This is a genomic window from Streptomyces sp. NPDC007808, assembly GCF_042868655.1.
GTDB lineage: Bacteria > Actinomycetota > Actinomycetes > Streptomycetales > Streptomycetaceae > Streptomyces.
Genome location: NZ_JBIAEQ010000006.1, coordinates 569,162 through 625,557, shown reverse-complemented (window position 1 = coordinate 625,557; position 56,396 = coordinate 569,162). Strand labels below are relative to the sequence as shown.

At 71.5% G+C, this 56,396-nt stretch carries 51 protein-coding genes, 1 pseudogene and 1 riboswitch (2 of these 53 running past the window's edge); of the genes and pseudogenes, 15 read left to right on the top strand and 37 right to left on the bottom strand.

Going from position 1 to position 56,396, the window contains the following annotated elements; translation table 11 throughout:
* A protein-coding gene (locus tag ACFYNL_RS25220; protein WP_388807220.1) for an MFS transporter crosses the window boundary here: on the top strand, positions 1–1,192 show its 3' portion. It extends 194 nt beyond the left edge of the window; only the last 1,192 of its 1,386 coding nucleotides appear in the window; its start codon lies off the left edge, out of view; it ends in the stop codon at positions 1,190–1,192.
* Between the two features lie 278 nt (positions 1,193–1,470).
* The gene (locus ACFYNL_RS25215) at positions 1,471–1,845 is read left to right on the top strand and encodes an RNA polymerase-binding protein RbpA (protein ID WP_003977404.1); all 375 of its coding nucleotides are present in this window, start codon (positions 1,471–1,473) and stop codon (positions 1,843–1,845) included.
* 187 nt (positions 1,846–2,032) lie between these two features.
* Here the strand turns inward: ACFYNL_RS25215 and fxsA are convergent, their stop codons facing one another.
* The 4 genes from fxsA to ACFYNL_RS25195 all read right to left on the bottom strand — a co-directional run bounded on the left by fxsA (position 2,033) and on the right by ACFYNL_RS25195 (position 6,264).
* Positions 2,033–2,587, bottom strand: a complete 555-nt coding sequence (gene fxsA / locus ACFYNL_RS25210) for an FxsA family membrane protein (RefSeq protein WP_388807218.1) — start codon at positions 2,585–2,587, stop codon at positions 2,033–2,035.
* Positions 2,588–2,679: 92 nt separating this feature from the next.
* Positions 2,680–3,501: a polyprenol monophosphomannose synthase gene (locus ACFYNL_RS25205; protein WP_388807216.1), complete on the bottom strand. Its 822-nt coding sequence runs from the start codon at positions 3,499–3,501 to the stop codon at positions 2,680–2,682.
* Positions 3,502–4,058: 557 nt separating this feature from the next.
* The gene (locus ACFYNL_RS25200) at positions 4,059–5,663 is read right to left on the bottom strand and encodes an amidohydrolase (RefSeq protein ID WP_388807214.1); all 1,605 of its coding nucleotides are present in this window, start codon (positions 5,661–5,663) and stop codon (positions 4,059–4,061) included.
* 160 nt (positions 5,664–5,823) lie between these two features.
* On the bottom strand, positions 5,824–6,264 hold the full coding sequence (locus tag ACFYNL_RS25195) for an Lrp/AsnC family transcriptional regulator (protein ID WP_024887321.1): 441 nt from the start codon (positions 6,262–6,264) through the stop codon (positions 5,824–5,826).
* Between the two features lie 267 nt (positions 6,265–6,531).
* Between ACFYNL_RS25195 and ACFYNL_RS25190 the strand changes: the two genes are divergently transcribed.
* Entirely contained in the window at positions 6,532–6,966 is a 435-nt protein-coding gene (locus ACFYNL_RS25190; RefSeq protein WP_388807212.1) for a hypothetical protein, read from the top strand.
* A gap of 40 nt (positions 6,967–7,006) precedes the next feature.
* Here the strand turns inward: ACFYNL_RS25190 and ACFYNL_RS25185 are convergent, their stop codons facing one another.
* A complete protein-coding gene (locus tag ACFYNL_RS25185) occupies positions 7,007–7,129 on the bottom strand; it encodes a hypothetical protein (protein WP_388807210.1) in 123 nt (40 codons plus the stop codon).
* Positions 7,130–7,851: 722 nt separating this feature from the next.
* Positions 7,852–9,024, bottom strand: coding sequence for an acyl-CoA dehydrogenase family protein (locus ACFYNL_RS25180; protein ID WP_388807208.1), 1,173 nt, complete (start codon positions 9,022–9,024; stop codon positions 7,852–7,854).
* A gap of 335 nt (positions 9,025–9,359) precedes the next feature.
* Between ACFYNL_RS25180 and ACFYNL_RS25175 the strand changes: the two genes are divergently transcribed.
* The gene (locus tag ACFYNL_RS25175; protein WP_388807207.1) at positions 9,360–10,610 is read left to right on the top strand and encodes a glycoside hydrolase family 18 protein; all 1,251 of its coding nucleotides are present in this window, start codon (positions 9,360–9,362) and stop codon (positions 10,608–10,610) included.
* A gap of 64 nt (positions 10,611–10,674) precedes the next feature.
* Here ACFYNL_RS25175 and ACFYNL_RS25170 read toward each other — a convergent pair whose 3' ends face one another.
* The 5 genes from ACFYNL_RS25170 to ACFYNL_RS25150 all read right to left on the bottom strand — a co-directional run bounded on the left by ACFYNL_RS25170 (position 10,675) and on the right by ACFYNL_RS25150 (position 15,915).
* Complete coding sequence (locus tag ACFYNL_RS25170; protein WP_388807205.1) at positions 10,675–11,334, bottom strand: TetR/AcrR family transcriptional regulator; 660 nt, start codon at positions 11,332–11,334, stop codon at positions 10,675–10,677.
* Between the two features lie 146 nt (positions 11,335–11,480).
* On the bottom strand, positions 11,481–11,621 hold the full coding sequence (locus ACFYNL_RS25165; protein ID WP_388807203.1) for an SCO1431 family membrane protein: 141 nt from the start codon (positions 11,619–11,621) through the stop codon (positions 11,481–11,483).
* A gap of 101 nt (positions 11,622–11,722) precedes the next feature.
* Entirely contained in the window at positions 11,723–13,084 is a 1,362-nt protein-coding gene (locus tag ACFYNL_RS25160) for a peptidase C39 family protein (RefSeq protein ID WP_388807201.1), read from the bottom strand.
* Positions 13,085–13,382: 298 nt separating this feature from the next.
* Positions 13,383–14,924 carry an amino acid permease gene (locus tag ACFYNL_RS25155; protein WP_388807199.1) on the bottom strand — a complete coding sequence of 514 codons (1,542 nt, stop codon included), beginning with the start codon at positions 14,922–14,924 and terminating at the stop codon, positions 13,383–13,385.
* Positions 14,925–14,961: 37 nt separating this feature from the next.
* Entirely contained in the window at positions 14,962–15,915 is a 954-nt protein-coding gene (locus tag ACFYNL_RS25150; RefSeq protein WP_388807197.1) for a hypothetical protein, read from the bottom strand.
* A gap of 252 nt (positions 15,916–16,167) precedes the next feature.
* Here ACFYNL_RS25150 and ACFYNL_RS25145 point away from each other — a divergent pair, with 252 nt between their 5' ends.
* Positions 16,168–16,788: a uridine kinase gene (locus ACFYNL_RS25145; protein WP_388807298.1), complete on the top strand. Its 621-nt coding sequence runs from the start codon at positions 16,168–16,170 to the stop codon at positions 16,786–16,788.
* Positions 16,789–17,218: 430 nt separating this feature from the next.
* A complete protein-coding gene (locus ACFYNL_RS25140) occupies positions 17,219–19,084 on the top strand; it encodes an AAA family ATPase (protein ID WP_388807195.1) in 1,866 nt (621 codons plus the stop codon).
* A gap of 25 nt (positions 19,085–19,109) precedes the next feature.
* On the opposite strand, the gene ACFYNL_RS25135 is transcribed toward ACFYNL_RS25140, so the two are convergent.
* The 9 genes from ACFYNL_RS25135 to ACFYNL_RS25095 form a co-directional block, all read right to left on the bottom strand.
* The gene (locus tag ACFYNL_RS25135; protein WP_388807193.1) at positions 19,110–20,198 is read right to left on the bottom strand and encodes a hemolysin family protein; all 1,089 of its coding nucleotides are present in this window, start codon (positions 20,196–20,198) and stop codon (positions 19,110–19,112) included.
* A complete protein-coding gene (locus tag ACFYNL_RS25130; protein ID WP_388807191.1) occupies positions 20,195–21,526 on the bottom strand; it encodes a hemolysin family protein in 1,332 nt (443 codons plus the stop codon). Before ACFYNL_RS25130 ends, ACFYNL_RS25135 begins: the two co-directional genes overlap by 4 nt.
* 217 nt (positions 21,527–21,743) lie before the next feature.
* On the bottom strand, positions 21,744–22,199 hold the full coding sequence (locus ACFYNL_RS25125) for a PH domain-containing protein (protein WP_388807189.1): 456 nt from the start codon (positions 22,197–22,199) through the stop codon (positions 21,744–21,746).
* A 20-nt stretch (positions 22,200–22,219) separates the two neighbouring features.
* Positions 22,220–23,071, bottom strand: coding sequence for an ATP phosphoribosyltransferase (hisG, locus tag ACFYNL_RS25120; protein ID WP_388807187.1), 852 nt, complete (start codon positions 23,069–23,071; stop codon positions 22,220–22,222).
* A 51-nt stretch (positions 23,072–23,122) separates the two neighbouring features.
* Complete coding sequence (locus tag ACFYNL_RS25115; protein ID WP_031486114.1) at positions 23,123–23,395, bottom strand: phosphoribosyl-ATP diphosphatase; 273 nt, start codon at positions 23,393–23,395, stop codon at positions 23,123–23,125.
* A 34-nt stretch (positions 23,396–23,429) separates the two neighbouring features.
* A complete protein-coding gene (gene ribH, locus ACFYNL_RS25110) occupies positions 23,430–23,915 on the bottom strand; it encodes a 6,7-dimethyl-8-ribityllumazine synthase (RefSeq protein WP_003988915.1) in 486 nt (161 codons plus the stop codon).
* A 25-nt stretch (positions 23,916–23,940) separates the two neighbouring features.
* Entirely contained in the window at positions 23,941–25,338 is a 1,398-nt protein-coding gene (ribA, locus tag ACFYNL_RS25105; protein ID WP_388807185.1) for a GTP cyclohydrolase II, read from the bottom strand.
* Positions 25,335–25,976 carry a nicotinamide riboside transporter PnuC gene (locus ACFYNL_RS25100; protein WP_388807184.1) on the bottom strand — a complete coding sequence of 214 codons (642 nt, stop codon included), beginning with the start codon at positions 25,974–25,976 and terminating at the stop codon, positions 25,335–25,337. The genes ribA and ACFYNL_RS25100 overlap by 4 nt, the downstream gene beginning before the upstream one ends.
* Positions 25,973–26,590 (bottom strand): riboflavin synthase, encoded by a 618-nt coding sequence (locus ACFYNL_RS25095; protein WP_388807182.1) that lies wholly within the window; start codon positions 26,588–26,590, stop codon positions 25,973–25,975. Before ACFYNL_RS25095 ends, ACFYNL_RS25100 begins: the two co-directional genes overlap by 4 nt.
* A gap of 146 nt (positions 26,591–26,736) precedes the next feature.
* Positions 26,737–26,867, bottom strand: a riboswitch (FMN riboswitch).
* Positions 26,868–27,117: 250 nt separating this feature from the next.
* Between ACFYNL_RS25095 and ACFYNL_RS25090 the strand changes: the two genes are divergently transcribed.
* A complete protein-coding gene (locus tag ACFYNL_RS25090; RefSeq protein ID WP_388807180.1) occupies positions 27,118–28,005 on the top strand; it encodes an RNA polymerase sigma-70 factor in 888 nt (295 codons plus the stop codon).
* Positions 28,006–28,110: 105 nt separating this feature from the next.
* Positions 28,111–28,866 carry an SDR family oxidoreductase gene (locus tag ACFYNL_RS25085; protein ID WP_388807179.1) on the top strand — a complete coding sequence of 252 codons (756 nt, stop codon included), beginning with the start codon at positions 28,111–28,113 and terminating at the stop codon, positions 28,864–28,866.
* Positions 28,867–28,994: 128 nt separating this feature from the next.
* Here the strand turns inward: ACFYNL_RS25085 and ACFYNL_RS25080 are convergent, their stop codons facing one another.
* On the bottom strand, positions 28,995–30,401 hold the full coding sequence (locus ACFYNL_RS25080; protein WP_388807177.1) for an ROK family transcriptional regulator: 1,407 nt from the start codon (positions 30,399–30,401) through the stop codon (positions 28,995–28,997).
* 143 nt (positions 30,402–30,544) lie between these two features.
* Here ACFYNL_RS25080 and ACFYNL_RS25075 point away from each other — a divergent pair, with 143 nt between their 5' ends.
* Entirely contained in the window at positions 30,545–31,756 is a 1,212-nt protein-coding gene (locus tag ACFYNL_RS25075; RefSeq protein WP_388807175.1) for an MFS transporter, read from the top strand.
* On the opposite strand, the pseudogene ACFYNL_RS25070 reads toward ACFYNL_RS25075, so the two are convergent.
* Positions 31,716–31,850 (bottom strand): annotated as a pseudogene (locus tag ACFYNL_RS25070) (acyl-CoA thioesterase); the annotation flags it as partial. The gene ACFYNL_RS25075 and the pseudogene ACFYNL_RS25070 sit on opposite strands and share 41 nt — an antisense overlap.
* Before the next feature lie 70 nt (positions 31,851–31,920).
* Complete coding sequence (locus tag ACFYNL_RS25065) at positions 31,921–33,138, bottom strand: glycoside hydrolase family 6 protein (protein ID WP_388807173.1); 1,218 nt, start codon at positions 33,136–33,138, stop codon at positions 31,921–31,923.
* Between the two features lie 102 nt (positions 33,139–33,240).
* On the opposite strand from ACFYNL_RS25065, the gene ACFYNL_RS25060 reads away from it, so the two are divergent.
* Together ACFYNL_RS25060 and ACFYNL_RS25055 are read left to right on the top strand one after the other, a co-directional pair.
* Entirely contained in the window at positions 33,241–33,927 is a 687-nt protein-coding gene (locus ACFYNL_RS25060) for a DUF5995 family protein (protein WP_388807171.1), read from the top strand.
* A gap of 100 nt (positions 33,928–34,027) precedes the next feature.
* Positions 34,028–34,957, top strand: coding sequence for an LLM class F420-dependent oxidoreductase (locus ACFYNL_RS25055; RefSeq protein ID WP_388807169.1), 930 nt, complete (start codon positions 34,028–34,030; stop codon positions 34,955–34,957).
* Positions 34,958–34,970: 13 nt separating this feature from the next.
* Here ACFYNL_RS25055 and ACFYNL_RS25050 read toward each other — a convergent pair whose 3' ends face one another.
* Both ACFYNL_RS25050 and ACFYNL_RS25045 read right to left on the bottom strand, forming a co-directional pair.
* Positions 34,971–36,668, bottom strand: coding sequence for a flavin monoamine oxidase family protein (locus tag ACFYNL_RS25050; protein ID WP_388807168.1), 1,698 nt, complete (start codon positions 36,666–36,668; stop codon positions 34,971–34,973).
* 55 nt (positions 36,669–36,723) lie between these two features.
* A complete protein-coding gene (locus tag ACFYNL_RS25045) occupies positions 36,724–37,512 on the bottom strand; it encodes a carbon-nitrogen hydrolase family protein (RefSeq protein WP_388807166.1) in 789 nt (262 codons plus the stop codon).
* 308 nt (positions 37,513–37,820) lie between these two features.
* Here ACFYNL_RS25045 and ACFYNL_RS25040 point away from each other — a divergent pair, with 308 nt between their 5' ends.
* Positions 37,821–38,378, top strand: coding sequence for a Repetin (locus tag ACFYNL_RS25040; protein ID WP_388807164.1), 558 nt, complete (start codon positions 37,821–37,823; stop codon positions 38,376–38,378).
* On the opposite strand, the gene ACFYNL_RS25035 is transcribed toward ACFYNL_RS25040, so the two are convergent.
* Positions 38,347–39,555 carry an MFS transporter gene (locus ACFYNL_RS25035; protein ID WP_388807163.1) on the bottom strand — a complete coding sequence of 403 codons (1,209 nt, stop codon included), beginning with the start codon at positions 39,553–39,555 and terminating at the stop codon, positions 38,347–38,349. The two genes, ACFYNL_RS25040 and ACFYNL_RS25035, sit on opposite strands and share 32 nt — an antisense overlap.
* 258 nt (positions 39,556–39,813) lie before the next feature.
* On the opposite strand from ACFYNL_RS25035, the gene ACFYNL_RS25030 reads away from it, so the two are divergent.
* Positions 39,814–40,284, top strand: a complete 471-nt coding sequence (locus tag ACFYNL_RS25030) for a hypothetical protein (RefSeq protein ID WP_388807162.1) — start codon at positions 39,814–39,816, stop codon at positions 40,282–40,284.
* A 54-nt stretch (positions 40,285–40,338) separates the two neighbouring features.
* Here the strand turns inward: ACFYNL_RS25030 and ACFYNL_RS25025 are convergent, their stop codons facing one another.
* From ACFYNL_RS25025 to rpe, 7 genes are all read right to left on the bottom strand, one after another.
* Positions 40,339–40,791 (bottom strand): Lrp/AsnC family transcriptional regulator, encoded by a 453-nt coding sequence (locus ACFYNL_RS25025; protein WP_388807160.1) that lies wholly within the window; start codon positions 40,789–40,791, stop codon positions 40,339–40,341.
* 10 nt (positions 40,792–40,801) lie between these two features.
* Positions 40,802–42,292: an amino acid permease gene (locus ACFYNL_RS25020; RefSeq protein WP_388807158.1), complete on the bottom strand. Its 1,491-nt coding sequence runs from the start codon at positions 42,290–42,292 to the stop codon at positions 40,802–40,804.
* A 232-nt stretch (positions 42,293–42,524) separates the two neighbouring features.
* Positions 42,525–43,019 carry a GNAT family N-acetyltransferase gene (locus ACFYNL_RS25015; RefSeq protein WP_388807156.1) on the bottom strand — a complete coding sequence of 165 codons (495 nt, stop codon included), beginning with the start codon at positions 43,017–43,019 and terminating at the stop codon, positions 42,525–42,527.
* 92 nt (positions 43,020–43,111) lie between these two features.
* Positions 43,112–44,554, bottom strand: coding sequence for a GuaB1 family IMP dehydrogenase-related protein (locus ACFYNL_RS25010; protein ID WP_388807154.1), 1,443 nt, complete (start codon positions 44,552–44,554; stop codon positions 43,112–43,114).
* A gap of 130 nt (positions 44,555–44,684) precedes the next feature.
* Positions 44,685–44,996, bottom strand: a complete 312-nt coding sequence (locus ACFYNL_RS25005) for a barstar family protein (RefSeq protein ID WP_388807297.1) — start codon at positions 44,994–44,996, stop codon at positions 44,685–44,687.
* Positions 44,997–45,077: 81 nt separating this feature from the next.
* The gene (locus ACFYNL_RS25000) at positions 45,078–46,121 is read right to left on the bottom strand and encodes a sugar-binding transcriptional regulator (RefSeq protein WP_388807152.1); all 1,044 of its coding nucleotides are present in this window, start codon (positions 46,119–46,121) and stop codon (positions 45,078–45,080) included.
* A gap of 78 nt (positions 46,122–46,199) precedes the next feature.
* Entirely contained in the window at positions 46,200–46,886 is a 687-nt protein-coding gene (gene rpe, locus ACFYNL_RS24995) for a ribulose-phosphate 3-epimerase (protein ID WP_388807150.1), read from the bottom strand.
* Positions 46,887–47,020: 134 nt separating this feature from the next.
* Here rpe and ACFYNL_RS24990 point away from each other — a divergent pair, with 134 nt between their 5' ends.
* A complete protein-coding gene (locus ACFYNL_RS24990; RefSeq protein ID WP_388807148.1) occupies positions 47,021–49,204 on the top strand; it encodes an MMPL family transporter in 2,184 nt (727 codons plus the stop codon).
* A 313-nt stretch (positions 49,205–49,517) separates the two neighbouring features.
* On the opposite strand, the gene ACFYNL_RS24985 is transcribed toward ACFYNL_RS24990, so the two are convergent.
* Positions 49,518–50,936 (bottom strand): RsmB/NOP family class I SAM-dependent RNA methyltransferase, encoded by a 1,419-nt coding sequence (locus tag ACFYNL_RS24985; RefSeq protein ID WP_388807146.1) that lies wholly within the window; start codon positions 50,934–50,936, stop codon positions 49,518–49,520.
* A gap of 76 nt (positions 50,937–51,012) precedes the next feature.
* A complete protein-coding gene (gene fmt, locus ACFYNL_RS24980; protein ID WP_388807144.1) occupies positions 51,013–51,945 on the bottom strand; it encodes a methionyl-tRNA formyltransferase in 933 nt (310 codons plus the stop codon).
* Between the two features lie 324 nt (positions 51,946–52,269).
* On the opposite strand from fmt, the gene ACFYNL_RS24975 reads away from it, so the two are divergent.
* On the top strand, positions 52,270–52,812 hold the full coding sequence (locus tag ACFYNL_RS24975) for a hypothetical protein (RefSeq protein WP_388807142.1): 543 nt from the start codon (positions 52,270–52,272) through the stop codon (positions 52,810–52,812).
* Between the two features lie 132 nt (positions 52,813–52,944).
* On the opposite strand, the gene ACFYNL_RS24970 is transcribed toward ACFYNL_RS24975, so the two are convergent.
* Together ACFYNL_RS24970 and metK are read right to left on the bottom strand one after the other, a co-directional pair.
* Positions 52,945–55,104, bottom strand: a complete 2,160-nt coding sequence (locus ACFYNL_RS24970; RefSeq protein WP_388807140.1) for a primosomal protein N' — start codon at positions 55,102–55,104, stop codon at positions 52,945–52,947.
* 315 nt (positions 55,105–55,419) lie between these two features.
* On the bottom strand, positions 55,420–56,396 hold the 3' portion of the coding sequence (gene metK, locus ACFYNL_RS24965) for a methionine adenosyltransferase (protein WP_388807138.1). 232 nt of this gene lie beyond the right edge of the window; 977 of the gene's 1,209 nt are visible here — the last part of the coding sequence; its start codon lies beyond the right edge, outside the window — the gene reads right to left on this strand; the stop codon is at positions 55,420–55,422.

The window sequence follows — 56,396 nt, the reverse complement described above, 5'->3', positions numbered from 1 at the left end:
CGTCCCGGTCCGCGCGGGATCCTTCTTCGCGTACTCGGTGTCCCTGTCGGTGATCGTGGCCGTCCTGGTGATGCCGCTGGTCGGCGCCGCCGCCGACCGCACCGGCCGCAAGAAGCCCCTGCTCGCGACGGCCGCCTACGTGGGGGCCACGGCGACCACCGCCATGTTCTTCCTCGGCGGCGACCGCTATCTGCTCGGCGGCGTCCTGCTGATCGTCGCGAACGCCGCGCAGTCGGTCGCGATGATGCTGTACAACTCCTACCTCCCCCAGATCGCCCCGCCCGAGGATCGGGACGCGGTCTCCTCCCGGGGCTGGGCCTTCGGCTACGCGTCGGGCTCGCTGATGCTGATCGTGAACCTGACCCTGTACCTGGCGCACGACTCCTTCGGGGTCTCCGAGAGCACGGCCGTACGGATCTGCCTGGCATCGGCCGGCCTGTGGTGGGGCGCCTTCGCCGTCATCCCGCTGCGACGGCTGCGCGACCGCCGGTCGGCGTACGCCGCGACCGGGACGGACGGTACGAGCGGCGAGGGGGCCGGCGCGCCGACCTCATCCGGCTTCCGGCAGCTCGCGGCGACCCTCCGCGACATGCGCCGCCATCCGCTGACCCTCGCCTTCCTCCTCGCCTACCTGATCTACAACGACGGCATCCAGACCGTGATCTCCCAGGCGTCGATCTACGGCTCGAAGGAACTGGGCCTCGGGCAGTCCACGCTCATCGGGGCCGTACTGCTGGTCCAGGTGCTGGCCGTGGCGGGGGCGCTCGCGATGGGCCGGCTGGCCCGCGTGTACGGCGCGAAGCGGACGATCCTCGGCTCACTGGTGGCGTGGACGCTGACGCTGACGGCCGGGTACTTCCTGCCCGCCGGGGCACCGGTGTGGTTCTTCGTGCTGGCGGCCGGCATCGGCCTCGTCCTCGGCGGCAGCCAGGCCCTGTCCCGCTCGCTGTTCTCCCATCTCGTCCCGCCCGGGAAGGAGGCCGAGTACTTCTCGGCCTACGAGATGAGCGACCGCGGCATGAGCTGGCTGGGCCCGCTGCTGTTCGGGCTGACCTACCAGCTGACCGGAAGTTATCGGGACGCGATCATCTCCCTCGTGGCCTTCTTCGTCATCGGATTCGCCCTGCTCGCGAGGGTTCCGGTGCGGCGGGCCATCAGCGACGCGGGCAATCGGGTTCCGACCACGATTTAGCGTTCGGAGTGAAAGGGCGGTAGTGTACGCGTTTGGCCTGCCAGGCGTACCGTTACTGCGCGTCAAAGATGCCGAAACGCTGTGTCACATCTGCGAGCAGATGTGACAAACCGGGCGCCGGTGGGTACGACATTGGTCAGCAAGGCTGCGGCTACGACGGCGACGCACGACCCGGAACGTGACTCGGAACGGGAATCTTTACCGCCGACCGGACGTTGACCGGATGACGACGACAGCGACACCTGTCCTGTGGGCGACAAGCCCGGGAGGCACGATTCATGAGTGAGCGAGCTCTTCGCGGCACGCGCCTCGTGGTGACCAGCTACGAGACGGACCGCGGCATCGACCTGGCCCCGCGCCAGGCCGTGGAGTACGCATGCGAGAAGGGGCACCGGTTCGAGATGCCCTTCTCGGTAGAGGCGGAGATCCCGCCGGAGTGGGAGTGCAAGGTCTGCGGGGCCCAGGCACTCCTCGTGGATGGCGACGGCCCTGAGGAGAAGAAGGCCAAGCCCGCGCGTACGCATTGGGACATGCTGATGGAGCGGCGCACCCGCGAGGAACTCGAAGAGGTCCTTGAGGAGCGTCTTGCCGTTCTGCGTTCCGGGGCGATGAACATTGCTGTTCATCCCCGGGACAGCCGCAAGTCCGCGTAGCGGGTAACCCGGAACAGACATACGCCCGACACCGCAGGTGCCGTACATGAGAGTGACGTACGGCACCTGCGGTGTCGTGCGTTGCCCGGAACCGGACCGCGGCCGGGACCTTCGCGGAACGCGGAAGAAGGAACGGGAACGCGGAAGAAGGAACGGGGAAGAAGGATCGACCGGCGCGGCAGAAGGATCAGCCGGTGAGCGGAGGCCTCGGCTCCTGGGGGATGTCCCGCGGCTCGTCCTTGATGACCTCGCCCTGCACGACCTTGCCGTCGGGGTGGTGGATGCGGGCCTGCTGGAAGGCGTCACCGAACGAACCGGGGGTCGCCTCGCGCAGCTTCCGCTCGAACGTCCGCTCCGCACGGCGGCTGAGCGCCTTCTGCACCGGTGGGATCAGCAGGACCAGGCCCAGCGCGTCCGAGACCAGACCGGGCAGCATGATCAGCAGGCCGCCCAGCATCATCAGGCCGTTGCCACCGCCGCGCTTGGGAGTGCCGCCGCGCTGCAGCGCCTCGTTCAGGGCCTCGAAGGCGCGTCGGCCCGCTCGCTTGATCACCACCGAGCCGAGCACGATGCCCCCGACCAGCAGCAGGAACACCGCGAGCCCGCCGGCCGCGTCCGCGACCACGGTCAGCAGCCAGATCTCCAGCACCAGCCACGCGGCGATCCCCAGCGGCAGGAAGGTACGCAGGCGGGAGCGCCGGGGCCGGGCGGGGTAGGTCGGGGTCGGTGCGCCAGTCGTCATGCGTCCAGTGTGCCTGGGCGCTGCTCAGAGCGGTATAAGGGGCCGCCGGCGCAGGGGTGGTGAGGCGACGGCGGCGCCCGCGGATCGCTGCCCTACGACGGCGGCTGCTGCGACGGCCGCGTCGACGGCTTGGGGCGGCTCAGCAGCTTGCCCACCCTCTCCTGCGCCCCCCATGACGTGACCCGCCACAGCGCCTCGACCAGGATGTCCCGGCTCATCTTCGAGTCCCCGAGCTCCCGCTCGACGAAGGTGATCGGCACCTCGACGACATGGAAGCCGGCCTTGACCGCGCGGCGGGCGAGGTCGACCTGGAAGCAGTAGCCCTGCGAGGCGACGTCGTCGAGGCCGAGCCCTTCGAGGGTCTCGCGGCGGAAGGCACGGTAGCCGCCGGTGATGTCGCGCAGGGGGAGGTCGAGGGCGAGCCGGGAGTAGAGGCTGCCGCCGCGGGAGATGAATTCCCGGGACCTCGGCCAGTTCACGACCCGGCCGCCCGGTACCCAGCGCGAGCCGAGGACCAGGTCGGCGCCCTTGAGCGCGGTCAGCAGACGGGGCAGTTCCTCGGGCTGGTGCGAGCCGTCGGCGTCCATCTCGATCAGGACGCCGTAGCCGTGCTCCATCCCCCAGCGGAAGCCCGCGAGGTAGGCGGCGCCGAGGCCCTCCTTGCCCTTGCGGTGCAGAACCTGGACGTGGTCGTCCTCGACGGCGAGTTCGTCGGCGAGCTTGCCGGTGCCGTCGGGGCTGTTGTCGTCGGCCACGAGCACGTGCGCGTCAGGGACCGCCTTGCGGACCCGGCCGACGATGCTCTTGATGTTCTCCGCCTCGTTGTAGGTCGGGATGATCACCAACGCCGTGCCGAGCGGCCCGAACTGTCTCCCCCGGTCCTGTGCCGCGAGGGTCCCGTCGCCGTCGTTCACTGCTGCCCCTTCATGTCCGTACGCAGACGTCCACCATAGTGGGCGCGGCCTGCGCCGACGTGATCGCGCGCGCGTATGGCGGTGTCGATTCCACGGGAGCGGGGCGAGGCGGGGCGTTCCGGGGCGGTGCGCCGGGTTCGCGACCGCTGCGGATGGGGGCCCGGCGCCCTTCGGGCCGACCTGGGACCCGCTGGCTGCGGGTCGACCTGAAGCCGTTGTCTACTGAGCGCCCGGGCCCCACCCGGGTCACACCTCCCCGACCGGCCGGAACGTTCCGTCGTCGCCGCGCCGGCGCTGAGCCTGGCTCCCAGTGGCGGTGCCCCGGTGCGGCACACCGTCCCTGACCCAGCGGCGTTGCGGCGGGTTCCCGGAAGTTCCGCGGTTGCCCGGTCGGGCGTCCGGTGGTGGACCCGGCCGAACCTACCGGCCCCGGACCTCCGCCTGTCAACAGCCCTCTGAACTGCTCGTTTTCGGTCAATTCCCTGGTCAGAGCGGAGGATGCGCAGGTCGCGCGCCGGGGTGGCGCGCGGCGTTCGGGTCAGCGCCACCCCGGGAGATCACTCGCCCGGCCGTACGAAGACCGTTCGTCCGCCCACCACCGTGCGCAGACAGACCGGGAGGTCGCGTCCCGGGGTCAGGTCGGGCAGGCCGGGCGTGCCGGAACGGGGGTCGGTGGACCAGCGCGCGACCCGGTCGTCGGGAGCCTGGACGACCAGTTCCTCGGTGCGCCACACGGCGTAGTCGGCGGGCGCGCCGGGCACCAGGACGCCCGCGTCGTCCCGTCCGATCGCCCGCCAGCCGCCCCGCGTGTGCGCCGTGAACGCGGCACGCACCGAGACCCGGTGCCCGGGCGTGCGGTGGAAGGCCGCCGCGCGGACCGTGCCCCAGGGGTCGAGCGGCGTGACCGGGCTGTCGGAGCCGAAGGCGAGCGGGACACCGGCCCGCAGCAGGGCCGCGAAGGGGTTCAGGGTGCGGGCCCGTTCGATGCCGAGACGCTGGGCGTACATGCCGTCCTCGCCGCCCCACAGCGCGTCGAAGGCGGGCTGGACCGAGGCTGTCAGGCCGAGCTCGGCGAAGGCCGCGACGGTCTCGGAGGTGAGCATCTCCGCATGCTCGACCCGGTGTCGGGCGGCTCGGACGCGAGCGAGGCCCAGCTTGTCGGCGGCGGCCCGTACGCCCTCCACGACGGCCGTCACGGCGGCGTCGCCGATCGCGTGGAAGCCCGCCTGGAGGCCGGCCTCGGTGCAGGCGACGACATGGGCGGCTACGGCGGGTGCGTCCAGGTAGGCGGTGCCGGTGTGTTCGGCGTCGGCGTACGGCTGGTGCAGGCAGGCGGTGTGCGAGCCGAGGGCGCCGTCGACGAAGAGGTCGCCGGCCGCGCCGATCGCCCCCAGCTCGCGCGCCTTGCGTACGTCCTGCTCGGCCCAGTAGCCGACGACCCGCGGGCCGGGCTCCTCACCTGCCAGCCGCAGCAGCGCCGTGAAGTCGTCCTCGGAGGAGATGTCGGGTCCCGCGCACTCGTGGACGGTGCCGATACCGAGGGACGCGGCATGGGTGCGGGCGGCGCGCTGGGCCTCGGCACGCTGGGCGGCGGTGATCGCGGCCAGCGCGGTGGCGCGTACGGCGTGGTGCGCGTCGGCGACGAGCGGGGCGTCGGCCGCGCCCGGGTGGCCGGGGGTCAGGTCCAGCAGGGCTGTGGTGACGACCGCCGAGTGGACGTCGATGCGGGAGAGGTAGAGCGGGCGGCCACCGGCGGCTTCGTCGAGCTCGGTCCGTGTCGGCGGGCGCCCGCCGGGCCAGCGGGAGGCGTCCCAGCCGTGGCCGAGCAGGACACGGTCGTGGGGGCGGGAGGCGGCGAAGGCCCGTACCCGGGCGAGGGCGTCCTCCAGGGAGGCCGCGCCGGACAGGTCGAGGCCGGTCAGGGCGAGCCCGGTCGCGGTGGTGTGCACATGGGCGTCGGTGAACGCGGGGGTGACGAGGGCGCCCTCCAGGTCGACCACCTCGTCCACCCCGTCCGCGAAGGCGTCCGCGGCCCCTTCCGAGCCGACCCAGGCGACCTGCCCCCGCTCCACGACCATCGCGGTGGCGAAGGGATCGGCAGGGCTGTGCACCTCTCCGCGGCGGAGCAGGACGGTCTTCGGCGGGGCACTGGACTCACTCATGCGAAACAGTCTCGCCCCTCACCGGGGACCGCTCCGGACGGGGGTCGCCTCGGACGCCGCGGCAGGGGCGCGGGCCGTGCCGGTGTGCGGCCTCGCCGGGCGGACGGGCCCCGTGCCGCCCGACCGTCGGTGAACAGCGCGGGGGCGGGTCCGTGGTCGGTCAGATGCGCGGCGGCCGGGCCTCATAGGGCGTGGACAGCACCACTGTGGTCCGCGTGGACACCCCCGCCAGCGACCGGAGCCGGGCGAGTAGTTCCTCCAGCTCGTGCGGGGTGGACACCCGCACCTTGAGAATGTAGTTCTCGTCGCCCGCGACACTGTGGCAGGCCTCGATCTCGGGCACCCCGGCCAGCCGGTCCGCGATGTCGTCAGGGGCGCTGGGATCGAACGGCTTCACCGAGATGAACGCGGTCATGGGCAACCCCACGGCCTCGGGGTCCACCACCGCGGCATAGCCGCGAATGACGCCACGCTGCTCCAGCCGCCGCACCCGCTGGTGCACGGCCGAGGTGGACAGGCCCGTGGCCTTGCCCAGGTCGGTGTAGCTCATCCGCCCGTCCTTGACGAGCAGCTGCACGATCTGTCGATCCAGCTCCTCCATGGCGCAAGAACCTACAGTGCCGCTGATCTCCTGGGATACCTGAGCAGACCAGGTCATGGCCGGTTTGTGATGTGGATGTCAGGCGGCTGTGAGCCGGCCGGGGGACAAACCGGCCGCCTTGGGCACCTGCGAACGGCATGTGACGAACGCCACAGCCCTCGAACAGGCTCCGTGATGGTCTCGCGATTACCGCCGAGAGCGGACGGGAAGTGCTTGCTGTGGTCGAGGCCGCAGCGCCTTCACGGCCCAGCCCGAGGGGGAGAACCAATGCAGAGTCTTAAGCGTCCTGGTCGTACCGCACCCAAGCGCCTCCAGCCGGTCGCCGAGCCCGAGCCGGAGGGCGTCGAACCCGACGCCTACGAGGACGAGTTCGACACCTACGACACCTTCGAGATGTACCGGGTGATCTGCCCGGACTGCGCGCAGCCCATCGCGCTGCTGGCGGACGAGGAGGTCCTGCCGGAGCACGCGCTGTGCGCCTCGCCGTGGAACCCGTTCGGCCTCACGGTGTGCGCCGGTACGGGCCGTCGGGCCGCCGAGGCCCGCTCCGCGGACGAGTCCCTGGAGCCTCAGGAGCAGGACACCGCCCTTCTGTTGACGCTCCCTCAGGGGCTCGACTGGCGGACCCAGCCCTTCTCGCACGTCGGCGGCCCGGGTTCGCGCCCGATGAGGGTCCCGGTGCTGCGGCGCCAGGCCGCCTGAGCGCGTTGCCGGGCAGCACGGCACCTCGTTCGCGTTTCGCTCAGTCCCCGTAGCCGCCCTGCACCATGGCCCGCAGGCTGCCGTGGTGCAGGATCAACATGCCCGGGTCCGCCGGGACGTCGACTTCGCCGAAGTGGGCCTGGCGGTGGGCGATACGAAGCATGACGACGCCATGCTTCGAAGCGGCGTACACGCGTGGACGTCCCTGTCTCGCGGAGCTGCTCCAACCGCTCGAACGCCGCCTCGAAGCTCGGTGCGCGGGGGAGCCCGTCGACCACCCCTGCGTGGTACGCGCTGAGCTGCGTCGTGGCCCGACGCAGCGCGCCCCCTTCGCCCCGAAGCGTGCGGAACTTGGCCTTCCGCGCCGGGACTTGGCCGTACAGCCGGGCCGGCAGCCGATCATCACCGCTTCGAGGTGCTCGCGTTCGGCGTCGGTCGCCGCGTGCGGCCAGTCGGCCGCGCACCCCCGAGCGGGAGCGCGGCGCGCTGCGCCTGCCGGCGTCGCGGGACTCAGCAGGCGTTCGCCATCGGCCAGGGCAAACCTCCCTGGAGGCAAGCCGGCTGACGGCACGTCAGGCAGGGCGCATGGGCCAGAGTTGTAACCGGACGCGCCGCGAACTCACGCCCTATTACCACCGACGTGACTTGTCCCCCCGCCTCCGCGTTGCCCTGGTATGCCCCCCACTTTTTCAGCGACCGGACCGCAGCGCCGCATCTTCGTCCCACGGCCCGCGGGAACGCTTCCGCCGGCTCCGCCCCAGCACCCGGATCCGCCCATCTACCGCGAGCTGATGCGCACGTGGGCCGACCGCGGCCGCACCTTGCCCGGGCGCCACGACCCGGAGTGGATCCGGCTCGCGGCGCCGCAGGTCAAGCGGGGGCAGTTCAGCGTCCCTCGGGACCTGCTAGGTGACGGGCGATGACCATCCGCTGAATCTGGTTCGTGCCCTCGACGATCTGGAGCACCTTGGCCTCGCGCATGTACCGCTCGGCCGGGAAGTCCGCGGTGTAGCCGTATCCGCCGAGCACCTGGACGGCGTCGGTGGTGACGCGCATCGCCGTGTCGGTGCAGTGCAGCTTGGCCATGGCCGCCTGCTTGGCGAACGGGCGGCCCGCGTCGCGCAGCCGCGCCGCCGCCAGGTACAGGGCGCGGCCCGCCTCGATCTGGGTCGCCATGTCGGCGAGCATGAAACGCAGGCCCTGGAAGTCGGCGATCGGCTTGCCGAACTGCCGTCGCTCGGTCGCGTACGCCACGGCCTCGTCCAGCGCCGCCTGCGCCACGCCGATCGCGCAGGCCGCGATGCCGAGCCGTCCGGAGTCGAGCGCGGACAGCGCGATCGCGAAGCCCTGGCCCTCCTCACCGAGGCGCCGCTCGTCGCCGACCCGGACGCCGTCGAAGTGGACCTGGGCGGTGGGCGAGCCCTTCATCCCCATCTTCTTCTCGGGTGCCGCGGCGCTCAGGCCGTCCGCGTCACCGGGCACGAGGAACGCGCTGATCCCCCGCGGCCCTTCCGCGCCGGTGCGCGCCATGACCGTGTAGAAGTCGGCGATTCCGCCGTGCGTGATCCAGGCCTTGGTGCCCGTGAGCACCCAGCCGTCGCCGTCCCGCACCGCCTTGGTCCGCAGGGACGCCGCGTCGGAGCCGGACGCCGGCTCGGACAGGCAGTACGCGCCGAGCAGTCCGCCGCCGAGCATCGCGGGCAGATGCTCGACCTGCTGCTGCTTGGTGCCGTAGGCGGCGAGGGCGTAGGAGGCGAGGGTGTGCACGCTGACACCGAGGCCGACGGTCAGACGGACCGCGGCGAGTTCTTCCAGGACCTGGAGGTAGACCTCGTACGGCTGGTCGCCACCGCCGTACTCCGCGTCGTACGGCAGGCCGAGCAGCCCTGATTCGGAGAGCAGGGTGAAGACCTCGCGGGGGAAGCGCCCGGCGTCCTCCTCCTCGGCCGCCTTCGGGGCGATCTCGCGCTGCGCGATGTCGCGGACGAGCGAGATCAGATCCCGGGCCTCGTCCGTGGGCAGTTGACGGTCCACCGGCTGCGGGGCGCGGTCGGGCATGGCGACGATCCTCCCTGTCGGGCACATCGGCGGTCTGCCGCCTTGGGTGGGGCGACTCCGCCGGGTCTCACTGGTGCCGGGCCGATGCTCGCGTTCCCGGGTCTCGGAAGCTGCTGACCAGCGGCTGCGCTGTGAGTATGCCCGATCGGAGGCACCCAGTCACCAGTTAACGACCGCTTACTTCAAGAAGTATCGAGCGACACACGCAGCCATGGAAATTGGTCCGAACCATTGACGTACTGGTCTAGTCCTCCTAGCTTGGCGGGGCGATTCTCATCATCGCGTTCATGCCAATCGGCGCACGTCCCCCTCTCCCCCACGGAGGAGACTCCCCGATGCACACTTCGCACCGCCCACGCACCCGGTTCCGGGCGCTCGTGTCCGCCGTCTGCGCGGCCGTCCTCAGTGCCGGCCTGCTCGCCGGCGCGGGCACCGCCACCGCCGGACCCGCCGTCGGACCCGACGCCTCACCGAGGCTCGCCGCCGGCTCCAAGGTCGTCGGCTACTTCACCGAATGGGGCACCTACGACCGCAAGTACTACGTCAAGAACATCGAGACGTCGGGCTCGGCCGCCAGGCTCACCCACATCAACTACGCCTTCGGCAACGTCACGGGCGGCAGGTGCGCAATGGGCGACTCCTACGCCGCGACCGAGCGGACCTACACCGCGGCGGAGTCCGTGGACGGCGTGGCCGACACCTGGGACCAGCCACTGCGCGGCACCTTCAACCAGTTGCGGGAACTGAAGAAGAAGCACCCCGGCCTCAAGGTCCTGTGGTCCTTCGGCGGCTGGACCTGGTCGAGCGGCTTCGGTGAGGCCGCGCGCAACCCGGCCGCCTTCGCCCAGTCGTGCTACGCCCTGGTCGAGAACTCCAGGTGGGCCGATGTCTTCGACGGCATCGACATCGACTGGGAGTACCCCAACGCCTGCGGCGCCACCTGTGACACCAGCGGGCGGGAGGCCTTCAGGAACCTGATGGCGGCGGTGCGCGCCAAGTTCGGCTCCGGCAATCTGGTCACCGCGGCGATCACGGCCGACGCGACGAGCGGCGGAAAGATCGACGCGGCGAACTACGCGGGCGCGGCGCAGTACGTCGACTGGTACAACCCGATGACGTACGACTTCTTCGGCGCCTGGGACGCGGCCGGCCCGACGGCCCCGCACTCGGCACTGCACTCCTACCCCGGCATCCCGAAGGCCGGCTTCCACAGCTCGGCGACCATCGCCAAGCTCAAGGGCCTCGGCATCCCGGCGAGCAAGCTCCTCCTCGGCATCGGTTTCTACGGCCGCGGCTGGACCGGCGTCACCCAGTCGGCGCCGGGCGGCACGGCGACCGGGCCGGCGAAGGGGACCTACGAGAACGGCATCGAGGACTACAAGGTACTGAAGAGCCGCTGCCCGGCGACCGGCACGGTGGGCGGCACCGCGTACGCCAAGTGCGGAAGCGAGTGGTGGAGTTACGACACCCCCGCGACCATCGCGACCAAGATGACGTACAAGAACCAGCAGGGGCTGGGTGGCACATTCTTCTGGGAGCTGAGCGGGGACACGCCGGGCGGTGAGCTGATCAAGGCGATCAGGTAGCCGGCCCCACGGGGGCATGGGGCGGAGGACCACGAGACCTCCGCCCCTTGGCGCGCCCTGCGGGTCAGTCGCCCCGCCGGGCGGGCTCGGGAGCCTTGTACGCGGGGTCGAGCTCCTCGATGGCGCGCATCGCGCCGCCCAGCGTCCTCACCAGCAGATCGCGCATGGTGTCGCGGGGCAGTTCCGAATGGTCGATCCAGTCGAGGGTGGCGCCCTCCACGCTGCACACCCAGGACAGCAGTCCCATCCGGGCGAGGGGGGCGATGTCGGTGCGGCCGTACGCCCCCTCGGCGATGGTCGCGACGATCGCCTCGCGCACGCCGTCCCGGATGGCGTGCACCTCGGTGTCGAAGCCGACCCCGCCGCTGACGATGGTGCGGTAGGCGGCCTGGTTGTGCTCGGCGTAGCGGAGATAGCTGTCGATGGTGCGGTGGACCCGGTCCACCGGCTGGAGTTCGAGGCCGCTCGCCGCGTAGGTGACCAGGTCGGCGACGGAGTCCTGGATGATCGCCAGGTAGTAGCCGCGCTTGGACTGGAAGTAGTAGTAGATGAGCCCCTTGGCGACATGCGCCTGCCGGGCGATGTCGTCCATGGACAGCGCGTCGTACGACGTGTCGGCGAACAACTTCCGCCCGATGGTGATGAGTTCGGCACGGCGCGCCACCGAACGCTCGGTGCCGCGAGCCCGGGGACGGGACGCGTCACGTTGTTGACTAATATTCAATTTAGACCCTGGATCTCATCGGGCTGCGGGACATCGGCAGTATGGCAGACCTGGGCGACCCGACCGTTCGAGTCTGATCGATTTTGATGGGAGCGCCCCAGCCCGCGGCGGTATATGTCCGCCGATGAGGTCCTGTGTGGGTCAGGTCACAGCAACCCGAGCTGGGTGACGAGCATCGCGACGACCACGACGAGGGTCCAGCCCATGACGTGCTCGACGATCCTGGGGCCGTCGTCCTTGGGGCCGCCGGTGCCGATGCGGACGGTTGTGACTGAGTGCGCGGTCATATGCCCCACCTTGCCATCGGCCGGAGCCTTTGCGGCAGAGACGTTGCTCACAGCAAAGGCCCCGGTCGCCCGGGGCCCTTCCACGCTTCGCGCCCGGCGGCTCAGCGCACGCCCACCGCGGCGAGCGCGCGACGCTGACCGGGCGACGGACACGCCGGGAAGTAGAGGTAGCAGACCCCGCCCGTGCCGGAGACCACCTTGCCGGCGGCGTTGTACCGCTTGGTCCGCAGCCAGATGTTCTCCCATTCGCGACGCTTGTAGACGCGTCGCACCGCCTGGTTGGTCGGCGAGTTCGGGTCGTTGGCGATCACGTCACCCTCGGCGGTGAAGCCGATGACGGTCATCAGATGCCCCGCGGTGCCGTACCCCGCCCCGGTCAGCTCCTCCTTCAGGAAGGACTGGGACGTTATGGCCGGGATGCCGGCGGCGATCAGCGTCTCCAGGTCGGTGAGGGAGCCGAGCCGGGTGACCACACCCTGGAGATCCTCGAAGGTGGCCGCGTAGGCGGCGTTGAACGGCCAGTTGCCGCACCCCTCGTACTGGTAGTCGAAGGTGAAGCGGGCCGCGTGGCAGACCTGCGGGTCGGCGAACGACGGGTCGACCCAGGCGAGCTGCTCGGGGGTGAGCCGGCCACCCCAGTACTCGACGATCATCTGCGAGGAGGTGGGGCTGCACCAGGCCTCGCCGCCGTTGTCGTACTCCGGGTACTGGCCGATGTGGATCTCCTGCGAATAGCGCGGGACGATCAGTTCGTGGGCGAGGCCGGGGGTGGAGGCGGGGACGGTGAAGCGGTCGGGGACGTCGGAGCCCATCGCGCCGACCCGCCACACCTTGGGGGTGAGCCGGGTGCCGGGCTTGCGGTAGAGGGTGAGCCGCAGCCGGTACGAGGACAGGCGCAGTCCCGTGGCCGGGTCGTCGATGGCGAAGGTGTCCGTCCAGATGCTGCTCCTGCCGTCGCTCTGGTCGTCGACGGAGGTGCGCCTGATGTCCTGGTCGCCGGCGGCCCAGCGGCCCATCACGTACCAGGGGGTGGCGGTCCCGTCGGAGTACGTGCCCTGCAGCTCGATCTGCAGCCAGGTCCCGTCGGGAGTGTCGGCGTTCCAGGAGGCGATCACCTCGGTCGCGGGCACGCCGAGCCGGTGGACCGGGGAGGTCCAGGTCGCGTACTCCCAGCGGGCGGTCCGGCCGGTGTGCGGGTCCGTGTAGTCGGTGCTGCCGGCCGGAGCGGCGATCACGAGGCCGGGGCGTGGGCCCGGGACGGGTCGCGTGCCCCGGCCGGTGCCGCAACGCCAGTCGGGGTATGTGGTCCAGGCACGGTTGTCGACGGTAGGGGGCGCCACCCGGGCGGCGTCCACGCCTTCGGTGCCGGTGTCGGCTGCGGCACGGCCCGCGCCGCCGGCGACGGCTGCGGCGACCGCGGCCGCCAGGACGGTTCTGCGGGACGGCTGTTCGGCTCTGCTCATGGGCGAAGACCCCCAGGTGTCCGAGTCGGGCGGGTCCTGTGCACGGCTGTCCGCCAACTATGGCCGCAGGGGGCACGCTCTGCCAGCACTTGGACTCCGGGCGCGCCTACGAATATTGGTATGGACCACTGATGGCAGCCCGCCGCACTGAAGCCTCAACCACCCTGCCTGCGCGGCGAGATGAGCGAACGGGGTCTCGGCGTACGGCACCGCGGGAGGGTGCGGCGCCAGGAAGGCGCGCCGCACCGCGAAGGCGTACGCCACCGCGACGGCGTACGCCGAGACCGGTGCATGACCGTCAGACGACGTCCATGGCCGCGACCTCGTCGGGCCGGCCGTAGCTGACCGGACCGTGGAAGCGGCGGCGGGCGCTGGCGAACCACCACACGGTGGCCACGACCAGGACGACGGCCAGGGCGATCGGAGCGTAGTTGAAGGAGTCGGCGGTGACGGGTGAGGCGTGCGGCAGCATGAACAGGGTGCTGCTGAGCAGGATCCATGTCACCGCGACGACCCCGACCGGCCGGCCCCAGCGGCCCAGGTGCCAGGGCCCTGGCTGGAACTCGTCACCCAGGCGCAGCCTGAGCAGGATCGGGACCGCGTAGGCGAGGAACAGCCCCACGACGTTGACGCTGACGATCGCCGTGAACGCGGTGTGCGACCACCAGCCCGGCAGCACGAGGGTCAGCGAGCAGGCGACCGCCAGCCAGACCGCCTTGACCGGGGTGCGGGTGCGCGGTGAGACCGAGTGCCACCAATGGGAACCGGGCATCGCGCCGTCCCTGGAGAAGGCGAAGATCTGCCGGGTGTTGCTGGTGAGATTGGCGAGGCCGCAGAAGAGCATGGCGCCGATCACGATCAGCAGCAGCGCCTTCGCGGTGCCGAGTCCCAGTCCGTCGATCAGGATCTGCACCGGCGGTGCGTCGGCGCTCGCCACACGGTCGTAGTCACGAATGCTGTAGACCAGTGCGAGCATCAGGACCAGGCCCGTGATCGCCGACCAGCCGATGGCGCGTGTGATCCCTCTCGGCGCGTTCACCGTCGCCCGAACCGTTTCCTCGGACATGTGGAAGCTGCCGTCGAAGCCGGTGAAGGTCCAACTGGTGACGAGCAGGCCCAGCATGCCGCCGTAAAGGGCGCTCGTGAAACCGGTGTTGTTCACGAAATGCGTGGCAAAGGACGCCGACTGATGGTGATCCGGCACGACGATCAACGTGCTCACGATGACCACGAGACCGATCAGCAGCCACCAGACGGAGATCCGGTTGAGTATCGCGACCAGGTGCACCGTGTAGGTGTTGGCCAGCCCTTGGAGCACGATGATCAGGGCCGTGAGCAGCACGGTCCGATGCGGGCTCGGTTCGTACGAGGGCCACTGCAGGGCGAGGAAGGCCTGGAGGAAGGTGGCGGCCGCGTACCCGGTGGCGGCCGTGCCGCCGACCTGGCCCACGAAGTTCAGCCAGCCCGTGTACCAGGACCAGGCGCCCTTGTGCCGTTTGGCGAGCTTTCCGGCGGAGAAATACAGCGCGCCGCTCGTCGGATAGGCCGAGGCGACTTCCGCCATCGATGCCCCCACGAAGAGCACCATGACGGACACACCGATCCAGCCGAAGACGAGAATGCTCGGGCCACCCGCGTTCAGGCCGAACCCGAAGCCCGAGAAGATTCCCGAGATGATGTTGATGATGGTGAACGAGATGGCGAAATTGTCGAACGCCTGAAAGCGCCGCGTGAGTTTTCTCGGATAACCCATCGCATGCAGGGTCGCGTCGTCGTCGAGCAGGATCGGATCCGCTTCCCCACGCGCTCTGCCGCGCGGGGCCGTTATCCGTTCAGACACGGTCGGACCTTTCTCTTGGGTGGGGGGTCGCGGTACGTCAGACGGCCGGCACCGGCAGACCGCAGGCGCGACGCGCCCGGGACAGCTGCTCGGCCGGGTCGCCGAAGACGCACCAAGGCATGCGCGAGGCGTAGGGCCCCATCGCCGCGAAGGCGGCGCGTGCCTCCTCCTCACGCCGGGACATGACCAGGCCGTGAGCGAGATAGGCCAGGTCGAGGACCGGCGTGAAGCGGTATTCGGCCACCGTGGGCAGCCAGTTCCGGTGGATCGCCAGGGCGGTCGAGGTCCACTGCGGCTGCTCCCAGACCCGGTCGGCGAGCAACTGGGTCGGGTCGTAGCACTCCACCAGGGCGACCAGCGGCAGCAGGCGCAGCGGCGAGTCGGCCGGCGCCCGCTGGCCGAGGAAGGCGGCGACGTCCCAGGCGGCGGTCACCGAGCCGCCGTGCCGGGGGAAGAAGCAGGCCAGAAAGCGGTGGTGGGCCTCACGGTGCCAGGGGTCGAGGGAGAGGACGTGGGCGAACAGGCGCCAGGGCCCCGGGGGTGCCGTGAGCAGTCCGCGCGGTGCCCGGTCGCGCAGCCTGTGCAGCCGGGCCATGGCCAGCTTGGCCACCCAGGGTGTCGGATCGGCGGGGTCCGCGGCGGCGGCCCGTTCGCAGGCGGCCAGCGCTATCCGCTCCAGCGCCTCGGTGCGCGGGTCCCGCGCGTCGGCCGCGCGCAGCGCCCGAAGCACGGCCACCCGCGCCCACAGCAGCGCGGCCTCGGGGCCGGGCTCCTCGGCGAGCCAGCGCTCCACGAGGTCGGAGTCGGCGGCCTCCGAGGCGAGCACGAGGGAGCGGTGCGCGCGCAGGCCGAAGTCGCCGCGGGTTTCGGCCAAGGCGTCACGGGCGCTCAGAAAACGGCCGGCGCGGACATCGACGCATACGCTCGCGAGCACACGGTCGTCGGCCGCCGGATGCCACACATACTGCCCCTCGAATAACCCCGCGACCATCTGTCCCAGCCCATCCCCCGTAACGGCACCTCACAGTTGCGCACCAGGCACCTTACTCAGCGTGGGCCTCAACCGGAACGTAGATTTCACTGTGGCGGCCGGAGTTTTTCGGTGGCAATGCACAATCTGTCGGCTAGTTCAAAGCGACACCTTTTCCCTTCCCCTCCCCCACCCGTGCCGCCACCCGCTTTCACCCGCTACTAGAATGTTCCAACGAAATATGCCGACCTCCACCTCACCCCGGGAAAAACGATTCACGACCTCGCCACCCGGCTCCGTCACCTCCCCCCGTCCTGCGGCCCGGTCCGCCTGATCGGCGTGGACGGGCACGCCGGCTCCGGAAAGTCCACGTTCGCCGGGCGGTTGGCCCGTTCGCTGGGCGACGCGCCGGTGCTGCACCTGGACGACATCGCGAGCCACGGCGAACTGTTCGAGTGGACCGGACGCCTGCTGACCCAGGTGATCGAACCGCTCGCACGAGGCGAGAGCGCCCGCTACGCCCCCTACGACTGGCGGGCCCGCCGCTTCGGACCGCCGCTCACCGTGGCGCCCGCGCCGGTGATCGTCGTCGAGGGGGTCGGCGCCGGCCGCCGCGCGCTGCGGCCTCATCTCGCCCGGCTGCTGTGGATGGAGCTGCCGCGCGAGGAGTCCTGGTCCCGGGGTCGCGCCCGCGACGGGGAGGAGCAGCGGGAGTTCTGGACGGGATGGGTCGAGGCGGAGCGAAGGCACTTCGCCGACGATCCGTCCCGGCCGTTCGCCGATCTTCTGATTCGGCAGTGCGGCAAGGGGTACGAGGTGCTCAACGGGCCTGCCGGGACCGTTGAATCGAACCAGCCCATCACCCTGGGTGACGACCCAACGGCAATGTGCTGAACGTGTGAAGGGCCTTGTGGGACAAGTTCCCGGAGTGCTTCAACTCGGCTTGACCCGGGGGCCGTACAGGACTTACGTTCTCAATGTGCGGCCCATCGAGGCCGCCCCAGGACGCGAAGCCCCCGGTTGTTCCCCCGTGATCGGGGGCTTCGTTCTGTCCTCACCCCTCTTCTCCGGGGGCCGAGAGGCGCGATCCGATCACCCTCGGTCACCGAGCGCCCTGCGCCCCATCTGCTCCCACCTCGCCGAACGGCCCGTGCGGCACCCTGGGGCGGGCCATGCCCCCGCGGGTACGATGCCCTCGGTGCGACCTACGGACGGCCGCTCTGCGCACCGTTGCAACTCCGGTTCGCGGTACGGCCGTTCGAACAAGGCGGCCGGCGGACGAGCGGTCGGCCAACCGACGGGGGCACGGTTTGTGGGGGACGTGATGGACTTCGGCACGCAGGGCCCCGAGGCCCCGGCCGACCTCGCCTGGCTGCGAGGTGTGGACGCCTACACGATGGGGGCGTATCCGCAGGCGGAGGAGGAGTTCCGCACCGCGGTACGCATCGATCCCGGGATGGCCGACGGCTGGCTCGGACTGCACGCGCTGCGCGTCGACACGACGACCGCGCTGCTGCGGATGTTCCGGCACCGGGACCGCTTCGGGGAACAGCGCGCCCGGCACCGGCGGACGATCAACTCCTGGTACTGGCTGGGCTGGTGGGTGCAGCCGGTGCTGGAGAGCCCGCGCGACCTGCTGCTGGCCCACGCCTCGCACTGGCTGGACGGACGGCATGTGCCGGAGCTGGACCGGGCGCTGGCCGGGCTGCCTCCCGTGGACGCCGACCACCAGGTCCGCTTCCTGCACGCGTGCCGTGCCTACCTGGTCAAGGACTGGGAGCAGCTCGTCCGGCACACCGACCCGCTGCTCGACGACCCCATGCTCGGCATCGAGGCGGGACTGTTCGGCGGCATGGCGCGGGTGCGGCTGGAGATGTACGGCCAGGCCGAACCGCTGCTGTCGGCCGCGCTGATGCGCTGCCGCAGCGAGCAGCCGCAGCGCAAGGAACTGCGGTACTGGCTGGCCCGTGCGCACGAGGGCACCGGCCGGTCGGCGGCCGCCTTACCCCTCTACCGCGCCGTCCACCGGGTCGACCCCGCCTTCATGGACACCTCGGCCCGGCTCGCTGCGATCGCCGAGGGCGACGGGTACGACGACACCGCCGACCTCGCGGCGATCACGCTGACCGGGGTCGGGCAGGACATGGCGGACGGCCCCGACGGGCTCGACCCGCTCTTCGGCACCGAGGGGCGGGACCTCAGGTTCCCCGACCCCGATCTGCCGTCGGCCGGTCCGCTGCCGTCGGTGGTCGATCCGGCGGTGCGCGAGAAGACGGCCCTGTCCTCGCAGCCGCTGCCCGCCGGGCCCACCGACCCCGCCCTGCTGGAGGAGGCGCTCGCCGAGCTTGAGCGCATGGTGGGTCTCGATCCCGTCAAGCGCCAGGTCAAAGCGCTGTCCGCGCAGCTGAACATGGCCCGGTTGCGCGCCGGGCAGGGTCTGCCGGTCCAGCCGCCCAAGCGGCACTTCGTCTTCTCCGGCCCCTCGGGCACCGGAAAGACGACGGTCGCCCGCATCCTGGGCCGCGTGTTCTACGCTCTCGGTCTCCTCGGCGGCGACCACCTGGTGGAAGCCCAGCGGGCCGACCTGGTGGGCGAGTACCTGGGCCAGACCGCCGTGAAGGCCAACGAGCTCATCGACTCCGCGCTCGGCGGGGTCCTCTTCGTGGACGAGGCGTACTCCCTCTCCAACACGGGCTACGGCAAGGGCGACGCGTACGGTGACGAGGCCCTGCAGGTGCTGCTGAAGCGGGCGGAGGACAACCGGGACCACCTCGTGGTGATCCTCGCCGGCTATCCGGAGGGCATGGACCGCCTGCTGGCCGCGAACCCCGGCCTGTCCTCGCGCTTCACGACCCGCGTCGACTTCCCCTCGTACCGGCCCCTGGAACTGACGTCGATCGGCGAGGTGCTCGCCGCCGAGAACGGGGACGTGTGGGACGAGGAGGCACTGGAGGAGCTTCGGTCGATCGCCGGGCACGTGGTCAGCCAGGGATGGATCGACGAGTTGGGAAACGGACGGTTCCTGCGCACGCTGTACGAGAAGAGCTGCGCCTACCGGGATCTGCGGCTCTCGACCTATCCCGGGGCGCTGACGAGGGACGACTTGTCGACACTTCGGCTCCCGGACCTGATGCAGGCGTACGGGGAGGTGCTGTCGGGGAGGGGGCCGCAGGATCCGTCGGCGATGTGACGGACCCCGCGGCACGGCACCGGCATCAGCCGGCCAGCGCCTCCTCCGGCTCCCCGCTGTTCAGCCGCGGCCCGGTGACCCGCACCTCGGCGAGGTCGCGGTGGGCCGGATCCCGTACCTCACCGACCAGGAGTTCCAGTACGTCCTCCAGCGCGACCAGGCCGAGGACCTTGCCCGAGGCGTCGGCCACCTGTGCGAGGTGGGTCGCGGCGCGGCGCATCACCGTGAGGGCGTCGTCGAGCGGGAGTTCGGACCGCAGGGTCGTCATGGGCCGCCACACCTGCTGCGGCACCGCCCGTTCCGACTCCTCCAGGTCCAGTACGTCCTTCACGTGCAGATAGCCCATGAAGGCGCCGTTCTCCGTCGCCACCGGGAAACGGGAGTACCCGGTACGGGCGGTGAGCTCGACGATCTGGCCCGGCGTGACCGACGGGCTGACGGTGACCAGGGACTCGCGCTTGAGGAGCACGTCCGTCACCGGGCGGGAGCCCAGCTCCAGGGCGTCCCCGAGACGTTCCCGTTCCTCGGGGTCGAGCAGGCCCGCCTGACCGGAGTCCTCCACGAGCCGGTTGAGCTGCTCGCTGGTGAACACCGCCTCGATCGCGTCCTTCGGCTCGACGCGGAAGAGCCGCAGGACGGCCTGGGCGACCGCGCCTAGGGCCACGGTGATCGGCTTGCAGAGGCGGGCGAACCAGACCAGTCCGGGGCTGAGCCACAGCGCGGCCTTCTCCGGAGCCGCCATCGCCAGGTTCTTCGGCACCATCTCGCCGATGACCAGATGGAAGAAGACCACCGCGGCGAGCGCGATGACATAGGTGAGCGGGTGGATCATGCCGTGCGGCAGATGGATCCACTCGAACACCGGCTCCAGCAGATGCGCCACCGTCGGCTCGGCGACCGCGCCGAGCGTCAGCGAGCAGACGGTGATGCCGAACTGGGCCGCCGCCATCATCTGCGGCAGCCGCTCCAGGCCGTACAGCACCTGGCGGGCACGTGCCGTGCCCAGCGGTTCGATCTGGCTGCGCCGGACCGAGACCAGGGCGAACTCGGCGCCGACGAAGAACCCATTGGCCAGGACGAGCAGCGCGGCGAAGAGGAGTTGGAGCACGCTCATCGGGCGACCTCCACCACGGCCCCGGTCCGGACCAGCCGGACGCGCTCGGCGCGGTAGTGGCCGACCCGGCGCACCGACAGCCGCCAGCCCGGCAGCTCCGCCTTGTCACCCACGGCGGGGATCCGGCCGAGCAGGTCGGCGACGAGCCCGGCGACGGTCTCGTACGGTCCCTCGGGCACGTCGAGCCCTATGCGCTGGAGGATGTCGACCCGGCAGCTGCCGTCGGCGTCCCAGGCGGGCCGGCCGTCCTCCGGTGGGGCGGCGGCCAGTTCGGCCGGTTCGTTGAGCACGTCGTCGTGTTCGTCGCGGACCTCGCCGACGATCTCCTCGACGATGTCCTCCAGGGTGACCACCCCGGCGGTGCCGCCGTACTCGTCGACGACGACCGCGATGGGCTGCTCGCTGCGCAGCTGGGCGAGGAGGGGCTGGACCGGCAGGGTCTCGGGGACCAGGAGCGCCGGGCGGGCGATACGGCCGACCGGGGTACGCAGCCGGTCACGCGACCGGATCGCCAGGGCGTCCTTCAGGTGGACCATGCCGACGATCTCGTCGATCTTCTCCCGGTACACGGGGAAGCGGGACAGGCCCGTCGCCCGCGTCAGGTTCACCACGTCCTCGGCGGTCGCCGACGACTGCAGCGCGCTCACCTTCACACGCGGCGTCATGACGTGCTGCGCGGTCAGCTCGCCGAGCGACAGGGTCCGGACGAAGAGGTCCGCGGTGTCCTGCTCCAGGGCGCCCGCCTGGGCGGAGTGCCGGGCGAGGGAGACCAGTTCGCCGGGGGTACGGGCGGAGGCCAGTTCCTCGGCGGGCTCGATGCCCATGGCGCGCACCAGACGGTTGGCGACCGAGTTCAGCCCGGCGATCACCGGTCGGAACAGCCGCGCGAAGGCGTGCTGCGGGCCGGCGACGAAGCGCGCGACCTGCATCGGCCGGGACACCGCCCAGTTCTTGGGCACCAGCTCACCGATCACCATCTGCACGGCCGAGGCCAGCAGCATGCCGACGACCACGGCCACACCGGGGACGGCACCCTGGGGGACGCCGATCGCCGTGAAGGGGCCGCCCAGCAGCTGGGCGAGCGCCGGTTCGGCGAGCATGCCGACGACGAGGGAGGTGATGGTGATGCCGAGCTGGGTGCCGGAGAGCTGGAAGGACAGCTCCTTGAGCGACTCGACGACCCGCAGGGCTCGTCGGTCGCCTTCGGCGGCGGCCTTCTCGGCGTCGGTCGTCTCGACGGTGACCAGACCGAATTCGGCCGCCACGAAGAAGCCGTTGGCGAGGATCAGGACGAACGCGGCCGCCAGAAGCAGCAGGGGGACGCTCATGATGCCGCCGCCCCGGTATGTCGGGAGGGGGCGGCGCAGGTACTACAGGACGATCCGTCCATCGCTGGAGGGAATCACTCCTCGGGTAGCAGGGGTGCCTCTGGAGTCCGCCCGGAACATCGGAGTCGGAACATCAGAGGCGGAGGCGCCATGGAAACGCCTCCGCCAACAGATTAATCAAGACACGGGGATTTACGTCAGGGTGAACGTCACCGAGTCAGTCCCGCGGTTCCTCGGTCTCGCGCACGGAACGGGCTTCCGCGAGGGCCCGCAGGGCGCGTGCGTCGGCGATGGCCCGCTCCTTGGCGATGCCGGGCTGGATGCCGAGCGCGGGCAGGCTGGTGCCGTCGCTGAGGTTGAGGAACACCCAGGGATCACCCGGGCGGAGGTTCACCTGGACGATCTCGGCCCAGTCGAGCCGGCGCCTGGTGGCGATGTTGACCACCGTCACACCGCTCTCGTCGGCGACGACCTTCACCCGGGCCAGCATGGCCAGCACGCCGAACATCAGCGCTGCGGTGAAGACGAAGCTGAGGCGCTCCCCCGGGCTGAGCCGCTCCAGCAGCAGGGCGACCGTCGTGATCACCACGAAGATGGCGACGCCCGCGGTGAGCAGGACGGCCCGGGTGCGGCCCGGCCGGAACGTGACGGGCAGGGTGGGAATTTCGGACATCGGGGTACGGCCTCCCGGGTTCAGAGGCGGCAGGCGTGGATGGCCGTGGTCAGGATGGCCCGGGCGCCGATGTCGTACAGGTCGTCCATGATGCGCTGGGCTTCCTTGGCCGGAACCATGGCCCGCACGGCGACCCAGCCCTCGTTGTGCAGCGGCGAGACGGTCGGGGACTCCAGGCCGGGGGTGAGGGCGACGGCCTTCTCCAGCTGCTCGACGCGGCAGTCGTAGTCCATCATCACGTACGTCCGGGCGACCAGGACGCCCTGGAGGCGGCGCAGGAACTGCTGCACCTTGGGCTCCTCGCCGTCCGCGCCGGTACGGCGGATGACGACGGCCTCCGACTTCATGATCGGCTTGCCGACGACCTCCAGTCCGGCGTTGCGCAGCGAGGTGCCGGTCTCGACGACGTCCGCGATGACCTGGGCGACTCCGAGCTGGATGGCGGTCTCGACGGCGCCGTCGAGGTGCACGACGGAGGCGTCGACGCCGTTGTCGGCGAGGTACTTGGCGACGATGCCCTCGTACGAGGTGGCGACCGTCTTGCCCTTCAGGTCCGCGAGTTCGTCGCCGACGGTGCCGGGCTTGGTGGCGAACCGGAAGGTGGAGCGCGCGAAGCCCAGCGGGAGGATCTCCTCGGCGTCGGCGCCGGAGTCGATCAGCAGGTCACGGCCGGTGATGCCGATGTCTAGCTGCCCGGAGGAGACGTAGATCGCGATGTCGCGGGGGCGGAGGTAGAAGAACTCGACCTCGTTCTCCGGGTCGACGATGCGCAGTTCCTTGGACTCGCGGCGCTGCTGGTAGCCGGCCTCATGCAGCATCTCCGCCGCAGGGCCGGACAGTGAACCCTTGTTGGGGACGGCGATGCGCAGCATGAGGTCGGCTTCCTTCGTTTCGCTCTTACGGGTGTGCTGGGTTGCTGGTGCTCAGAGGTGGGCGTAGACGTCGTCGAGGGAGATGCCGCGAGCGACCATCATCACCTGGACGTGGTACAGCAGCTGCGAGATCTCCTCGGCGGCCGCTTCCTTGCCCTCGTACTCGGCGGCCATCCAGACCTCGGCGGCCTCCTCGACGACCTTCTTGCCGATGGCATGGACGCCCTTGCCGACCAGTTCCGCGGTGCGGGAGGTGGCGGGGTCGCCGTTTGCGGCCTTGTGCTGGAGCTCGGTGAAGAGCTCCTCGAACGTCTTCTTGGACATGGTGGCGCCCACTCTACGCGTAGTGCCGCTCCACCTAGCGCCACGGTTCAGATACTGAGCGGAGGGTGGCGGCGGTGGCGACCGCCGCCGTCACCGCCTCGTGTCCCTTGTCCTCGTTGGAGCCCTCGATACCCGCCCGGTCCAGGGCCTGTTCCTCGGTGTCGCAGGTCAGCACGCCGAAGCCGACCGGGACGCCGGTCTCGACGGAGACCTGGGTGAGGCCCTGGGTCACGCCCTGGCACACGTACTCGAAGTGCGGGGTGCCACCGCGGATCACGACGCCGAGGGCGACGATCGCGTCGTAGCCGCGGCCCGCGAGTACCTTGGCGACCACCGGGAGTTCCCAGCTGCCGGGGACCCGCAGCAGGGTCGGCTCGTCGATTCCCAGGTCGTGCAGGGCGCGCAGGGCGCCGTCCACCAGACCGTCCATCACCTTCTCGTGCCACTGCGCCGCGATGACGGCGACCCGCAGGTCACCCACATTGCGTACGGACAGCTCCGGTGCGCCCTTGCCGCTCACGTTCTTGCGTCTCCTCGGTGTGCTCTTACTGGTTGGTGCAGGTGGCCAGGGAGGCCGCGGGTGCCGGGTCCAGCCACGGCAGGTCGTGTCCCATCCGGTCGCGCTTGGTGCGCAGGTACCGCAGGTTGTGCTCGCCCGCCTGTACGGGCATCGGCTCGCGGTCGGTGACCGTGATGCCGTGGCTGACGAGCGCGTCGGTCTTGTCCGGGTTGTTGGTCAGGAGGCGGACGCTCGTCACCCCCAGATCGGCGAGTATCTGCGCGCCGGCGCCGTAGTCGCGGGCGTCGGCGGGCAGACCGAGTTCGAGGTTGGCGTCGAGGGTGTCGCGACCGCGCTCCTGGAGTTCGTAGGCGCGCAGCTTGGACATCAGTCCGATGCCGCGTCCCTCGTGGCCGCGCAGGTAGACCACCACGCCCCTGCCCTCGGCCTGGATGCGCTCCAGGGCCGCCTCCAACTGGGGGCCGCAGTCGCAGCGCTGGGAGTGGAAGACGTCTCCGGTGAGGCACTCGGAGTGCACGCGCACGAGGACGTCCTCGCCGTCGCCGATCTCACCGTGCACGAGGGCGACGTGTTCGACGCCGTCGACGGTGGAGCGGTAGCCGTAGGCGGTGAAGGTGCCGTGGGCGGTGGGGAGGTGGACCTCGGCCTCGCGGCGGACGAGGGGCTCGGCCGGCCGGCGCTGCCCGGAGAGAGCGGTCCGCAGGCCGGGGAAGGTCCGCTCCCGCTCGGCCGGGGCCGGCTCCTGCCCGGCCGGTGTCGGGGACTCGACGCGGCGGCGGTGGGCGATCAGGTCCTCGATGGAGATGATCGTCAGGCCGTGCTTGCGGGCGAACGGGATCAGTTCGGGCAGCCGCAGCATCTCGCCGTCCTCGCCGGCGATCTCGACGATGGCCCCGGCCGGGCGCAGTCCCGCGAGCCGGGCCAGGTCGACGGCGGCCTCGGTGTGGCCGTCGCGGACGAGTACGCCGCCGGACCGGGCACGCAGCGGGAAGATGTGGCCGGGGCGGACGAAGTCGGCCGGCTCGGCGGTACCGCTCGCGAGGAGTTGGAGGGTGGTGGCGCGGTCGGAGGCCGAGATGCCGGTGGTCACGCCGTGGGCGGCGGAGGCGTCCACGGAGACGGTGAACGCGGTCTTCATCGACTCGGTGTTGTCGTCGACCATCTGGGGCAGGCCCAGCCGGTCCAGTTCCTCGCTCTCCATGGGCGCGCAGATCAGGCCGCGGCACTCGCTCATCATGAAGGCGACGATCTCGGGGGTCACCTTCTCGGCGGCGATGACGAGGTCGCCCTCGTTCTCGCGGTCCTCGTCGTCGACGACCACGATGGGGCGGCCCGCGGCGATGTCGGCGATGGCCTGCTCGACGGGGTCGAGCGTGAGGTCCTCGACCGCTTCGGTGCTGTACAGAACGGGTGCCGCGGTCATGCCGGCGCTCCTTCCAGGACGGGCCGCGCGTCCTCGCGGGAGCGCAGCCACCAGTCGCGCATGCCCCACAGGACGAGTGCGCCGTAGATGACGTAGACGAAGCCGGAGAAGGCGTAGCCGTTGGCGAAGTTGAGGGGCACGCCGACGAGGTCGACGAGCAGCCACGCGAACCAGAACTCGACCATGCCGCGCGCCTGGGCGTACATGGCGACGATGGTGCCGACGAAGATGTACGCGTCCGGCCAGGGGTCCCAGGACAGGGTCGGGTACGCCTTGAAGAGCAGCGCCACCGCGACCGTTCCGGCGGCTGCCGCCGCGAGCATCGCCGCGCGCTCACGCCAGGTTGCGAACCGTACGGCGATGTGGCCGTCCTGCGCCCGGCCCTTGCCGCGTTGCCACTGCCACCAGCCGTACAGGGCGACGACCATGACGACCGCCTGCTTGCCGGCGCTGCCGGTGAGGTGGCCGAAGAAGGCCCCGAAGAGGATCAGGCCGGCGAGGAACTGCACGGGCCAGGTCCATATGGAGCGCCGCCAGCCGAGAGCCAGGGCGGCGAGGCCGAAGAGGTTGCCGACCATGTCGGACCAGAGGATGTGCTGACCGAAGAGCGTGAAGGCCTCGGAGTTCAGCGAGTTCACTTGGCCGCCGCCCCTTCGGAGGAGAGCCGGTCGCCCAGCATCCGCTCGACGTACTTGGCGATGACGTCGGCCTCGAGGTTGACCGGGTCGCCGGGCTGCTTCAGGCCGAGCGTGGTCAGGTCGAGGGTGGTGGGGATGAGGCTGACGGTGAAGTAGTCGGGTCCGGCGTCGACGACGGTGAGGCTGATGCCGTCGACGGTGATGGAGCCCTTCTCGACCACGTACCGGGTCAGGTCCGCGGGGAGCGAGATCTTCACGATCTCCCAGTTCTCGGACGGCTTGCGCTCCAGCACCCGGCCGGTGCCGTCCACATGGCCCTGCACGATGTGCCCGCCGAGGCGCGCGCCCACGGCGGTGGGGCGTTCGAGGTTGACGCGGGAGCCGACGGCGAGAGCGCCCAGGCTGGAGCGCTTGAGTGTCTCGGCCATGACGTCGGCGGTGAACTCGTCACCCTCGTGATCGACGACCGTGAGGCAGACGCCGTTCACCGCGATGGAGTCGCCGTGCTTGGCGCCTTCGGTGACGACGGGACCGCGCAGTCGGAAGCGACAGGCGTCGTCGAGGGTCTCGACGGCCGTGACGTGGCCCAGCTCTTCGACGATTCCGGTGAACACTTCCCGGGTCCTCCTGCCTCGTGGGGGCACGGACTCCGGGGCTGTCGATGACGACAGAATGTACGAGCAGGGACACCGGGGGCGACGCCGGACAGGGCTCGCCCCATGGACGAACCGGTACGGCGGCGCGCACGAATGCCCGCCCGCCGCGCACTGCCTCCCATCCGGACTTTAACCGTCGGTCCAGGAATTTCACCTGGTCAACCGGTCGCTGGAGGCGACCGGGTCGCGGACTGTAACCGCCGGTTCGGACTTTCACCGACCCCGGAGTGCGCTGCTTCTGGTACAGGGCCAGTGTGCCACGCCCACCGGACGTCCATGCGTGCGAATGCTGTGGGGTGCCTCACAGGCCACGGGTCGACCACCTCGCACCGGAATTGGTCCATACCTATTGACCTCAATGGTCTAGTCCTCCTAGGGTCGGCGGGACCGCTCCGCCAAGACGGCCCGGTGGCGGTGACGACGGCCCTTGCCCGCCGCCGGGTCTCCCAACGCCCGCACGCCGCCGCTCTGGCAGGGTGAGCGTCATGACGACCGCCACCGCCGACGAGTTCGAGACGCACCGCCCCCGGCTGTTCGGGCTGGCCTATCGGATGCTCGGCTCCGCCGAAGAGGCCGAGGACACCGTCCAGGACGCGTTCGTGCGCTTCAGCGGCGCCGACCGCGGCGTCATCCAGCACCCGGCGGCCTGGCTGGCCAAGGTCGTCACCAACCTCTGCCTGACCCGGCTGACCTCGGCCAGGGCCCGGCGCGAGCAGTACGTCGGACCCTGGTTGCCGGAACCCGTCGTCACCTCGGACGGCACGCTCGGGCCACTGGAGTCCGCCGAGCAGCGAGACGCCGTGTCCATGGCGATGCTGGTGCTGCTGGAGCGGCTCACCCCGACGGAACGGGCCGTGTACGTGCTGAGGGAGGCGTTCGCGTACGGCCACCGGGAGATCGCCGAGGTGCTGGACCTGACCGAGGCGAACTGCCGTCAGCTGTACCGGCGGGCGGTCCGACGGGTGGGTGAGCCGCGGTCGCGGTTCGAGTCGACTCCCGAGCGGCAGGAGGAACTCGTCGCGTCCTTCGTGGCCGCGGCACGGGAGGGTGATCTGGCCCGGCTGGAGAAGGTGCTGGCGGCCGACGTGGTCTGGTCGAGCGACGGTGGCGGCAAGGTCTCGGCGGCCCGACGGCCGGTCGAGGGCCGGGAGAAGGTGTCCCGTTTCCTGGTGGGCCTGGTCGAGCGGTTCACGGAGGGCGTGCACTTCACCACGGCCGAGGTCAACGGCGAGCCGGCGGTGGCCGCTTGGGCGGGCGGCACGCTCGTCGGCCTGGTCGCGCTCGAACTGGGCGACGGTCTCGTCGTACACGCCCGGGCCGTGGTGAACCCGGACAAGCTGGCGTTCGCGGGCCGTCAGCTGACCGGGGCGTAGAAGATGCCCGAGGCCGGATGTCACATTCCGCACGGGGTGTTCGGTCCCAGCTGAAGAGGGGCGGCTCCATCCGGGAGCGCCCGGCGTCCGAAGGGACCGAACGACATGACCACGATCCTGGTGACCGGCGGCACCGGAACGCTCGGCCGGCTCGTCGCCGAGCGGTTGCGCGCGGACGGGCACGAGGTGCGGGTGCTCAGCCGGCACGCCCAGCCGTACGCCGTCGATCTGCGCAAGGGCGGCCCCGGGCTGGACGCGGCGATGGCGGGCGTGGACACCGTCGTGCACTGCGCGTCCTCGCCGGGCGGCGGTGACGAGGAGGCCGCCACGCGGCTGATCGCGGCGGCGCGCGAGGCCGGTGTCCGGCATCTGGTGTACATCTCGATCGTCGGCGTCGACCGGGTGCCGCTCGGCTACTACAGGAGCAAGCTGGCCGTGGAACGACTGGTCGAGGAGTCCGGGATCGGCTGGACGGTGCTGCGTGCGACGCAGTTCCACGACCTGATCGCGCAGCTGTTCGGGATGCTGTCCAAGTCGCCGGTCATGCTGGTGCCGGCCGGGGTGCGGGACCAGCCCGTCGAGGTGGCGGAGGTCGCCGACCGCCTCGCCGGCCTGGCCGTCACCGCTCCGGCGGGACGGGTCGAGGACATGGGCGGCCCCGAGGTGCGGTCCCTGGACTCCCTGGCCCGCGCCTATCTGAAGGCGACGGGCCGCAGGCGACCTGTGGTGAGCGTGCCGCTGTGGGGCAAGGCGTACCGGGGCTTTCGCTCGGGAGGGCATCTGGCGCCCGGGCTCGCGGTGGGCAAGGGCACGTTCGAGGAGTATCTGCGAGGACGGCTCGCGGGGCGGCGGGAAGCCTGACGCCGCGCTTCCGTGGCTCGAGCCGGGCAGCTGTACGGCACGGGCGGCGCCGACCGCTGCGCGGAATCGCCGGTCCGGGCGGCGCCGACTGCTGCGCCGAACCGACGGTCCGGGGCGGAGCCGCGGTCTCAGCGGCCCGGCGGTGAGAAGATCTCGTCCTGGGCCGTGTCCCGTGCGGTGAGCAGCGCTCCACGCAGGACGGCGCCGCCGCCGAGGCTGCTGGGGCGCACCACCGTCACCAGCGGCGACATCCGCCGAATCCGCTCCTCGACCCGCCGGGCAAGCACCTCACCGCCGGCCTGCCCGACCTCCCCGCCGAGCACCACGCAGCCGGGGTCGAGGATCGCGACTACGGAGGCGACGCCTATGGCGATGCGGTCGGCGAGCGCGTCGAGGAATCGGGCGGCGCGTGCGGCGGCGCGGGGGTCGACGGGTGCTTCGGGTTGGGGGCCGGGGTCGGGGGCGGGTGCAGGTTCGGGGTCGGGCCCGGGTTCGGGCCCGGGGTCGGGGGCGGATGCAGGTCCGGGGTCGGGCCCGGGTTCGCGGTCGGGCCCGGGTTCGGCTCTGGTGTCGGCTTCGGCGTCGGCCACGGCTGCGGTTTCGGCCCCGGTGCGGGCGCCGGTCTCACCTCCCGCCAGCGCAACGGCCGCCCTGACGACCCCCACCGCCACCGGCTCGTACGCGGCGACGCCCTCGGCCGTCACCCCGTGCGCTCCCGCCAGTTCCACGATCGCCGCGGCCCCCGCCAGCGAATGGAAGCCCCCCTCGCAGTCCCCGGACGATGGCAGCCCCCGCGTCCCCGGCACCGGCAGGAACCCGATCTCGCCGGTGCCGCCCGAGGCGCCGCGGCGCAGCGCGCCGTCGAGGACGACGGCCGCGCCAGTGCCGTGGCCCAGCCAGAGCAGGACGAAGGTGTCGCGGTCCCGTGCCACTCCGTCGCGCTGTTCGGCGAGGGCCGCGAGGTTGGTCTCGTTCTCGACGGTCACGCGGGATTCGGGGAAGCGCTCCTGAAGAGCCGCCACCAGGCGGCGATGCCATGCGGGCAGCCCGGTGGAGTCGCGCAGCTCGCCGGTCGCCGGGTCGATGAGACCCGGCGCACCGATGCCCACCGTGTGCAGCCGGTCGGCCCCCGCCTCCTTGACGACGCGCTCCACCAGGGCCACGGCCTGCTCCACCGCGGGCCCCGTCCCGGTGTCGCCACCGATCGGTACCGACGCCTCGGCGAGCACGTGCCCCACGAGGTCGGACACCACCACCGAGACGCCCTCGGTACGGACGTCCAGCGCCGCCAGATGGGCGCGGTCGGCGACGATGCCGTACAGCCTGGCGTTCGGCCCGCGCCGCTGTTCCCCGGCCTCCCCGACCACCCCGATCAGACCGGCAGCGGTGAGGCGTTCGACGAGGTCGGCCACGGTCGGCCGGGACAGGCCGGTCAGCTGCTTCAGCTGGCCTGCCGTCAACGGGCCCTCCTGCTGGAGCAGGCGCAGGGCGAGCCGGTCGTTGATGGCCCGGGCGGTGCTCGGGGATGCGGGCATGCCGGGATCCTTCCAGATCGGCGGCGCCGCACTGGGGCGGCCGGTAAATCCCCTATCTATCAGGCAGGGACCCTGATAGTTTACGCCGCGGCATCAGCTCAGGGCCGTGCGGGTCCGTGACCGAGGACCAGGAAGGGTCACACATGAGTCAAGTGGTCTACGACCTGCGCGAGGTGAAGCGCGCCCGGTACGCCGTGGCGGCCGTCTTCGCCGTGCACGGCGCTGTCACCGGCTCCTTCGCGACGCGGGTGCCGTGGATCCAGGACCATGCGGGGGTCAGCGCGGGCCAGTTGGGCCTCGCCCTGGCCTTCCCGGCGCTCGGCGCGTCCCTGGCGATGCCGGTCGCGGGCAGCATCACCCACCGCTTCGGCGCCCGCAACGCCCTGCGCGGGCTGATCGCCCTGTGGACGCTCGCCCTGATCCTGCCGTCCGTGGCACCCGACCTGCTGACGCTCTGTCTGGCCCTGTTCGCTTTCGGCGCCACCGCGGGCATGGCGGACGTCGCGATGAACGCGCTCGGTGTGGAGGTCGAGAACCGCCTCGACCGGTCGATCATGTCGGGCCTGCACGGCATGTGGAGCGCCGGCGCCCTGGTCGGCTCGGCGGCCGGCACGCTCGCCGCACACCTGGGCACCGACGCCCGGCTGCACCATGCGCTCGCCGCGGCGGCCCTCACCCTCCTGGGCATCCTGGCCTGCCAGTGGGTGCTCGACCTCCAGCCCGCCGAGGACGAGGAGCCGCCGCCCCGGTTCGCGCTGCCGCCCCGCTCCGCCCTGCTCATCGGCGCGATCGGGTTCTGCGCGGTCTTCGCGGAGGGCGCGAGCCTGGACTGGTCGGCGGTCTACCTCCAGGACCAGCTCGGCACCTCGGCCGGACTCGCGGCGGCCTGCACCACCGGCTTCACGCTCACCATGGCGCTCGCCCGGATCGCCGGCGACAGGGTGGTGGACCGCTTCGGAGCCGTCCGCACCGTCCGCTTCAGCGGCGTCCTCGCCACCCTCGGCGGTCTCCTCATCGTCGCCTCGGACCACCCGGCCGCGGCGATGGCGGGATTCGGACTGCTGGGACTGGGCATAGCGGTCGTCGTGCCGCTGTGCTTCGCGGCGGCGGGCCGTAGCGGCCCCAACCCCTCCCAGGCGATCGCGGGCGTCGCGACGATCACCTACACCTCGGGCCTGATCGCACCCAGCGCGATCGGCGGGATCGCCCAGGCCACCAGCCTCATGGTGTCCTTCTGCCTGGTCACCGCGCTGTCCTTCGGCCTCGTGGTGTGCGCGAGCGTACTGCGCGCCGGTGACCGCGACCGCACGAAGGTCAGTCGGCCGGACGCAGCAGTTCCCGACCCACGGCCCTGAAGGCGTCGCTCCACGGCGCCGGCCGCAGCGTCCCGGCGTCCAGCCGCACCAGCACCCGGCTGCCGAGGGCGTAGGTGACCGCCCCACCCGCTGCTGGACGAGGGCACGTCGCCCTACGACGAGGCGAGCGCCACCGGCGAGGACAGCGCCGGCGGCGAGGGGCCTCAGCGCGCCAGGTCATAGGCGTACGAGGCCGTGAAGGTCCCCGGCCTGCCCTTGCACCCGTCCGACTCCCCCGGCAGCTTCACCCACAGGTAGGCGTCGATCCGTGCCTCGCCCGTGCTGACCGTCGGCGCGCGGCCCAGCTTGCGGCCGGCGGGGTCGCACCACTCCCCGTCCGGCGGGGCGCCGGCCCCGTTGCGGCTGGTGTCGATGACGGCGCCGAGGCCGGCCGGGCCGCCCAGGGCGTCCAGTACCCGCCGGTCGTAGGCGATCTCGGCGGCCGTGTCCTGGAAGTTGGAGACGTTGCTGAAGACGCCGTCGGAGGACGCCGGTGAGGCCGCGCCGGCCTGCCTCAGCCACTCCGCCTGCTTCCCCGGGGCGTTCCAGCCCGAGTGCCCGGCGTCGTAGTAGACGCGGGCCCGGGGGTTCGCGGTCTTGAAGGCACGGCCCGCGCGGGCCAACGAGGCGAAGCGGTCGGCGCGTTCACCGGCGGAGAGGCACTCGGACTGGGCTATGGAGTCCGGCTCCAGGATCACGATGACATCGCCGGAACCGAGCCCGGCGGCGAACCGGTCGATCCAGGCGTCGTAGGCGTCGAGGTCGGGCGCCCCGCCCTGGGAGTGCCCTCCGCAGTCCCGGTCCGGGACGGCGTACGGCACGACGACGGGCACCCGGCCCAGCGCCGATCCGCCCGAGGTGACCGCGCGGACCCGGGCGGTGATGGTGTCCGGCGTGAAGTCGGCGAACCAGACCGCGGCCGGCTGCTCGGCGATCCGGGACCGGATGACCGCGTGGCGTGGGTCGTCGAGGTGGTCGCGGACCCAGTCGAGCACCTGGGAATCGGGATGGCGGTAGAGGCGGGCGGACACGGCGGCCCGCTGCTCCTGCGTCTTCTGCGTCTTCTGCGTCACGTTCGGCGAGGGCGGCCCAGGGGTGGGCTCGCTCCTCGGCGTCGGTGCAGCGGGCGTGGGCGAGGTGGACCTCGTGGCCGACGGGGACGGCGAGGGCATCAGCGGCAGGGACCGCAGGCTCGGCGAACGCGTCACCTTCGGCGGCGCGGCCTCGTCGGTACGTCCTGTGCCGTCGAGCGCGGACATCATGCCGGTCACGGTACCGACGGCGACGACGACCGCGGCCGCCACGACCATGGCGTGGCGCCGTACCGCCCTCCTGCGCTCGGACCTGCGCGCGGCCAGTCGCTGGGCACGTAAGCCAGGCACCGTCCCGCTCCCCCTCCCCCGACGACGGGCGCGTTCCCCCGTTCTGGGGAAGCGCCGGTCCCGCCGACACCGCCGTCAGCCTAAAGCTGGGACTCTGCCCCCATGGCGCAATGCGAACAATTCACCACACCCGTGGACGCGATCATCTGCCGTATGCGCGCCCTCGACGCGGCACTGCCCGAACGGGACGGGGTCGCGGTCTTCAACCGCGTCTACCTCACTGTCACCGAGGCGCTGGACCGGGACGTCGACCGCGGCCGGTTCGCGGACGCGCGGGCCGCGATCACGCTGGACGCGCTGTTCGCGGAGCGGTATCTGACGGCGGTGGAACGGGCCGAGGACGAGCGGCGTCCGCCCGCCTGCTGGCGGCCCCTGTTCCAGATGCGCCGCCATCCCGGCGTACGACCGCTGCAGTTCGCGCTCGCGGGCATCAACGCGCACATCGGGCACGATCTGGCGCTCGCCGTGGTGGACACCTGTCGTAGCCTCGGCTGCGAACCGGCCGACCTGGAGGACGAGTTCGATCGGGTGGGTGATCTCCTCGTGTCGCTGGAGGAGCGCATCCGCGAAGAGCTGATGCCGGGTCCCGATCTGCTGCAGATCGCCGATCCGCTCACCCATCTGCTGGGTTCCTGGAGCCTTGAGCGGGCCCGGGACGCGACATGGTCGGCGGCGCGGGCGCTGTGGGCACTGCGCCGACTCCCGGACCTGGTGGAGGAGTTCACCGAACGGCTGGACGCGGTGGTGGGGTTCTCGGGACGCATGTTGCTCACGCCACTGCAGGACTGATCTCGGTCACACCGGGCGCGTGAACGCCCAATCCCCTTGCGCTCGCGTTATGTTGAGCGTTGAACTGCCCTTGGGCGATTCGACGCGAAGGAGCGTAGGCATGGCCATCCGTCTGGGACTGAGCCTCCCCCAAGCACCGCAGTACGACATCGGACGCGATGTACCCGACGTGGCGCGAACCGCCGAGGAGATCGGCTACGCGAGCCTGTGGGTCTACGAGCGAGCCCTGTTCCCGGAGCCCGCCGGTCAGGGCCTGTACGGCGTGCCGGGACTGCCGTGGCCCGAGCACTACAAGGGTGTACCGGACCCCCTGGTGACCCTGACCCTCGCCGCCGGGGCGACCGAGCGGGCGCAGCTCGGCACGGGCGTCCTGGTGGCCCCGCTGCACAACCCCTTCCAGCTGGCCAAGGCGCTCGCCACGCTGGACGCGGCGAGCGGCGGCCGGGTGACGGTGGGCTTCGGCACGGGCTGGTCGCTCGACGAGTACGCGGCAGCGGGCGTCGCCCCCTTCGAGGAGCGCGGCCGCATCCTCGACGAGGTCCTCGACGTGTGCCGGGCGGTCTGGGGCCCGGACCCGGTCTCGTACGACGGCTACATCACCAAGATCGCGTCGGCCGTCGTCGGGCCCAAGCCGGCCCGGCCGATTCCGGTGCTGTTGCCGGCCAACAGCAAGAAGGCGCTGACCCGGCTGGTCGACCGCGCCGACGGCTGGCTCCCCGTGGCCATGGGCGCCGATCAGCTCGCCGAACAGTGGCGGCGGGTGCGGGACGTCGCCGCCGAGCGCGGCCGCACGGAGCCGATCCGGGCGGTGGCACGGGTGAACACGCATTACACACCCAAGGCGTACGACGGCGGCGACCGTGCTCCCTTCCAGGGGGACGTCGGTCAGATCGTCGAGGACCTCGCCGCCCACGCCGCCTGCGGAGTCGAGGAGTTCTTCCTTGACCTGCAGAGCACGGCGCGGGACGGACACGAGCTGAAGGACGTCGCCGCCGAGGTGTACGAGGCGGTGCGGACCGCCGGGATCTGAGTCCCTGCCGGGCTCAGTCCTCCGGCAGCTCGACCGGCGCGATCTCGTCGTAGACGTCACCCGGACCCGGGTTGGTCGCGTCGGTCGCTCCGCCGAAGTGGTGCATGACGCCCCAGACCGCGTTCAGCGCGGTCTGGACGGCGCCCTCGGCCCAGCCGGCCGTCCAGGAGATGTCGTCACCGGCGAGGAAGATACCGCGCTTGTCCTGCGGCAGCCGGTCCTGCATGAAGTGGGTGAACAGGCGCCGCTGGTAGCGGTAGTGGCCGGGCAGGTTGGCCTTGAACGCGCCCATGAAGTAGGGCTCGTTCTCCCAGGAGACCGTCACCGGGTTGCCGATGATGTGCTTCCTGATGTCGACCTTCGGGTAGATCTCACCGAGCGACTTCAGCATGACCTCCATCCGCTCGCTCGCGGACAGCGGGAGCCACTTCAGGCTGTCATCGCACCAGGTGTAGGAGAGGCAGATGACGGCGGGCTTGTCCGGGCCGTCGTCGAGCAGGTAGGTGCCGCGGGTCATGCGGTCCGTCAGCGTCATCGACATGACGTCCCGGCCCGTCTCCTCGTCCTTGTCCAGCCAGAACGGCCGGTCCACGGGGACGAACAGCTTCGAGGACTCCATGTAGTGGGTGCGCTCGATCGCCGTCCAGTGGTCGATCGGGAACAGCGAGTCGTCGCAGGCGATCTTGGACAGCAGCATCCAGGACTGGGCGGTGAAGATCGCCGCCTGGTAGGTGCGGATGTCGCCGTTCGCGTCGGTGACGGTGATCCGGTTGCCCGCGGTGCGGTGCAGCCGGGTCACGGCCGGCTTGGGCTGCCCGCCCTCGTGCAGCGTCGCGAGCGACGTGCCGTACGCCCAGTGGACGATCTTCTCCGGCTCGCGCTCCCACAGGCGCAGCGGCAGTTGCTGGGAGCCGCCGACGATGCCGCGGTGGTGGTCGTCGGCCTCGGTGTAGACGACGCGCAGGATCTCCAGGATGGAGTTGGGGAAGTCGGTGTCCCAGCCGCCGGTGCCGAAGCCGACCTGGCCGAAGATCTCGCGGTGCCGGAAGGACTTGAACGCCTCGGAGTCGCAGAGGAAGCCGTAGAAGGTCTGGTTGTCGAGCTTCTCGACGAGCTTCGCCCAGATCTCGCGGATGCGCGGCACGTCGCGCTCGCGCATGGCGCGGTTCATGTCGGAGAAGTCGGCGCCCTCTTCGAGGCACTTGTTCCACGCCTCGGCGACGTCCCGGTAGACCTGCGGGAGGTCCTCGATCGTCTCGGCGTAGTGCGACTCGCCCTTGAGGTCGACGACCGTGGAAGGGGTCGCCTCGGCCAGGGGGTTGGGGAACGGGCGGGTCTCAAGGCCGACCAGGTCGATGTAGTGCTGCAGGGCCGTGGAGGACGGCGGGAAGCGCATGGCGCCCATCTCGGCGCTCAGCGAGGGGTCGCAACCCTCGAAGCCCACCGTCCGCAGCCGGCCGCCGATCTGGTCGGCCTCGTACACGACGGGCTTGAGGCCCATCTTCATCAGCTCGTACGCGGCCACGATGCCGGAGAGCCCGCCGCCGATGACCGCGACCTCGGTGCCGTGCTCGGTCGCGGGTATCTGGCCGAGCCCCGCCGGGTGGGCGAGGAAGTCGTCGTACGCGTACGGGAAGTCCGGGCCGAACATGGTGATCGGCGGCTGCTGCTCGTCGGCGTGCTGGACGGCGTTGGGCACCGTGGACGTCATGGGGTACGGACTCCTTGCGACTGCGACTGCGACAGGGAAAGCGGGAGAGGGAGGGTCAGACCAGCGACCCGTAGAGACCGGGGCGGCGGTCCTGCAGGTACGGGTTCGCCTCGCGGGAGGCGGCGAGGAAGGCGGGGTCGACGTCGGCGAGGACGAGTTCCTCACCGCGCCCGGCGCGGGTGCGGGCGATGCCGTCGGGGCCGGCGAGCGTGGAGAGGCCGACGAACTCGAACTCCCCTTCCCGGCCGACCCGGTTGACGTACGCGACGTACATCTGGTTCTCGAAGGCACGCACCGGGATCATCGACTCGGCGACGAACTGGAAGGGGTGCATCTGCGCGGTCGGCACGACGAGCAGGTCGGTGCCGGCGAGGGCGTGGGCGCGGACGTTCTCCGGGAACTCGACGTCGTAGCAGATCAGGATGCCGACGCGGACGCCGTCGAGTTCGGCCTGGACGATCTGCTGCTCGCCCGGCGTGAAGTGGTCGCGCTCGAAGCAGCCGAAGAGGTGGGTCTTGCGGTAGTTGGCGAGCCGGGTGCCGTCGGCGGAGATCAGCTGGGCGGAGTTGAACACCGTCTCGCCGGCCCGCTCGGGGTAGCCGTAGGCGATCGCCAGGCCGTGCCGCGTCGCGGTCTCGGCGATCACGTCCGCGCACTCGCCGTCGGCGGGCTCGGCGAGGCGGGCGATGTCGTCGCCGATCGCGTACCCGGTCAGGAACATCTCCGGCGCCACCAGCAGCCCGGCACCCGCGGCGGCGGCGCGGCCCGCGGCCTCGTCGAGGACCTTGAGGTTCTCGGCGGTCGAGCCGGGGCGGCCGGAGCTCTGGAGCAGGGCGGTGCGCATGCGTGATCCTCACCGGACGGAAGGGGTTGGGGGCCATATGGAGGGCCACGTAGACGGTACGGGCGGCTGACCAGGGCGGACAAGAAGGAGCCGTTGCGCGCCGGTGAGCGGTTCGTTGCGTCCGGGACGGGGTGCGCGGCGATTCGTTGCGCGACCGCGGTCGTAGCTCCGCTCCTCCTCGCAGCACCGGCTTCCGGCAGGCTCACCCGCCGGATGGCGGAGGCAGGGTCCCGTCTGCGGTGCGATGTGGCGCGGGCGCCGGATCGGAAGAGTGGTGACCATCCACTCGACCAGCGGAAAGGACCCCGATGAACCGCCGTATGAAGATCGTCCTGCTCGGCTCCGCAGTGCTGCTCACGGCCGGAGCGGCCGCGGCCGCGACGGCGTCGGACGAACCGCGGCAGCGCGGGGCGGCCGCCGCACCGAAGGAGGCCGCGGCTCTCACCGGCACGGCCGGGCTGTACCGCTCGGCCGGGGACGACATCACCTTCACCTTCGACGCGCACCTGGCGGCGAAGGACGCCGCCGACCCGTCGAAGGCCACGGGTTCCTTCGAGTTCAGCCATTACCTCGACGGCAAGGGCGCGCGGGCCGAGGCGAAGGTCGACTGCCTGGTCACCGGCGGCAAGGTGGCCGTCGTCTCCGGTGTCATCACCGAATCCGACCTGCCGGGAGCCAAGGGCAAGCGAGTCGGCGTCACCGTCCATGACCTGGGCCGCCACGACCGGCTCGGGTACAGCTGGGCGACGACGGGCAGCCCCGCCGAGACGAAGGGGCTGCCCAAGTGCGTGAGCTCCGCCCCCTTCGAGAAGGTCGAGAAGGGGACGGGCGACTTCACGGTCGTGCCGTGGCACCCCCGGCTCTAGCCCCGGCCGCCCGGCTCAGCAGCACTGCGGTCACCAGGTAGGGCACCGCGAACAGGGCGAACACGGTGCCGTGCGCGGCGGCTCCACCGAGTACCGCGTAGCCGCCGTACACGGCGATCGTCGACAGGTCGGTGCCCAGTCCCGCGACCGAGGTGAGCGTGGCACGCTCGCCGTCCTGGATACGGTGCTGGAGGCGTACGTCGGCAAGCACGGTGGCCAGCTGGAAGCCACCGAAGGCGAGGGCCACCAGGCCGAGCCCGACGGGTGTGCCCGCACCGGCCCCCACGGCCAGGGCCAGGGCGGCGCCGGCGAGCAACGCCGCCAGTCCCCGGGTCCCGAGGGACGCGGCCCGTCCCGCGAGCAGGCTGCCGGCGGTGGCTCCCGCCCAGATCAGCATGATCAGGTAGGGCACCAGTTCGTCCGGCACCCCGGTCTCCCGCACCAGCAGCGGTGTGTACTCGTCGAGTGCGCCCCAGACCGCGCCCACGGCCGGCACGAGCAGCAGCGCGCCCCGCAGGGACCGGTCGCGGCGGGCGACGGCGAGCCCGCACCGCAGCGTCGCGGTCCAGCGGTCGCCCGCTGTCGTCGGCGCCCGGTGCTCCGGGAACCGGGTGGCTACGGCGGCGGTCAGCAGGGCCGCCAGCACACTGGCCGCCCCGACCGCCGGGTAACCGCCGGTGGCGAACACCGGACCGGCGATTCCCACCGCGAGGACCGTGGCCACGAGGCGTGCCGCCTGGGCCCGGCCCATGACCCGGGCGTACCGGTCGGCGGCGCCGAGCCGGTCCATCTCCTCGTACACCAGGGCCTCCAGGGCACCGGAGCCGAGTGCTCCGCCGGCCCCCCACAGCACGAAGCCGAGCGCGAACGCCCAGTACGACGGCACCAGCACCCACAGCCCGAATCCGGCGGCGGTGAGCAGCGGACCGACCCACAGCAGCAGTCGGCGCGAGACGGCGTCGGCCCAGGCGCCGGAGGGCACCTCCAGCAGGACACCGGTCAGCGACCACAGGGCGAAGAGGGAGGAGATCTGCCAGAGCGACAGACCGGTGTCGGCGAACAGCAGCGCGTACACCGGATAGAGCAGGACGAAGTCGTCGAGGAACGCGTAGCCGTACAGCGTGGCCGTGATGCGGCGGACGCCGGTGGCGGGCACGCGTGCAGGTGAGAGTGTCATGAGGCCTTCCCGCAGGGACTGTTCGGACGCCGGGGATGCGGCGTCCGAGGCGGCCCTCGGGAGGCGGCGCTGGAATATCAATGTCGCCAGGTCATGGCATCGATGGTAGGCGGGCCGAGGTCAGGGGCGCAGCGGAGTTTCCCCGACGGGCGCCCTCCGCCGGGACGAGACGGGCGGCGCGGGTCTCCGCCGAGCGGCGGGGGAGGTCGGCCCCCGGGAAGGACGTCGGTGCGCGACAGCGCGCGCGAGACTGCCGCCATGGACGCCACCGACATCCACGACCTGCCGTTCGTCGACGCGCACACGTCGATCGTCGCCGCCGCTCCGGACGCCGTGTGGCGTGCGGTTGCCGAGACCATGGACCAGAACTCCGACGGGCGGGGCACAAAGGCCGTCGCCCGCCTGCTCGGCTGTGCCGACCTCGCCGCCCGCGGCCCACGCCCGCCGGCCGCGGGGTCGGCGATCCCGGGGTTCCATGTGGTGACCGCGGTGCCGGGGCGGGAGCTGGCCCTCGCCGGAAGCCACCGCTTCTCGACGTACGCCCTGGTCTTCCGCCTGGAGGAGGCCGGCCCGGGCCGCACCCGGGTGCGTGCCGAGTCGTGGGCCGCGTTCCCGGGTCCGGCGGGCCGCCTCTACCGGCTCGCCGTCATCGGAACGGGCGGCCACGCACGGGGCATGCGGCACATACTCACGACGGTGCGCAGGCGCGCCCTGAGGGAGCGCCGGTAACCGCGCGACAAGCTTTCACCGGCCCGCGGATGACGCACGGCGGGCTGTGGGGGCTCAGGTCGGCGACCCGGAGGAGAACCTCCGCAGCAGCGGCGAGAGCACCAGCACCGACTTGGTCCGCTCCACGAACGGCTCCCCCGCGATCCGCTCCAGCACGCGCTCGAAGTGCCGCATGTCGGAGGCGAAGACCTGGACGACCGCGTCCGCGTCGCCCGTGACGGTCGACGCGGCCACGACCTCCTGATAGCGCTCCAGGCCCCGCCGGATGGTGTCGGGCGAGGTGTTGTGCCGGCAGTAGATCTCGACGAACCCCTCGGTCTCCCAGCCGAGGGCCGACGGGTCCACCCGTACGGTGAACCCGGTGATGGCCCCGGTGGCGCGCAGCCGGTCCACGCGCCGTTTGACGGCGGGCGCGGACAGGCCGACGAGAGCCCCGATGTCCGCGTAGGAGCGGCGGGCGTCCTCGGCGAGGGCGTGCACGATGCGTTCGTCGAGATCGTTCAGCACTGCGGGTGGTTCACTTCACTTCTGACGCGACGGGGGCGCCCGCTGCGGCGAGGCGCGAACGGCGATAGCCGTACACGAAGTAGAACACGAGACCCGCGGCCATCCAGAACCCGAAGACGACCCAGGTGACGGTGTCGAGGCTGAACATGTTGTACGCGCAGAACAGGAAGCCCAGGATCGGCAGCACCGGCCCGAGCGGCACCCTGAACGTGCGCTCCAGCTCGGGCCGCGTGTAACGCAGCACGATCACCGCGATGTTGACCAGGGCGAAGGCGAACAGCGTGCCGATGCTGGTGGCGTCGACGAGCTTGCCCAGCGGGATGAGGGCGGCGAGCGCGCCGCAGAAGAGGGACACGATCACCGTGTTGAGGCGGGGCGCGCCGGTCTTCGGGTGGATCTTGCCGAGCGCCTTCGGGACCAGGCCGTCACGGGACATCGCGAAGAGGATGCGGGTCTGGCCGTAGAGCACGGTGAGGACGACGCTCGCGATGGAGATGACGGCGCCGAGGGCGAGCAGCGTGCCCCAGAAGGACTGGCCGCTGACGTCGTTCATGATCGCGGCGAGGGAGGCGTTGGAGCCCTCGAACTTGGTCCAGTGCCAGGCGCCGACGGCGACGCCCGCGACGAGTACGTACAGCGCGGTCACGATGATCAGCGACAGCATGATCGCTCGCGGCAGGTCCCGCTTGGGGTCCTTGGCCTCCTCACCGGCGGTGGAGGCGGCGTCGAAGCCGATGTAGGAGAAGAACAGCGTGGCGCCGGCGGCGCTCACACCCGCCATGCCGAGCGGCATGAAGTCGGCGTAGTTGCCGGACTTGAAGCCCATGAACCCGACCGCGCAGAACAGCACGAGCGCGGCGATCTTGACCGCGACCATGATCGTGTTGGCGCGGGCGGACTCGCGGACTCCGCCGAGCAGGAAGACCATCGCCAGCAGGACGACGATCAGCGCGGGCAGGTTGATGATCCCGCCCTCGCCGGGCGCCGAGGAGAGCACGGCCGGGATGGTGACGCCTATGGTCCCGTTCAGCAGCTCGTTGAGGTACTCGCCCCAGCCGACGGCCACGGCGGCCACCGAGACGCCGTACTCCAGCACCAGACACCAGCCGCAGATCCAGGCGACCAGCTCGCCCATCGTTGCGTACGCATACGAGTACGAGGAGCCGGCGACCGGGATGCTGCCCGCCAGCTCGGCGTAGGACAGGGCCGAGAACAGCGCCGTGAGACCGGCGATCACGAAGGCCAGGGTGACGGCGGGGCCGGCCTCCGGGACGGCGTCGCCGAGCACCACGAAGATGCCGGTGCCGAGGGTGGCGCCGATGCTGATCATGGTCAGCTGCCACATGCCGAGAGAGCGCCGCAGGGACCCTTCCTCACCCTGGCCACCCTCTGCGACCAGGTGTTCCACCGGCTTGCGACGCATCAGGCGCGCGCCGACGCCGACAGGCGCAGGGGCGGCGGACTGGCTTGGGTTGTGCGGGGGTGCGCCTTGATCGAGCACGCGCGGGCTCCTTATCGCTGCCTTCCAGGGCGGCAGGGACCGGCGGCACCCCTGGGAGCAGGGACCCACCGAGCGGGGTCCCCGCCACGCCACGTACGAGGCGACAGCCTACGAGGAGCGGCGTTGCTGGTGAAATGCAGCAACCTTGCGCATGCCCGCAAGATCATTGCGTTCCTGGGGGCTGGGTGGGTGTTCGTTGCGTCGCGGCTTTCGACCGTTGCACGAAGGGCCGTCAGAGGGCCTTGACGAGGAACACGCAAGGATCGGCCTGCTCGTGCCGTACGCCGTCGGCGTCCCGGTACGCCCAGCGGTCGACGTAGGCGACTGCGGGCAGGTATCCGAGCCTCGCGTAGAGGGCCGCGGCGCGCGGGTTGTCGTCGCCGACGCCGAGGCCCATGAAGGAGACTCCGCGCTCGCCGGCCAGCCGCTCGGCGGTGCGTACCAGGGCGGTGCCGATGCCTCGGGAACGCAGGGACGCGGGGCTGACGTGGAGGCCGTTGATCTCGGGGCAACCGGGCCGGGCTGCCCGCACCTCGGGCGCCGCGCACCCGGTCCAGCGGACCTCCGCATGCCCCACGGGCCTGCCGTCCAGCCAGGGGACCAGGTAGGTGCTGTGCGCCGCCTCCTGCCGGGCGAACCGGGCGGCATGGTTGCCGTCGACGCTGGACGACGGCATGAAGCGGTCGAGCACCTCGACGTCCTCGGCCCGGCAGGCGGCGATCTCCATCCCTCGACGGTAGCCGCGGGCATGCGAAACGGCCCCCGGTTTTCCCGGCAGGCGGGTCAACGGGGGCCGTTCGAAGAAGGGTTGACGCGAGGTCAGCTCCAGCTGGCGTGCAGCGGCTTGCCCTCGGCGTAACCGGCGGCGCTCTGGATGCCGACGACGGCCTTCTCGGCGAACTCCTCAAGCGAGCCGGCACCGGCGTAGGTGCAGGACGACCGCACGCCCGCGATGATCGAGTCGATCAGGTCCTCCACACCGGGACGGGCCGGGTCGAGGAACATCCGGGAGGTGGAGATGCCCTCCTCGAACAGCGCCTTGCGGGCGCGGTCGTAGGCCGACTCCTCGGACGTGCGGTTGCGCACGGCACGCGCGGAGGCCATGCCGAAGGACTCCTTGTACGCGCGCCCCTGGGCGTCGTGCTGAAGGTCGCCCGGCGACTCGTACGTGCCGGCGAACCAGGACCCGACCATCACGTTGGACGCACCGGCCGCGAGGGCCATGGCGACGTCCCGCGGGTGCCTGACGCCGCCGTCGGCCCAGACGTGCTTGCCGAACTTCTTCGCCTCGGCGGCACACTCCAGGACCGCGGAGAACTGCGGCCGGCCGACGCCGGTCATCATGCGGGTGGTGCACATGGCGCCCGGCCCGACACCGACCTTGATGATGTCGGCACCGGCCTCGACGAGATCCCGGACGCCCTCGGCGGCGACGATGTTGCCGGCGACGATCGGCACCTGCGGGTCGAGCGCGCGCACGGTCCTGATCGCGGCGATCATCGACTCCTGGTGGCCGTGGGCCGTGTCGATGACGAGGGTGTCGACACCCGCGTCGAGCAGCTGCTTGGCCTTGCCCGCCACATCGCCGTTGATACCGACGGCGGCCGCGATGCGCAGCTTGCCCTCCGCGTCGACGGCCGGCGAGTACAGCGTGGCGCGCAGGGCGCCCTTGCGGGTGAGGATGCCGGCGAGGCGGCCGTCCGCGTCGACGGCGGGGGCGTAGCGCCGGTTGTGGTGGTCGAGGGTGTTGAACGCCTCGCGGGGGTCCTGGTCCGCGTCGAGGAGCAGCAGATCCCGGGACATGACCACTTCGAGCTGGGTGAAGCGGTCCACGCCGGACAGGTCGGAGTCGGTGACCACGCCGATCGGCTTGAAGTCCTCGTCGACGACGACACCGGCGTTGTGCGCACGCTTGGGCAGCAGGGCCAGGGCGTCGGCGACGGTCTGGTGCGGGGCCAGCACGATCGGTGTGTCGAGAACGAGGTGGCGGCTCTTCACCCAGGCGATGACGTCCGTGACCACGTCGATCGGGATGTCCTGCGGAATGACCACCAGACCACCCCGCCGCGCCACGGTCTCGGCCATACGACGACCCGCGATGGCGGTCATGTTGGCCACGACCAGCGGGATCGTGGTGCCCGTGCCGTCCGGCGAGCTGAGGTCCACGGCCTGCCGGGAGCCGACCGCGCTGCGGCTCGGGACCATGAAGACGTCGTCGTACGTCAGGTCGTACGCGGGCTGGATGTCATTGAGGAAACGCACGTGCTGCACATCCCAGTCGATCAGAGGTGGCCCCCGGACAGGTCAGCCAGGGGGAAGAGCACGTACTTCATTGTCCCATGCTGACCGGAATGCGAGGCACGGTCGCTTCATACGAGCAGGTCAGGGCCTGTTAGGAGGATCCTCCGAGAGCGAGCATCACCGTGAGTGACGGGGCCCGGTTCACGGCGGCGGAGAACACCTCCTGGGCGATCTCCCACTCCTCGGGCCGCGACTTGGCGTACCGCTGCCAGTTCCGTACGACGACCAGAAGCCCGTCCGCCGCTTCCGCGGGCCACACCGAAGGGTCGGCGAGGCTGTCGGCGAGCGCGTCCCAGTTGCGGCCGAACCAGTCGGGCAGCTCCAGGGTCTCCACGCAGCGGTCCATCAGGCCCGGCTTGTCCGTGACCCCGTCGAGGTCCAGCGTGACCACGAGTTCCGTCATATCGCTACCGCCCAACTTCTGGTGATCGTCGACGAGCGAGCCCAGGGGACGGCCCACCGGCCGCCCCCTTCCGACAGCCCGTCAGTGTCCGTCCGGGTCGGCCCTGTTGAGCGCGGGCTTCGGCGTCGTGCCGGCCGTCATGAGGTAGTCGGCGGCCGATGTGTCCGTCACCAGGCTGGTGACGAGGCCGGACCGCAGCACCGCGTCGATCGCCGGCCCCTTGCGCTGTCCACCCGCGATCGCGACGACCTCGGGGATACGGCGGAGCTGGTCGGCCTTGACGGTGATGCACCGCTCCCCCAGATCCCGACCGACCCGGCGCCCCTCGGCGTCGAAGAGGTGCGCGGACATCTCGGCGGCGACGCCGAGCGAGGCGTAGTGGGCCCGCTCCTCGTCGCTGAGCATGTCGTGCACCGTCGAGATGCCGGGCTCCCAGGAGCCGATGGAGACACAGGCGACCGTGACCTTGTCGAAGTACTCGAAGGCCCGGGCGATCCCGGTCTGGTGGCGCAGCGCCACCGCGGTGGCCGCGTCCGGCAGCAGCATCGGCGCGTAGATGGGGTGGGCGTCGCCGCCCGAGACCTGCGCGGCCCGCCGCACGGCCTCGACCGAACCGCGCTCGGCGGTCCCGGCGTCGTACACACCCGTCAACTGCACCACCGTGCAGGGCGGCAGCCGGTCCAGGGCCGCTGCCATGTGGATGGTGGACCGGCCCCAGGCCAGACCCAGCACATCCCCTTCGTTGACCAGTTCGCCGAGCAGGTCGGCGGCCACTTCTCCCAGGTTCTCGGGATCGGGCGTCTCCTCGGCCTCGGCCGGGGACTCGACCACGACGGCGTGCCTGAGGCCGTACCGGGCGCGCAGCGCGTCCGAGCGCTCGGCGTCCAGTTCGGCCGGCACACGGATCTCGATGCGCACCAGATCCCGTTCGAGAGCGGTCTCCAGGACCCGGGCCACCTTGAAGCGGCTGACGCCGAACTCCTCCGCGATCTGGATCTTGGACTTGCCCTCTAGGTAGAAGCGGCGGGCCATGGCCGCCGCCTGCACCAGCTCAGCGGGTCCCATCCGCATGGCTGACCGGCCCGCCGACATACCCGACACGGCGATCTCCTCACTGCTGTTCACACTCTGGATTCGCCGTTCATCCTTGCAGATCCGGCGCTCTTGATCCGCCCTGATGGGCGCCGTTCACGTTGTCTTGGCTCAGTGGTCGCATGCCCAGGCGGCGGTCTTCGTGACCGACTCCGCCTGAGCACGCAGCGCGCGGACCGCTTCGGCAGGGTCCTCGGCGCCGTACACCGCCGAACCGGCGACGAAGACATCGGCGCCCGCCTCGGCGCACTGTTCGATGGTCGAGGCGGACACACCGCCGTCCACCTGGAGCCACAGCTGCAGGCCGTGCTTGCTGATCAACTCGCGGGTGCGGCGAATCTTCGGAAGCATGATGTCGAGAAACGCCTGACCACCGAAGCCCGGCTCGACCGTCATGATCAGCAACATGTCGAGTTCGGGGAGCAGATCCTCGTACGGCTCGATGGGCGTCGCGGGCTTGAGCGCCATGGAGGCACGGGCGCCCTTGGCCCGGATCTCCCGCGCCAGCCGCACGGGGGCCGCGGCGGCCTCGACATGGAAGGTGACGGAGGAGGCCCCCGCTTCCACGTACTGAGGGGCCCACCTATCGGGGGCCTCGATCATCAGATGGCAGTCCAGCGGAGTGTCCGTCGCACGGGCCAGAGACTCTACGACCGGCACACCGAGCGTGAGGTTCGGGACGAAATGGTTGTCCATGACGTCGACGTGGAGCCAGTCGGCTCCTTGCACCGCCTTGGCCTCGTCCGCGAGGCGGGCGAAGTCGGCGGACAGGATGCTGGGGTTGATCTGCACGGCCATGACCCAAGACTGCCATGCCGGAGCACGAATGTTCGCGCCGGTACAGACCTGAGACGTTCATCGGATGCTGTGTCCGGTTCGCCCGTGCCATGCTGGGCGGCCCACCGGATCGTTCTGCGGCTGCGGGGGTGGCCATGACGAAGATCCAGGAGAAGAAGGACCCGGCGCGGTCGGGGCGGCGGGGCGTCGCGCATCTGGTCTGCGGCCGGCGCGCCAAGTGGGTGGTGGTCGGCCTGTGGCTGGTGGTGCTGTTCCTGACGGCCCCCTTCGCCCAGAAGCTGACGGACGCACAGGACAACGACGCCGCGTCCTGGCTGCCCGGCTCGGCCGAGTCCACACAGGTCCTGGAGATCTCCGAGAACTTCAGGCCGGAGCAGATACCCGCGATCGTCGTCTACGCCCGTGACAGCGGCCTGACGGCACAGGACCGGGCGGCGATCGCCGAGGACGTGGCGCAGCTCAAGCAGCTGACCGAGCACGGCATCCGCGGCGCCGAGACCAGGGGCCCGGTGTTCGACCGGGAGACGGATCCGCGAGCGGCCCAGGTCCATGTGCCGGTCACGATGGACGAGCAGGGCTGGGAGCGCATCGCGCCCGCCGTCGACTCGATCCGGGACGTCGTCGGCGAGGGCGGCGGCGGGATCGCCGTGCACATCACCGGCCCGGGCGGCATCTCCGCGGACTTCTCCGAAGCCTTCGAGGGCATCGACTCCACGCTCCTGCTGTCGGCGATGGCGGTCGTCATCGCCATGCTCCTGATCACCTACCGCAGCCCCACCCTGCTCCTGATCCCCCTGATCGCCGTGATCGTCGCCCTGTTCACCGCGCAGGCGTTCATCTACTTCCTGGCGGAGCACGCGGGGCTGACGGTGAACGGCCAGAGCGCCGGAATCCTCACGGTCCTGGTCTTCGGCGCGGGCACGGACTACGCGCTCCTGCTCGTGGCCCGCTACCGGGAGGAACTGCGCCGTCACGCGGACCGCCACGAGGCGATGGCCCTGGCCCTGCACCGCGCGGGCCCGGCGGTGATCGCCTCCGGCGCGACCGTCGTCCTGAGCATGCTGGTGCTGCTGGCGGCGGAGATGAACTCGACCCGGGGGCTCGGCCCGGTGGCGGCGATCGGCGTCACCGTCGCCCTGATCGCCATGATGAGCCTGTTCCCCGCCCTCCTGGTCGTCTTCGGCCGCTGGATCTTCTGGCCGGTGATCCCGCACCTGGGCGCGGAGAACCCTCACGAGCGAGGCGTCTGGGCCCGCATGGGCCGCCGTATCTCCCATCGCCCCCGCATGACCTGGGGTGTCACGGCCATCGCCCTCGCGGTCTGCTCCCTCGGCCTGCTACAGATGCGGGCCGAGGGGCTGAGCAACGCGGACGCCTTCACCGACAAGCCGGAGTCGATCACCGGCCAGGAGGTCTTGGCGCGGTACTTCCCGGCCGGCAGCGGCGACCCGCTGGTCATCGTCAGCAACCAGGCACAGGCGCAGCAGGTGGGTCGCGCGGTCGCCGCCACTGCGGGCGTGGTCCCGGACTCCCTGGGCCTGCCTCCGGGCACCAGACCGTCGTACGACGGCAAGGTGCTCTTCGAGGCGACGATGACGGCCCCGTCCGACAGCGAGGCCGCGAAGCAGACCGTGGAGCGGGTGCGCGACGCCGTTCACGCGGTCCCGGAGGCGGATGCCCAGGTGGGCGGCGGTACGGCGGCCCTGCTGGACATGGACAGGGCGACGACGCACGACAACCTGCTGATCATCCCGCTGGTCCTGCTCGTGGTGCTGCTGATCCTCTGTGCCCTGCTGCGCGCGCTGATCGCGCCGCTCCTGCTGATCGGCACGGTGATCCTGTCGTTCACGGCCGCCCTGGGCATCAGCGCACTGGCCTTCCGCCACGTGTTCGACTACGCGGGCGAGACGACCGACTTCCCGCTGTTCGTCTTCGTCTTCCTGGTGGCCCTCGGCATCGACTACAACATCTTCCTCACCACCCGCATCCGCGAGGAGGCCACCCACCAGGGCACCCGCCAAGGCGTGATCACGGGCCTCGCCGCCACGGGCGCGGTCATCACCTCGGCCGGCCTGGTCCTGGCCGGCACCTTCGCCGCCCTGGGCACCCTCCCCATGGTCGCGTTCGCCGAGATCGGCTTCGCGGTGGCCCTGGGCGTCCTCCTGGACACCTTCATCGTCCGCTCGGTCCTCGTGACGGCCCTGTTCATGGACGTCGGCCCCAAGGTGTGGTGGCCGCACCGACTGGCCCGGGAGGACGGGGGCGGCGCGGCGGCGAGGCCGGGGGCGGAGGAGAGGGTGGGGCAGCGAGGCAGGTGAGGGTCACCCGCCTCGCTGCCCACCCCGTCCGGGCCGTATGGGGGGTACCCGTCTCACGGGGCGGGCCAGTCCTTCGGATGTCCCGGCCGCCTCGCCGCGGTCCACGCCACGCACGGGGGGACCCGGCGGTCGGGCGGGACTCCTGAAGGGCCGCCGCAAACGGCGGGACCCGGCAGTCGGGCGGGACTCCTGAAAGGCCGCCGCAAACGGCGGGACCGGGCGGTCGGGCGGACTCCTGAAGGGCCGCCACGAACGGCGGGAACGACCCCTCGGGCGTCCCGAGAGACCTCGCCGCGACGCGGGGTGCGAGGACTCAGCCCACCCGTCGCATCAACGCCAGGTACATCGCATCGGTCCCGTGCAGATGCGGCCACAGCTGCACATCGGGCCCCTCTCCCAGATCCGGCACCCCGGTGAGCAACGGCCGAGCGTCCAGCAGCTCGACCTTCCCCCACTGCTTCACCACGTCATCGACGACCGCCCGCGTCTCGGCGAGATGCGGCGAGCACGTCGCGTACCCGACCACACCTCCCACCCGCACGGACTCCAGCGCCGACCGCAGCAGCCCCCGCTGCAGCGGAGCGAACCCGTCCAGGTCCTCCGGCCGCCGCCGCCACCGCGCCTCCGGCCGCCGCCGCAGCGCCCCCAGCCCGGTGCACGGCACATCCACCAGCACCCGGTCGAAGCTTCCGGCCCGCCAGGCCGGCCGTGTCCCATCGGCGGCGATGACCTGGTACGGCCCGGGGTTCCCCGCCAGCGCCTTGGCCACCAGCCCGGCCCGATGCGGCTGCTTCTCGGAGGCGACCAGCGCGGCCCCTCGCTGCGCGGCCAGCGCCCCCAGCAGGGCCGCCTTGCCCCCGGGCCCGGCGCACCCGTCGAGCCACTTCAGATCGGGCCCCTCCAGGGGAGCGTGGGCGAGGGCGAGAGCGACCAGCTGGCTCCCCTCGTCCTGCACCCCCGCGCGCCCTTCCCGCACGGCCGTGATGGCCCCCGGCTCCCCGCCCTCGGCGAGCCGCACGGCGTACGGCGACCAGCGCCCGGGCACGGCCGCCTCCTCATCGAGGAGTTCCTCCGTCGTGGCCCGCCCGGGCCGGGCGACCAGCGTCACCTCGGGCCGCTCGTTGTCGGCCTCCAGCAGCCGCTCGATCCCCTCGCGCCCACCCCCGAGCGAGTCCCACAGCGCGGAGACGACCCACCGGGGATGCGAGTGCACCACGGCGAGATGGTCCTCGGGATCCTCGTCGTACGGCGGCGCGACCCGCTGGATCCACCCCTCGAGATCGTCCTGCGCGACCTTGCGGAGCACGGCGTTGACGAACTTCGCCCGCCCGTCTCCGAGCACGACACGGGCGAGCTCCACGGACGCGGACACGGCGGCGTGCGTGGGGATCCGCGTCCCGAGCAGCTGGTGCGCACCGAGGCTGAGCACATCGAGCACCGGCGGGTCGACCTCGCGCAGCGGCCGGTCCACGCACGACGCGATGACGGCGTCGTACGTCCCCTGCCGACGCAGCGTCCCGTACACCAGCTCGGTCGCGAGCGCGGCGTCCCGGCCGTCGAAGTCGCCCTTCTCCCGCGCCTTGCGCAGCAGCGGCGGCAGTACGAGGTTGGCGTACGCGTCCCGCTCGGCCACGGCACGCAGCGCCTCGAAGGCGAGGACGCGGACGGGATCCTTCTTGGGCCGTCGGTAGGGCTTGCCGGGTTTACGGGGCCGACGGGAGGTGTCGCTCACGAAAAAGGTGCTCCGGATTGCTGGATGAGATGTACGCCCAGCCTACGCCGCGCCTCCCGCCGGGCCTACGGCCCGGTCAGGCCCCGACGCTCTCCCCGTCCGCGATCCGCACGCCCCGCGCCCAGTCGGCCGCCCGCATCGGCTTCTTGCCCTGCGCCTGCACCCACAGCAACTCGACGGCGTACGAGCCGGTCCCCACGTACACGTTGTTCTTCCCGACGGAGAGCTGACCGGGCGCGAGATCGTCCCGCCCGGGCACCTGCTGCACCTGGATCAGCTTCAGCCGCTCGCCCCGAAAGGTGGTCCAGGCGCCGGGGGCGGGCGTGCAGCCGCGCACGAGCCGGTCGACGCGCAGGGCGGGCGCGCTCCAGTCGACGTGGGCGTCCTCGACGTTGACCTTGGGTGCGAGGGTGATCCCCTCGGCCGGCTGCGGTACGGCCTTGAGCGTGCCGTCCTCGATGCCGTCCATGGTCGCGGCGAGCAGCCCGGCGCCGGCGAAGGCGAGCCGGGTCAGCAGGTCGCCGCTGGTGTCGGTGGCCCGGATCTGCTCGGTGACGGTGCCGTAGACGGGGCCGGAGTCCAGTCCCTCCTCGATGAGGAAGGTGGAGGCGCCGGTGATCTCGTCGCCCGCCATGATGGAGTGCTGCACGGGCGCGGCCCCCCGCCAGGCGGGCAGCAGCGAGAAGTGCAGGTTGACCCAGCCGTGCGCCGGGATGTCGAGGGCGACACGGGGCAGCAGGGCGCCGTACGCGACGACGGGGCAGCAGTCCGGCGCGATCTCCCTGAGCCGCTCCAGGAACTCGGGGTCGCGCGGCTTGGCGGGCTTGAGGACCTCGATCCCGGCCTCCTCGGCCCGCTCGGCCACCGGGCTCGCCACCAGCCGACGCCCACGCCCGGCCGGTGCGTCGGGCCGCGTGACGACGGCGGCCACCTCGTGCCGCCCGGAGGCGATCAGAGCGTCCAGGGCGGGAACGGCGACCTCGGGGGTACCGGCGAAGACAAGCTTCATGGGTGGGCACGGGCCTCTCGGGCGGGGTTGGTCGGGGCGACGCACAAGTCTATGTGCGCACGGCAAGGCGCCCCACGCGGGCAACACCTGGACGTGCCCCACACGGGCAACACCCGGACGTACCGCGCCTCGTCGCCGGGCAGGCGTCCTGAGCCGACGGCCGAGGCGCACACCCTCGCGCAGGGGCGTGGGCATATGCCCATACGCCCCTGGTGCGTGACCCGCGGAGCGATCCCGCGTTGTCAAGACAGAGTTGACCACAACGGGCCGCATCCGCCGACACCGCGGCCCACTCCTTTTCACGCCGGTTCGAGAGGCTTGTTCATGGCCGACCACGCAACCCACGACGCCCAGGCTCGGGCCAGCCTGCACTTGCTGGTGCGGGACATCGAGCGGGTCCGCCGGCAGGTGGACGCACTGCGCACGCTCACCGCCCAGCTGGGCAACGTCTACCGCCCGCGCCGCTCGGGTCCCTCCACGGGCTTCGTCGTCTACGGACGCGCTCCCGCCCCGACCGTCCGCCTGGCCCAGGAGCTGCGGGACAGTGTCGAGACCCTGGTCACGGCAGCCGTGGACTTCGACCGCTCACTCGGCTTCTCCTGGGACGCGGTGGGCTCCGCCCTCGGCGTCACCAAGCAGGCGGTGCACCGACGTTACGGCGCGCGCCGCGCCACCGCCCAGGCCGCGGCCGACCCCGAGCGCACGACCGAGCCGTCGGGTGCCCGCACGGTGAACGTCGCCACCGCCATCCCCACCGTGCCCACGGTGCCCGCGGCCCGCTCCATGCCGACGCAGCCGACGGCGGGCAGCCCCGGACTCCGCGACGAGGCCAGGCCCACGGCCTTCCCCGGTCCTCGCAACGGCTGAACCCCCTTCACGCTCTGCCCTCCTGGTGCGCACCCGGGAGGGCAGAGTCCTGCCGGCCGCGGCGGGACGGCATCCGCCGCGGCGGGACGGCTTTCGCAGCGGCGGGACGGCTTTCGCCGCGGCGCACACAGGTCACCCGATGTCCGGCGGGTCGATCCGTACCCGCACCCGAACCACCGCTTCCCCGCCGCCACGCGCCATCCTCGCCGCCTGCGCGGCCTTCAACGCGGACGCCAACGTGGCTCCGCTTCCGGGTGGCACCCGGATCAGGGCCCGGTCCCAGTGTTCCCCCGGCGGGGGCGCCCCCACGCGCCGCGGCCGGCCCGCAGCCGTGACGGGCAACGGCACCGGCCCCAACACCTCCGCCTCCGGCGGCAGTTCGACCGCATGCAGGAACTCGGCGACCGCCTCCCCGGGGCCGGCCACGGAAGCCATCCGCGACACCGGCGGAAACCCCAGCTCGGCCCGCTCGGCAAGCTCCCGCACCGCGTGTCCCACGGGATCCCACCGCACCAGCGCCTGCACCGGCCGCAGCGTGGGCTCGGCGACGACGACCACCGCGCCTCCGGCACCCTGCGGCCGTACCAGCGCGGCGGCAGCGATCCACCGGCGCAACGCGTCCTCCCCGGCCCGCAGATCGGGCCGTCCGAGCATGGCCCATCCGTCCAGGAGCAGGGCCGCCGCATAGCCGCCTTCGGCGACGGGCTCGGCGCCCGGCGTACTCACGACGAGGGCGGGCGTGCCGGGCACGGTGTCCAGCACATGCTCGCGCCCGGAAGTGCGCACCGGAACGGCGGGAAAGGCCCGCCCCAACTCCTCGGCGGTCCGCCGCGCTCCCACCACCTGGGCCCGCAGGCGGAAGCCACCGCACTCCGGGCAGTGCCAGGCGCCCTCCGCCTGCCCGCACCACCCACAGCGCAGATCGGCGCCGGAGCCCTGCGCCTCCACAGGGCCGGAGCAGTGCCGGCACCGGGCGGGCGCGCGGCAGTTGGCGCAGGCCATCCGTGGTACGTATCCGCGACGGGGCACCTGCACCAGAACCGGCCCCTGACGCAGCCCCTCCCGCACCGTCTGCCAGGCGAGAGTCGGCAACCGGGCGGCCCGGGCGGCCTCGTCCCGGGCCAGATCCTGGTCCCCCACGGTCCGTACGAGCGGGGCGGCACCCCGCACCTGCTCCCGCGTGGCGGCCAAAGGCCGGGCCCAGCCGCTCTCCACGAGCTGGGCTGCCTCGACGGTGCAGCTCCAACTCCCCAGCAGAAAGCCGCACTTGTCCTGCGCCGCCCGCAGCAGCAGCACATCCCGCGCATGCGGCTGAGGCGCGTGCTGCTCGCTGTGGCTGTCGTCCCCGTCGTCCCAGAGGGCGACCAGCCCGAGATTGCGCACCGGTGCGAACATCGCGGCCCGAGTCCCCACGACAGCCCGCACGGATCCCCGCCGCACCGCGAGCCACTCCCGATACCGCTTCTCCGGCCCGGCATCGGCGGTCAGCACCGCATGCCGCCCCTCCCCCATCAACGAGGTCAGGGCGGCGTCGACCCGCGCCACGGACCGCCCGTCCGGCACGACGACGAGCGCCCCTCGCCCGGAGGCCAGGGTCGCGACGACGGCACGGGCCAGCTCGTCACTCCATTCAGGCCCCGGCAGCGCGTTCCACACGGCACGCGGCGCACCCCCGGCGGCCAGCGCCTCCAGGAAGAGGCCCCCTCGCTCGTACCGCTCCCAGGATCCCGCCTCGGGCGCACCGGGCGGTGGCAGCGCTTCGGGTGAGGGTCGCTTCTCGGCCCGGGCACTGCGCGGCGGCACGGCCAGCTGCAGCACATCGGCGAGCCCCCCGGCGTACCGGTCGGCCACCGCCCGCGAGAGTTGGAGCAACTCCTCACTCAGCACCGGCTCGGGGGAGACGACCTGCGCGAGCGCCGCGAGCGGCCCGGAGTAGTCCGACTCGGCGACCCGCTCGACCAGGAACCCGTCGATGAGCCCCCCGCCCTCACGCCGCCCGTCCCGGACCCGCCCGCGCCCGGCTCCGAACCGCACCCGCACCCGCACCCCGGGCTGCGCGTCCGCGTCCAGCTCCTCCGGCACGGCGTAGTCGAAGTACCGGTCGAGGTGCAGCACACCCTTGTCGACCAGCACCCGGGCAACAGGCAGCTTCTCCGCGAGCGCGGCCCCCCGCCAGGTCCTGGGCTTGGCCCGCGGTGCCTTCGCCTTCCGCACACTCTCGCGAATCAGCGCGAGCTGCTCGACCGACGCCCCCTCGCCCCGGCCACCCGACTGCTCGTTCTCGCTGCTCACGCTTGCATTCTTACCAAACGCCACTGACAACCGACGGCGCCCGAGCCCCCACACGGCGCCGAAGCCCACCGAGCCCGCCGGGTTTCCGCGCCGAAGCACTCGTCGCCCTCACGCCCCGCCGCACCGGCCGCACCCCGTCGGTCGCCTAGACGGCGCGAGGAGATCGCCCCGTACGGGCCCGCCGCCCGCTCCGGGCCCGGGACGGCACCCCGACGGGCAGCGGCTCGAACAGGCCGTGGAGAACCGGACACAGACCGAGGCCCGGTACCCCACACAGGGGAACCGGGCCTCGTGCACATCCCGTGCGGCCAGGCGCTACAGGCCCACGGCCTTGCGCAGTGCCTCCACCCGGTCCGTCCGCTCCCAGGTGAACTCCGGCAGCTCACGGCCGAAGTGGCCGTACGCCGCCGTCTGGGCGTAGATCGGGCGCAGCAGGTCCAGGTCGCGGATGATGGCGGCCGGGCGCAGGTCGAAGACCACGTCGATGGCCTTCTCGATCTTCTCGGCGTCGATCTTGGCCGTGCCGAAGGTCTCGACGAACAGGCCCACCGGCTCGGCCTTGCCGATCGCGTACGCGACCTGCACCTCGCAACGGGAGGCGAGGCCGGCAGCGACGACGTTCTTGGCGACCCAGCGCATCGCGTACGCCGCCGAACGGTCCACCTTGGACGGGTCCTTGCCGGAGAAGGCGCCGCCGCCGTGGCGGGCCATGCCGCCGTAGGTGTCGATGATGATCTTGCGGCCGGTCAGACCGGCGTCGCCCATCGGGCCGCCGATCTCGAAGCGGCCGGTGGGGTTGACCAGCAGGCGGTAGTTCTCGGTGTCCAGCTTGATGCCGTCGTCGAGGAGGGCCTTCAGCTCCGGCTCGACCACGAACTCCCGGATGTCCGGGGCGAGAAGCGAGTCGAGGTCGATGTCCGACGCGTGCTGCGAGGAGACCACGACGGTGTCCAGACGGACCGCCTTGTCGCCGTCGTACTCGATGGTGACCTGCGTCTTGCCGTCCGGGCGCAGGTAGGGGATCGTGCCGTTCTTGCGGACCTCGGACAGGCGCTTGGACAGGCGGTGCGCCAGGAAGATCGGGAGCGGCATGAGCGTGGGCGTCTCGTCCGTCGCGTAGCCGAACATCAGGCCCTGGTCACCGGCGCCCTGGCGGTCCAGCTCGTCGTCGTCGCCCTCGACCCGGGTCTCGTACGCCGTGTCCACGCCCTGCGCGATGTCCGGCGACTGCGCGCCGATCGAGACCGAGACGCCGCAGGAGGCGCCGTCGAAGCCCTTCTTCGAGGAGTCGT

Excerpts from the sequence above, each read along its gene's own strand:
- ACFYNL_RS25215 (WP_003977404.1), top strand. The coding sequence starts at position 1,471 with ATGAGTGAGCGAGCTCTTCGCGGCACGCGCCTCGTGGTGACCAGCTAC.
- fxsA (WP_388807218.1), bottom strand. The coding sequence starts at position 2,587 with ATGACGACTGGCGCACCGACCCCGACCTACCCCGCCCGGCCCCGGCGC.
- ACFYNL_RS25200 (WP_388807214.1), bottom strand. The coding sequence starts at position 5,663 with ATGAGTGAGTCCAGTGCCCCGCCGAAGACCGTCCTGCTCCGCCGCGGA.
- ACFYNL_RS25195 (WP_024887321.1), bottom strand. The coding sequence starts at position 6,264 with ATGGAGGAGCTGGATCGACAGATCGTGCAGCTGCTCGTCAAGGACGGG.
- ACFYNL_RS25190 (WP_388807212.1), top strand. The coding sequence starts at position 6,532 with ATGCAGAGTCTTAAGCGTCCTGGTCGTACCGCACCCAAGCGCCTCCAG.
- ACFYNL_RS25185 (WP_388807210.1), bottom strand. The coding sequence starts at position 7,129 with ATGCTTCGTATCGCCCACCGCCAGGCCCACTTCGGCGAAGTCGACGTC.
- ACFYNL_RS25180 (WP_388807208.1), bottom strand. The coding sequence starts at position 9,024 with ATGCCCGACCGCGCCCCGCAGCCGGTGGACCGTCAACTGCCCACGGAC.
- ACFYNL_RS25175 (WP_388807207.1), top strand. The coding sequence starts at position 9,360 with ATGCACACTTCGCACCGCCCACGCACCCGGTTCCGGGCGCTCGTGTCC.
- ACFYNL_RS25165 (WP_388807203.1), bottom strand. The coding sequence starts at position 11,621 with ATGACCGCGCACTCAGTCACAACCGTCCGCATCGGCACCGGCGGCCCC.
- ACFYNL_RS25160 (WP_388807201.1), bottom strand. The coding sequence starts at position 13,084 with ATGAGCAGAGCCGAACAGCCGTCCCGCAGAACCGTCCTGGCGGCCGCG.
- ACFYNL_RS25150 (WP_388807197.1), bottom strand. The coding sequence starts at position 15,915 with ATGGTCGCGGGGTTATTCGAGGGGCAGTATGTGTGGCATCCGGCGGCC.
- ACFYNL_RS25140 (WP_388807195.1), top strand. The coding sequence starts at position 17,219 with ATGGACTTCGGCACGCAGGGCCCCGAGGCCCCGGCCGACCTCGCCTGG.
- ACFYNL_RS25135 (WP_388807193.1), bottom strand. The coding sequence starts at position 20,198 with ATGAGCGTGCTCCAACTCCTCTTCGCCGCGCTGCTCGTCCTGGCCAAT.
- ACFYNL_RS25130 (WP_388807191.1), bottom strand. The coding sequence starts at position 21,526 with ATGAGCGTCCCCCTGCTGCTTCTGGCGGCCGCGTTCGTCCTGATCCTC.
- ACFYNL_RS25125 (WP_388807189.1), bottom strand. The coding sequence starts at position 22,199 with ATGTCCGAAATTCCCACCCTGCCCGTCACGTTCCGGCCGGGCCGCACC.
- hisG (WP_388807187.1), bottom strand. The coding sequence starts at position 23,071 with ATGCTGCGCATCGCCGTCCCCAACAAGGGTTCACTGTCCGGCCCTGCG.
- ACFYNL_RS25115 (WP_031486114.1), bottom strand. The coding sequence starts at position 23,395 with ATGTCCAAGAAGACGTTCGAGGAGCTCTTCACCGAGCTCCAGCACAAG.
- ribA (WP_388807185.1), bottom strand. The coding sequence starts at position 25,338 with ATGACCGCGGCACCCGTTCTGTACAGCACCGAAGCGGTCGAGGACCTC.
- ACFYNL_RS25090 (WP_388807180.1), top strand. The coding sequence starts at position 27,118 with ATGACGACCGCCACCGCCGACGAGTTCGAGACGCACCGCCCCCGGCTG.
- ACFYNL_RS25085 (WP_388807179.1), top strand. The coding sequence starts at position 28,111 with ATGACCACGATCCTGGTGACCGGCGGCACCGGAACGCTCGGCCGGCTC.
- ACFYNL_RS25080 (WP_388807177.1), bottom strand. The coding sequence starts at position 30,401 with ATGCCCGCATCCCCGAGCACCGCCCGGGCCATCAACGACCGGCTCGCC.
- ACFYNL_RS25075 (WP_388807175.1), top strand. The coding sequence starts at position 30,545 with ATGAGTCAAGTGGTCTACGACCTGCGCGAGGTGAAGCGCGCCCGGTAC.
- ACFYNL_RS25060 (WP_388807171.1), top strand. The coding sequence starts at position 33,241 with ATGGCGCAATGCGAACAATTCACCACACCCGTGGACGCGATCATCTGC.
- ACFYNL_RS25055 (WP_388807169.1), top strand. The coding sequence starts at position 34,028 with ATGGCCATCCGTCTGGGACTGAGCCTCCCCCAAGCACCGCAGTACGAC.
- ACFYNL_RS25050 (WP_388807168.1), bottom strand. The coding sequence starts at position 36,668 with ATGACGTCCACGGTGCCCAACGCCGTCCAGCACGCCGACGAGCAGCAG.
- ACFYNL_RS25045 (WP_388807166.1), bottom strand. The coding sequence starts at position 37,512 with ATGCGCACCGCCCTGCTCCAGAGCTCCGGCCGCCCCGGCTCGACCGCC.
- ACFYNL_RS25040 (WP_388807164.1), top strand. The coding sequence starts at position 37,821 with ATGAACCGCCGTATGAAGATCGTCCTGCTCGGCTCCGCAGTGCTGCTC.
- ACFYNL_RS25035 (WP_388807163.1), bottom strand. The coding sequence starts at position 39,555 with ATGACACTCTCACCTGCACGCGTGCCCGCCACCGGCGTCCGCCGCATC.
- ACFYNL_RS25030 (WP_388807162.1), top strand. The coding sequence starts at position 39,814 with ATGGACGCCACCGACATCCACGACCTGCCGTTCGTCGACGCGCACACG.
- ACFYNL_RS25015 (WP_388807156.1), bottom strand. The coding sequence starts at position 43,019 with ATGGAGATCGCCGCCTGCCGGGCCGAGGACGTCGAGGTGCTCGACCGC.
- ACFYNL_RS25005 (WP_388807297.1), bottom strand. The coding sequence starts at position 44,996 with ATGACGGAACTCGTGGTCACGCTGGACCTCGACGGGGTCACGGACAAG.
- rpe (WP_388807150.1), bottom strand. The coding sequence starts at position 46,886 with ATGGCCGTGCAGATCAACCCCAGCATCCTGTCCGCCGACTTCGCCCGC.
- ACFYNL_RS24990 (WP_388807148.1), top strand. The coding sequence starts at position 47,021 with ATGACGAAGATCCAGGAGAAGAAGGACCCGGCGCGGTCGGGGCGGCGG.
- fmt (WP_388807144.1), bottom strand. The coding sequence starts at position 51,945 with ATGAAGCTTGTCTTCGCCGGTACCCCCGAGGTCGCCGTTCCCGCCCTG.
- ACFYNL_RS24975 (WP_388807142.1), top strand. The coding sequence starts at position 52,270 with ATGGCCGACCACGCAACCCACGACGCCCAGGCTCGGGCCAGCCTGCAC.